This window comes from Candidatus Chloroploca asiatica, from assembly GCF_002532075.1.
Lineage (GTDB): Bacteria > Chloroflexota > Chloroflexia > Chloroflexales > Chloroflexaceae > Chloroploca > Chloroploca asiatica.
The window spans coordinates 115,343-173,013 of record NZ_LYXE01000090.1; the positions used below are offsets into that span (position 1 = coordinate 115,343).

51 protein-coding genes and 2 tRNA genes (1 of these 53 cut by a window edge) are annotated in these 57,671 nt (G+C 56.4%); 21 read left to right on the forward strand and 32 right to left on the reverse strand.

All coding sequences use genetic code 11. The features are described 5' to 3' along the window. The 6 genes from A9Q02_RS11165 to A9Q02_RS11190 form a co-directional block, all read left to right on the forward strand. A protein-coding gene (locus A9Q02_RS11165; protein ID WP_245860499.1) for an ATP-binding protein crosses the window boundary here: on the forward strand, positions 1-692 show its 3' end. 1,495 nt of this gene lie to the left of the window's left edge; only the last 692 of its 2,187 coding nucleotides appear in the window; its start codon lies off the left edge, out of view; it ends in the stop codon at positions 690-692. 4 nt (positions 693-696) lie between these two features. Beyond that, complete coding sequence (locus A9Q02_RS11170; RefSeq protein WP_097653124.1) at positions 697-1,323, forward strand: metallophosphoesterase; 627 nt, start codon at positions 697-699, stop codon at positions 1,321-1,323. A 224-nt stretch (positions 1,324-1,547) separates the two neighbouring features. Then, positions 1,548-2,474 carry a DUF4032 domain-containing protein gene (locus tag A9Q02_RS11175; RefSeq protein WP_097653126.1) on the forward strand — a complete coding sequence of 309 codons (927 nt, stop codon included), beginning with the start codon at positions 1,548-1,550 and terminating at the stop codon, positions 2,472-2,474. A gap of 78 nt (positions 2,475-2,552) precedes the next feature. After that, on the forward strand, positions 2,553-5,156 hold the full coding sequence (locus tag A9Q02_RS11180) for a glycosyltransferase family 39 protein (RefSeq protein ID WP_097653128.1): 2,604 nt from the start codon (positions 2,553-2,555) through the stop codon (positions 5,154-5,156). Positions 5,157-5,165: 9 nt separating this feature from the next. Continuing rightward, positions 5,166-6,281, forward strand: coding sequence for a winged helix DNA-binding domain-containing protein (locus A9Q02_RS11185; protein WP_097653130.1), 1,116 nt, complete (start codon positions 5,166-5,168; stop codon positions 6,279-6,281). Positions 6,282-6,361: 80 nt separating this feature from the next. After that, entirely contained in the window at positions 6,362-7,174 is an 813-nt protein-coding gene (locus A9Q02_RS11190) for a lipoate--protein ligase family protein (protein WP_097653132.1), read from the forward strand. A 3-nt stretch (positions 7,175-7,177) separates the two neighbouring features. Here A9Q02_RS11190 and murJ read toward each other — a convergent pair whose 3' ends face one another. The 4 genes from murJ to A9Q02_RS11210 form a co-directional block, all read right to left on the reverse strand. Beyond that, positions 7,178-8,614 carry a murein biosynthesis integral membrane protein MurJ gene (gene murJ / locus A9Q02_RS11195; protein ID WP_172450884.1) on the reverse strand — a complete coding sequence of 479 codons (1,437 nt, stop codon included), beginning with the start codon at positions 8,612-8,614 and terminating at the stop codon, positions 7,178-7,180. 94 nt (positions 8,615-8,708) lie between these two features. Beyond that, positions 8,709-9,449: a 3-oxoacyl-ACP reductase FabG gene (gene fabG, locus A9Q02_RS11200; protein ID WP_097653136.1), complete on the reverse strand. Its 741-nt coding sequence runs from the start codon at positions 9,447-9,449 to the stop codon at positions 8,709-8,711. Between the two features lie 189 nt (positions 9,450-9,638). Next, positions 9,639-10,745, reverse strand: coding sequence for a PHA/PHB synthase family protein (locus A9Q02_RS11205; protein WP_097653138.1), 1,107 nt, complete (start codon positions 10,743-10,745; stop codon positions 9,639-9,641). Between the two features lie 94 nt (positions 10,746-10,839). Further along, positions 10,840-11,274 carry a hypothetical protein gene (locus A9Q02_RS11210; RefSeq protein ID WP_097653140.1) on the reverse strand — a complete coding sequence of 145 codons (435 nt, stop codon included), beginning with the start codon at positions 11,272-11,274 and terminating at the stop codon, positions 10,840-10,842. 145 nt (positions 11,275-11,419) lie between these two features. Here A9Q02_RS11210 and A9Q02_RS11215 point away from each other — a divergent pair, with 145 nt between their 5' ends. Continuing rightward, a complete protein-coding gene (locus tag A9Q02_RS11215; RefSeq protein ID WP_097653142.1) occupies positions 11,420-13,123 on the forward strand; it encodes a M3 family oligoendopeptidase in 1,704 nt (567 codons plus the stop codon). A gap of 37 nt (positions 13,124-13,160) precedes the next feature. Here A9Q02_RS11215 and A9Q02_RS11220 read toward each other — a convergent pair whose 3' ends face one another. From A9Q02_RS11220 to A9Q02_RS11230, 3 genes are read right to left on the reverse strand one after another with little or no spacing between them, the layout of a single operon-like run. Further along, positions 13,161-14,627 carry a sensor histidine kinase gene (locus A9Q02_RS11220; RefSeq protein ID WP_097653144.1) on the reverse strand — a complete coding sequence of 489 codons (1,467 nt, stop codon included), beginning with the start codon at positions 14,625-14,627 and terminating at the stop codon, positions 13,161-13,163. 59 nt (positions 14,628-14,686) lie between these two features. Beyond that, on the reverse strand, positions 14,687-15,616 hold the full coding sequence (meaB, locus tag A9Q02_RS11225; RefSeq protein ID WP_245860500.1) for a methylmalonyl Co-A mutase-associated GTPase MeaB: 930 nt from the start codon (positions 15,614-15,616) through the stop codon (positions 14,687-14,689). Between the two features lie 25 nt (positions 15,617-15,641). After that, complete coding sequence (locus A9Q02_RS11230) at positions 15,642-16,049, reverse strand: cobalamin B12-binding domain-containing protein (protein ID WP_097653146.1); 408 nt, start codon at positions 16,047-16,049, stop codon at positions 15,642-15,644. A 144-nt stretch (positions 16,050-16,193) separates the two neighbouring features. Here A9Q02_RS11230 and A9Q02_RS11235 point away from each other — a divergent pair. Both A9Q02_RS11235 and A9Q02_RS11240 read left to right on the forward strand, forming a co-directional pair. Beyond that, positions 16,194-16,270: transfer RNA gene (locus tag A9Q02_RS11235), tRNA-Glu, on the forward strand. 13 nt (positions 16,271-16,283) lie between these two features. Continuing rightward, positions 16,284-16,359: transfer RNA gene (locus A9Q02_RS11240), tRNA-Asp, on the forward strand. A 43-nt stretch (positions 16,360-16,402) separates the two neighbouring features. Here A9Q02_RS11240 and A9Q02_RS11245 read toward each other — a convergent pair. The 6 genes from A9Q02_RS11245 to A9Q02_RS11270 all read right to left on the reverse strand — a co-directional run bounded on the left by A9Q02_RS11245 (position 16,403) and on the right by A9Q02_RS11270 (position 24,695). After that, the gene (locus A9Q02_RS11245) at positions 16,403-17,077 is read right to left on the reverse strand and encodes an FHA domain-containing protein (RefSeq protein ID WP_097653148.1); all 675 of its coding nucleotides are present in this window, start codon (positions 17,075-17,077) and stop codon (positions 16,403-16,405) included. A 15-nt stretch (positions 17,078-17,092) separates the two neighbouring features. After that, positions 17,093-21,100: an FtsK/SpoIIIE domain-containing protein gene (locus A9Q02_RS11250; RefSeq protein ID WP_245860501.1), complete on the reverse strand. Its 4,008-nt coding sequence runs from the start codon at positions 21,098-21,100 to the stop codon at positions 17,093-17,095. Positions 21,101-21,116: 16 nt separating this feature from the next. Further along, entirely contained in the window at positions 21,117-21,506 is a 390-nt protein-coding gene (locus A9Q02_RS11255; protein ID WP_097653152.1) for a hypothetical protein, read from the reverse strand. Between the two features lie 207 nt (positions 21,507-21,713). Next, a complete protein-coding gene (locus A9Q02_RS11260) occupies positions 21,714-23,519 on the reverse strand; it encodes a hypothetical protein (RefSeq protein WP_097653153.1) in 1,806 nt (601 codons plus the stop codon). Between the two features lie 12 nt (positions 23,520-23,531). Next, entirely contained in the window at positions 23,532-24,332 is an 801-nt protein-coding gene (locus A9Q02_RS11265) for a hypothetical protein (protein WP_097653155.1), read from the reverse strand. An 81-nt stretch (positions 24,333-24,413) separates the two neighbouring features. Beyond that, the gene (locus tag A9Q02_RS11270) at positions 24,414-24,695 is read right to left on the reverse strand and encodes a pyrophosphorylase (RefSeq protein ID WP_097653157.1); all 282 of its coding nucleotides are present in this window, start codon (positions 24,693-24,695) and stop codon (positions 24,414-24,416) included. A gap of 103 nt (positions 24,696-24,798) precedes the next feature. Here A9Q02_RS11270 and A9Q02_RS11275 point away from each other — a divergent pair, with 103 nt between their 5' ends. The 3 genes from A9Q02_RS11275 (at position 24,799) to A9Q02_RS11285 (ending at position 27,056) form a co-directional block, all read left to right on the forward strand. After that, positions 24,799-25,083, forward strand: coding sequence for a hypothetical protein (locus A9Q02_RS11275; RefSeq protein WP_097653159.1), 285 nt, complete (start codon positions 24,799-24,801; stop codon positions 25,081-25,083). Between the two features lie 241 nt (positions 25,084-25,324). Continuing rightward, positions 25,325-26,014: a hypothetical protein gene (locus A9Q02_RS11280; protein WP_245860502.1), complete on the forward strand. Its 690-nt coding sequence runs from the start codon at positions 25,325-25,327 to the stop codon at positions 26,012-26,014. Between the two features lie 223 nt (positions 26,015-26,237). Beyond that, positions 26,238-27,056, forward strand: coding sequence for a DUF4397 domain-containing protein (locus tag A9Q02_RS11285; RefSeq protein WP_245860503.1), 819 nt, complete (start codon positions 26,238-26,240; stop codon positions 27,054-27,056). 79 nt (positions 27,057-27,135) lie between these two features. Here A9Q02_RS11285 and rsmG read toward each other — a convergent pair whose 3' ends face one another. From rsmG to A9Q02_RS11310, 5 genes are all read right to left on the reverse strand, one after another. Continuing rightward, the gene (rsmG, locus tag A9Q02_RS11290; RefSeq protein ID WP_097653162.1) at positions 27,136-27,861 is read right to left on the reverse strand and encodes a 16S rRNA (guanine(527)-N(7))-methyltransferase RsmG; all 726 of its coding nucleotides are present in this window, start codon (positions 27,859-27,861) and stop codon (positions 27,136-27,138) included. Next, positions 27,854-28,498 (reverse strand): nicotinate-nucleotide adenylyltransferase, encoded by a 645-nt coding sequence (gene nadD / locus A9Q02_RS11295; RefSeq protein ID WP_097653164.1) that lies wholly within the window; start codon positions 28,496-28,498, stop codon positions 27,854-27,856. The genes rsmG and nadD overlap by 8 nt, the downstream gene beginning before the upstream one ends. Positions 28,499-28,511: 13 nt before the next feature. After that, positions 28,512-28,760, reverse strand: coding sequence for a hypothetical protein (locus A9Q02_RS11300; protein WP_097653166.1), 249 nt, complete (start codon positions 28,758-28,760; stop codon positions 28,512-28,514). A 17-nt stretch (positions 28,761-28,777) separates the two neighbouring features. Further along, positions 28,778-29,698 (reverse strand): hypothetical protein, encoded by a 921-nt coding sequence (locus A9Q02_RS11305; RefSeq protein WP_097653329.1) that lies wholly within the window; start codon positions 29,696-29,698, stop codon positions 28,778-28,780. A 77-nt stretch (positions 29,699-29,775) separates the two neighbouring features. Next, positions 29,776-30,288, reverse strand: a complete 513-nt coding sequence (locus tag A9Q02_RS11310; RefSeq protein WP_141508848.1) for a hypothetical protein — start codon at positions 30,286-30,288, stop codon at positions 29,776-29,778. Between the two features lie 628 nt (positions 30,289-30,916). Here A9Q02_RS11310 and A9Q02_RS11315 point away from each other — a divergent pair. From A9Q02_RS11315 to A9Q02_RS11350, 9 genes are all read left to right on the forward strand, one after another. After that, entirely contained in the window at positions 30,917-31,576 is a 660-nt protein-coding gene (locus tag A9Q02_RS11315; RefSeq protein ID WP_097653170.1) for a PspA/IM30 family protein, read from the forward strand. Between the two features lie 101 nt (positions 31,577-31,677). Then, complete coding sequence (locus A9Q02_RS11320; RefSeq protein ID WP_245860518.1) at positions 31,678-31,863, forward strand: zinc-ribbon domain-containing protein; 186 nt, start codon at positions 31,678-31,680, stop codon at positions 31,861-31,863. A 2-nt stretch (positions 31,864-31,865) separates the two neighbouring features. After that, positions 31,866-33,401, forward strand: coding sequence for a phytoene desaturase family protein (locus A9Q02_RS11325; protein ID WP_097653174.1), 1,536 nt, complete (start codon positions 31,866-31,868; stop codon positions 33,399-33,401). Positions 33,402-33,417: 16 nt separating this feature from the next. Further along, a complete protein-coding gene (locus A9Q02_RS11330) occupies positions 33,418-34,284 on the forward strand; it encodes a DUF547 domain-containing protein (RefSeq protein ID WP_097653176.1) in 867 nt (288 codons plus the stop codon). A gap of 83 nt (positions 34,285-34,367) precedes the next feature. Then, positions 34,368-34,532, forward strand: a complete 165-nt coding sequence (locus A9Q02_RS24225; RefSeq protein WP_165360530.1) for a hypothetical protein — start codon at positions 34,368-34,370, stop codon at positions 34,530-34,532. 94 nt (positions 34,533-34,626) lie between these two features. Next, positions 34,627-34,866 (forward strand): hypothetical protein, encoded by a 240-nt coding sequence (locus tag A9Q02_RS11335; RefSeq protein ID WP_097653177.1) that lies wholly within the window; start codon positions 34,627-34,629, stop codon positions 34,864-34,866. A gap of 72 nt (positions 34,867-34,938) precedes the next feature. Next, entirely contained in the window at positions 34,939-35,694 is a 756-nt protein-coding gene (locus tag A9Q02_RS11340; protein ID WP_097653179.1) for a YebC/PmpR family DNA-binding transcriptional regulator, read from the forward strand. Positions 35,695-35,703: 9 nt separating this feature from the next. Further along, complete coding sequence (gene ruvC, locus A9Q02_RS11345; protein WP_097653181.1) at positions 35,704-36,198, forward strand: crossover junction endodeoxyribonuclease RuvC; 495 nt, start codon at positions 35,704-35,706, stop codon at positions 36,196-36,198. 10 nt (positions 36,199-36,208) lie between these two features. Next, a complete protein-coding gene (locus A9Q02_RS11350; RefSeq protein ID WP_097653183.1) occupies positions 36,209-36,904 on the forward strand; it encodes a hypothetical protein in 696 nt (231 codons plus the stop codon). Positions 36,905-36,980: 76 nt separating this feature from the next. On the opposite strand, the gene A9Q02_RS11355 is transcribed toward A9Q02_RS11350, so the two are convergent. The 14 genes from A9Q02_RS11355 to coaBC all read right to left on the reverse strand — a co-directional run bounded on the left by A9Q02_RS11355 (position 36,981) and on the right by coaBC (position 57,559). Next, positions 36,981-38,291, reverse strand: coding sequence for a cellulase family glycosylhydrolase (locus A9Q02_RS11355; RefSeq protein ID WP_097653185.1), 1,311 nt, complete (start codon positions 38,289-38,291; stop codon positions 36,981-36,983). 175 nt (positions 38,292-38,466) lie between these two features. Further along, on the reverse strand, positions 38,467-40,260 hold the full coding sequence (locus tag A9Q02_RS11360; RefSeq protein WP_097653186.1) for a hypothetical protein: 1,794 nt from the start codon (positions 40,258-40,260) through the stop codon (positions 38,467-38,469). A gap of 404 nt (positions 40,261-40,664) precedes the next feature. After that, positions 40,665-42,467 carry an NAD(P)/FAD-dependent oxidoreductase gene (locus A9Q02_RS11365; protein WP_097653188.1) on the reverse strand — a complete coding sequence of 601 codons (1,803 nt, stop codon included), beginning with the start codon at positions 42,465-42,467 and terminating at the stop codon, positions 40,665-40,667. Between the two features lie 743 nt (positions 42,468-43,210). Continuing rightward, entirely contained in the window at positions 43,211-43,834 is a 624-nt protein-coding gene (locus A9Q02_RS11370; RefSeq protein ID WP_097653189.1) for a hypothetical protein, read from the reverse strand. 302 nt (positions 43,835-44,136) lie between these two features. Further along, positions 44,137-44,889, reverse strand: coding sequence for an SAM-dependent methyltransferase (locus A9Q02_RS11375; RefSeq protein ID WP_097653191.1), 753 nt, complete (start codon positions 44,887-44,889; stop codon positions 44,137-44,139). A gap of 121 nt (positions 44,890-45,010) precedes the next feature. Next, positions 45,011-45,634, reverse strand: coding sequence for a Uma2 family endonuclease (locus A9Q02_RS11380; RefSeq protein ID WP_097653193.1), 624 nt, complete (start codon positions 45,632-45,634; stop codon positions 45,011-45,013). Positions 45,635-45,890: 256 nt separating this feature from the next. Then, on the reverse strand, positions 45,891-46,493 hold the full coding sequence (locus A9Q02_RS11385) for a Uma2 family endonuclease (RefSeq protein ID WP_097653195.1): 603 nt from the start codon (positions 46,491-46,493) through the stop codon (positions 45,891-45,893). 312 nt (positions 46,494-46,805) lie between these two features. Beyond that, positions 46,806-47,840, reverse strand: coding sequence for an alpha/beta fold hydrolase (locus A9Q02_RS11390; RefSeq protein ID WP_097653197.1), 1,035 nt, complete (start codon positions 47,838-47,840; stop codon positions 46,806-46,808). Between the two features lie 666 nt (positions 47,841-48,506). Next, positions 48,507-49,490 carry a lysylphosphatidylglycerol synthase transmembrane domain-containing protein gene (locus A9Q02_RS11395; RefSeq protein WP_097653199.1) on the reverse strand — a complete coding sequence of 328 codons (984 nt, stop codon included), beginning with the start codon at positions 49,488-49,490 and terminating at the stop codon, positions 48,507-48,509. 13 nt (positions 49,491-49,503) lie between these two features. Beyond that, on the reverse strand, positions 49,504-50,415 hold the full coding sequence (locus A9Q02_RS11400; RefSeq protein WP_097653201.1) for a glycosyltransferase family 2 protein: 912 nt from the start codon (positions 50,413-50,415) through the stop codon (positions 49,504-49,506). Beyond that, the gene (locus A9Q02_RS11405; protein ID WP_245860504.1) at positions 50,399-52,636 is read right to left on the reverse strand and encodes a tetratricopeptide repeat protein; all 2,238 of its coding nucleotides are present in this window, start codon (positions 52,634-52,636) and stop codon (positions 50,399-50,401) included. The genes A9Q02_RS11400 and A9Q02_RS11405 overlap by 17 nt, the downstream gene beginning before the upstream one ends. 158 nt (positions 52,637-52,794) lie before the next feature. Then, a complete protein-coding gene (locus A9Q02_RS11410; RefSeq protein WP_097653331.1) occupies positions 52,795-55,191 on the reverse strand; it encodes an ArnT family glycosyltransferase in 2,397 nt (798 codons plus the stop codon). A 14-nt stretch (positions 55,192-55,205) separates the two neighbouring features. After that, positions 55,206-56,342, reverse strand: coding sequence for an SH3 domain-containing protein (locus tag A9Q02_RS11415; protein ID WP_097653204.1), 1,137 nt, complete (start codon positions 56,340-56,342; stop codon positions 55,206-55,208). Continuing rightward, on the reverse strand, positions 56,339-57,559 hold the full coding sequence (gene coaBC / locus A9Q02_RS11420; protein ID WP_097653206.1) for a bifunctional phosphopantothenoylcysteine decarboxylase/phosphopantothenate--cysteine ligase CoaBC: 1,221 nt from the start codon (positions 57,557-57,559) through the stop codon (positions 56,339-56,341). The genes A9Q02_RS11415 and coaBC overlap by 4 nt, the downstream gene beginning before the upstream one ends. Positions 57,560-57,671: the final 112 nt, after the last annotated feature.

A 57,671-nucleotide genomic window follows, 5' to 3' on the forward strand; every position in this document is an offset into this window, starting at 1 on the left:
CCTCCATCCTCGGTTATACTGAACTCTTGTTGAACCGTGAATTCACGGCACCTGACCGGATGCAGTTTATGCAAACAGTCTTTGATGAAGCGAGTCGTCTCTCGCAACTTGTTGAAGACTTGCTGAGCATTTCGCGGATTGAAGCGGGCAAAGTTCAGCTCAATCGGTGGCTCACCTCACTCCATAGCATTGTGGCCGAGTTGACAACGCAACTCAACACCCAACTGGCGCGTCATCGTATGTTGCTCGATGTGGCCCATAACTTACCACCAGTCTATATTGATCGTGACAAAGTGAAGCAAATTATCTTCAATCTTTTAACCAATGCGATCAAGTATAGCCCTAATGGTGGGCAGATTGTGTTGGCCATCAAGGAGACTGACGAAGCAGACCTGCCGCTTGATCATCCACCAGGGAGGTGGATCCGGATTGCCATTAGTGACAAGGGACTTGGCATTGCCCCCGAGGATCTGCCACGTATCTGGGAACGTTTCTATCGCGTGGATAATACGAATACGCGCAGGATTGGCGGAACGGGTTTAGGTTTGAGCATTACCCGTGCGCTTGTCGAATTGCATGGAGGGCGAATCTGGGCTGAAAGCGAACTTGGAACTGGTTCGACCTTTACTTTTACTCTTCCTATTCCTGGCGTCAACGTTGGCTTTCGTCAACGTCTTGCTGATAGTGTGTAATATCATGCAGATTCTTACGATCAGTGATGAGGTTGTCCCCACAATCTACAGCTTGAATATCAAACAGCGCTTTCCCGCGATTGATTTTGTCTTAAGTTGCGGCGATCTGCCCTATTACTATATCGAATTTGTCATGACCATGCTTAGCGTGCCATGTTTCTATGTCTATGGCAACCACGATGGTTCACAGTTTCTGGAGACCGGGGAGGAGTTAACGGCACCTCGTGGAGCTATTTCGGTTGAAGGGCGCGGCATGCGCCATGGGGGGCTCAGTATCGCCGGGCTCGGTGGAAGTTTACGCTACAAACTTGATGGGTATCATATGTATACTGATGCCGAGATGATGCGGCGTGCCTGGCGTCTGGTACCGTGGATGCTGCTTAATAACTATCGTTATGGCAGTTATCTTGATATTCTGATCACCCATGCCCCACCTCTTGATATCCACAACGGCCCGGATTACCCACATCGTGGCTTCCAGACTTTTCTCTGGCTGATGGATCGCTTTCGTCCGCGCTATCTCATTCACGGTCATATTCACCTCTCGTATGGCTATACGAGCACGACCGAAACCCGTTATGGCGATACTATGGTGATCAATACTGCCGGATACGGCCTGCTTGAACTCTGAGCGTCCGCAGGTCTACTGTCCCCCCAAAAGCTAAGAACTGGCTGTGAGGGTGCTGGCTTTGCTAGCACCCTCACAGCCATCTATCAGATTAAACCTCTTGCAATGAAAGACTGTTCGTGCTACCCTAAGCTTAGAGTGACGCAACCCTAGCGGCTGCGCAGGTCACGTCGAAGGTAGACAGACAATCACACGGCGTCGTGCGACGTAGCCAGGAGATAAGATCGATGTCCTGGATTCAGCAGACGACCCGTGAAGATTTTAGTCGAGCCCGACGCAAAGCTCTGTTCACTCAGTTGCTTTCGCTGGTTGATCGTTCTTCGAGTGAACTGCTCGCGTTTGAAGAGGTACGCTCACGCCTGAATGTGCGGAGCCAGCGCGATCTGGGCCTCCAGAGTGTGCCGGTCGCGCACATTATTGGCAGCGAAGGCCGCTACGCCGATTTTGACCGTCAGTTTGCACCACGACATCAGGCTACGATGTCACGCTGGCTGTCGGTTGACCGTGCCTTCCACGAGGCCGTGACGCTGCCGGCGGTCGAACTTTACAAGATCGGTGATATTTATTTTGTCAAGGATGGCAATCATCGTGTCTCAGTAGCCCGTTTGCAGGGTCAGGTAGACATTGATGCGTTGGTGACCGAACTGGTCGTTGATGTGCCGCTTGGTTCAGATTTGAGTATGCGCGATCTCTTGCTGAAGGAGGAGTATAGCGATTTTCTTGAATGGACTGAACTGGCAAGCTTGCGTCCAGACCAGCGGATCGAGTTTAGTGAACCGGGGGGCTACCTGGCCTTGATCCAGCATATCAATGCCCATCGCTACTATCTAAGTCAGGAACAAGGCAGTGAAGTTACCCGCGACGAAGCTGTTACAAGGTGGTACGATACGGTCTACATGCCGGTTGTCAGTGTAATCCGTGAGAGTGGGTCCTTGCGTTCATTCCCAGGTCGTACCGAGGCTGACCTCTATCGCTGGATTATGGATCATCGCTGGTATCTGCGCGAACGCAATGGTGGGGCTGACCCTGGCCCACTCGTTGCCATTGAAGACTATGTCCGCCTCTTTGGACGACGGAGCCTTGCCGAATTAACCGAGCGCCTTATGCGTGGGCTTCGTGCTGTCGTCCAGCCCTCTGCCGACCGCGCTGCGTAACAGAAGGTCTGTGTTGTGAGTCCGACCGTGTCTGTGGTTTCTACACGATCTGCGCGCCTCTCACGGCAGGTTGTAGCCATGGTTGTGACTCCAACCCTGCTGGCGCTCTTCACCATGGCACTTCTGGTGCTTGGTTCGTCGCTAGCACGCGCTTCTCACCAGATGAGGGGCGATGATCCGCTACTCGGGCGATCGTTGTTCCGTTTTTATCCACTCGAAGTGAGTGAAACAGGGATCTATCGCTGGTCACGCCCCGAGGCGACGCTCTTTCTCTATGGCTATGATGGACGTGCCGTCGTGACGAGTCTGCGCCTGGCGGCGTTTCGACCGGCCGATCAGCCGGTTGCCCTGGTTCATCTGCGCGGCGACACGATTGATCCAGGCTCATTTCCGGTCGACTCTGTCTGGCGAACCTATCATCTGCTGATGCCGATGCGCCCTACTGGTGAAACACCGCTCCACTTCACGACAGAAGCCTATCAACCGCCCGCTGATCCACGTGAACTCGGGGTGGCGCTGAGTGACGTGACGATCACCGCGACGCCGGGCTTGATGCTCCATCCTGTGCGCCTAGTCTATCTGCTCGGCTGGCCGTTGCTTGTCTGGCTTGTGCTGGTGCGCTTGCGTGCCTCGCCCAGGCTGGCGGTGGCGGGCGGTCTGGTGATGGCGCTCGGGGTTGGCTGGGCTGCCGCTTTTCCGGTTGAGGCAGGCTATTGGTGGCCGACCCTTGGCTGGCCTTGGTGGCCGCTGCTGCCGCTTGCGCTGCTGATGGCAGCCCCGCAACTCGGCGTATTGCTTGCTGGCGTGCGCTCGTATCTTGTCACCCACCAGGCACTCAGTCTGGCAGGCATTGGCCTAGCACTGGGGGCCTTGCTCGCGCTGCGCCTGGGCTTTGCTGTTGCACCTGGGATGCTGCTGCTCGTGGTGGGTACGTGGCTTGGCCAGGCCTGGCTCAAGCGTGCTGCATCACGTCAGGGGCTTCTCAGCACGCGCAATGCTGTGCTCATTCTCGCGCTTTTTGGACTCCTTGCACTTGGTACACGCCTCGTAAACCTTGACACACAGCCCGCTGGCCTCTGGCGTGACGAATCGCGTCACGGTTTGCAGGCCCTGCGTATCTGGGAAGATCCAGCGTATCGTCCGGTCTATGTCGTAGAAGGGGCCGATCTGCCTGCCATGCTCTTCTACCTGATGGCGCCGGTCATCGGCAGCGCTGGCCCACACCCGTGGAGCGTGCGCTTGGTGAGTGCGTTGGCTGGTGCGCTGACACCGCTGGCACTTTATTGGGCTTCTGCGCCCCTTATCGGTCGTCGCGCCGCGCTCGTGGCCGCAGGGTTGCTTGCAAGTGCCTCGTGGGCCTTGAGCATGAGTCGATGGGCGTTTCCGGCAACCCTTGATCATCTGCTTGTCCTGACAGCACTTGGTCTGGTCTGGCGTACACTGCCCGTTGAGGCGTCCCGACTGAGCCTGCTAGATGTGCCACGAACAAAGCCAGAGGTGGATCAGTATCGCGGGAGCGTAGCCTCTTGCGTGATTGGCATGGCGCTGGCAGGCTTGCTCGGTGGCCTGGCAATGTATACCTACCACACGGGTCGGCTGGCCCCAATCGCCCTCGGTGCCGCTGTGGTGATACGCCTTGGGCTAAATCCGCACCTATGGCGGAAGGCGGCACCGGGTCTTGCCATCGCGCTCGTTGTCGGGGCACTCACGATCACGCCACTTGGTCTGGCGATCCTGGGTGATCTTGAAGGGTATAACCGACGCGTCGGAACGGTTTCGTGGCTTGATGCCAATAACCCTGATAGCCGTGCGCCGCTCGCGCTTGCACTCGATAATCTGCAGCGTTATGCCCTCGCCTACCATGCTGTTGGTGAGCGCAATGGCCGACATCATCTCCCCGATGTCCCGCTCCTTGATCCTGTGACAGGTCTGTTGCTCGCGCTTGGGCTTGGAGCAGCGCTCCCTCGCCTTCGGCAACAGCCGGGATTCCTTGTGGTTGTAGCCCTGGGCGTAATCTATCTTGTGCCAGCCGTCTTGAGTAACGACGCACCTCACGCAATGCGTGCCCTTGGTACGCTTGCCCCGGCTTGCATGCTGGCCGGGATTGGGTTTGTCGGTCTGCGTTATGGCCTGGGAAGTTCGCCTGACCAGACTGATGAGCCTTCACCAAGCCCCCTTACGGCCACTGTTGCACGGGTTCACCCAAAGAATGCGCCAGGGCTCCCACTGGTACGCACTGTTCCTTTGATGTTACTTGGGGTGAGCCTGCTCTTCAACCTCTGGCTCTATTTTGGGGTGATGCGTCTCGAACCCCGCGTCTATGGCGAATTTGATCTGGTCGAAACCGCCGTGGGTCGGCTGATTCAGCAGCAGCATCGCCAGAACAATCTGGCAAGTGAAGACCTGACAATCTATTTGCCTGAACCCCTGCGCACGACCGACACCGTTCGCTTCCTGACCTGGGGAATCGAGCTAGGACGTTATGATGGTCGTCCCCTTGAGGCTGAGGGGTCGGCAGTGCTTTTGTTGCCTGCCAGTGCCGATGAGGCCGAGCAGGCAGCGGCCATGGCAGCCCTCGGGGCTGAAGGCCGCGCCCTTGGTGTGGTGGCAACAACACCGAATGGCGCACCACTGGTACTTGCTTTTGGCCGTGGACAAGCCGCTGATCGGATACTGCGCTGAGAACTATACATGAACACACGGACATGGACCCGCACCCAACTACGCTGGCATCAGTTGATTTGTCAGGGATTAGTCTCGCCACTGGCGAACCCCGAAGCGGTCGCAGCTCGACTGATTGGCGTGCAGGCTCAGATTGTGCCCGCAGCAGGTTTGGCCCTCTGGAACCGGCTCGCGGCATTTACCGCAACTGAGTTAGCCGAGCGCATGTATGTGCAGCGAAGCCTGGTCAAGCTCTGGGGGCAACGCCATACACTGCACCTCTATCGTCGCGAGGATTGGGCGCTGCTCTATGCGGCACAGGCGGATCTCAAAAGTTACTGGGAGCGTGAGGCGCGCAAGACAGGGGTAGATCTGACGGAACTTGAAGGACTGATCAATGCAGTAGAAGCCCTCTTGCGTGAGCGGGATAATCTGGGGCGAAGCGACTTGCGTGCGACGGAATTAGCGCTTGATGAGACACACCTTTCGGGTTGGGGAGGTATCTTTTCGATCCTGGCGCGGCGTGGTCGTGCGTGCCATGCGCAACCGCAGGCAGGCGAAGCACGGATGGCCCACCGAACACGCTGGCTACCAGAAATGGCCTGGGAGCCACCAGACCTGGAGGAAGCCAATCTGACTCTGATGAAGCGATACTTCGGCACGTATGGGCCAGCGACCCTTCAGGATTTTGCCTACTGGCGCGGGCGGACCTTGACCGAAGTTCGTCGTTGGGCGGTCTTACTGGCTGAGGAACTGGTGCATGTGCAGGTTGAAGCGCAAACAATGCTAGCGTTGCGGACAGCCTTGCCTGAGCTTGATCTTGTTCCACCCGAAGCTGAAGCATGGCCGGTCAAGCTCCTCGGACGCTTTGATCCGCTCTTGCTAGGCATCAAAGACAAAAGTCAGTTGATTGCGCCTGAACATTACCAGCGGGTCTGGCGTCCCGCCGGACATATCGAGGCGACCATACTGGTGGCCGGGCGTCTTGTTGGTACATGGCGTTATGAGCGTCGCCATGGTGGCCTGGTCTTGACCCTTGCGCCCTTTCAGCCTCTTTCCGCAAGGATACGCCAAAGCATTGAAGCTCAGGCGGAAGGTGTCGCCACACACTTTGGGCTTCCTCTGGTAACATTGAACTGGATCTAAAACCGCTTTGAGTGAAAGCGAGCATAGCTGGGTTTCAGCCACAGCACGATGCCCTTGCATAGCAGGAACGATGGAGCACGATGACCTTGCACGAGTGGCGTGTACTGCCCTATCAAGCGACTGATGTTGCGAGCGAGCTCGCGGCGAGTGATAGTTTATTGGCAGGGCTTGCGGAGGTGGCGCAGCCTGTGGTGCGCTGGTATGGTGCGCCTGGCGAGGCCCTGGTGCTTGGTTCGGGGCAACGGCTCAGCGAGATTGACCGCGAAGCCGCCAGGCAAACCGGGGTGACAGTGCATCGTCGCGGATCGGGCGGGGGCGCCGTGCTCTTTACACCTGGCTTTCTGATGCAGGATATTGCCTTGCCACCGACCTCGCCGCTCTACCGTACTGACGTGACCGAAGCGTACCGCTGGCTTGGTGAAGTCTGGGGGAGTGCGCTGGGCCACCTGGGGCTGGCGACAACACTGGTCAGTGTGGCTGAAGCACGCGCCGATGCGCGCAGCCTTGATGAACTGGTGCGGCGAGCCTGTTTTGGCGGGCGCTCGCCCTACGAACTGCTCGCCGATGGGCGCAAACTGGTCGGTTTTTCGCAGATCCGTCGCCGCCCTGGGGCGCTCTTTCAGGTTGGGCTGTACCGCCATTGGCCCGGAGCAGAACTGGTGCGGTTACTCGGTCTTCCCATCGCGAGCCAGACGCACCTGGTTGCCAGGCTGGCCGAGCGCGTTGTGGGCCTCGATGAACTACTTACACCTATTCCCGACAAACGCACCATCATAGATGCGTTTGCGCACGCCCTGGCCGAGCGTTACGAGATTAAGCTTGTGGCTGACACATGGCGAAGTGATGAACGCCAGGGAGCGACACAAGCAACTGGGCGCTATCTGCCCTTGTAGGATTCACGGCGAGCGCAACGGATCGCGAACCTTGTACCAGAGCACCACGAGCAAGATCAACGTCTCGCCGAACGCACTCACGACATGGGCTATCGGCACAGCGGCCACCCCAAACGGTTCAAGCAAGAGCATCGCGATGATGATGCGTAAGCCAAGCTGGAACATATTGGCGAGCATCGCGGTCAGGGTGTCATAACGTGCAACGAGTGCACGAGTCGCGACTTCAGTAGCAACATAACTGGGCAGCCCGAGCGCATAGATTGCGAGTACCTGATAGGTCAGCGCAACCGCCGCAGCATCGAACGCTCCGCGTTGAAAAAGCAACATCAGCAAGGGGCGTCCGAGCACAATCAAGAGTGCAGCAGCAAATAAGGCGAGAAGCGAGGCCGTAACAAGGGTACGAAGAAGGAGCCGACGAAAGCCAACCAGATCGTTGCGAATACCGAGCAAGGCGAGGTGGGGCAAAGCTGCCTGGCCGACGGCAACCCCGAGTAAGCGAGTGGGCAACCCAATCAGGAGCCACGCATTGAAGAGCGCCCCGATAGCCGCTGCAATGCCCGTGAGACTGGCAATGGCCGTATCAACAATATTGCCCGCATAATTCGAAACCGCGCCCAGCGCATTGGGCACCATCAAGCGTCCAACGGTATGTACATCAGCATTCTTGGGTTCCCAAACAACCGCTGGGCGATACCCGCGCTGGCGGAGACCGGGCACCAGCAACCCAAGCTGGATCAGAGCATCAATAAGAGCGCCGATAGTCGGCCCATAGATCCCTACCTCGGGGATCAGAATGGCAAGCAGGACACCCCCGATCAGCGTCACATTGCGGGCGGCAATCGCGAGTGCGGGGAGCAACACCTGATTACGGCTAATCAAAATAGCAGCGAGGGCTGCCTCAGTCACAACGAGCAGCACCTCCATCAACATCAGGCGCGAAAGGCTCACCGTAAGGGCCTGGGTTGGAGCATCAAAACCCGGGGCAAGCAGGGTACGCACAAAAAGCGGTGCAACCAGGGCGGCCACGAGCGCAAGCGGAGCGATGAAGACGAGCATCATCGTCAGGGTCGCATTAACAAGGCGAAGGGCTGACTGTTCGTCATCACGGTTTGCCACACGCAGCAAGACCGGAATCAACGCATTGGTGAGGGCACCACCGGCGACCAGCATCGCCACCGTCTCGGGCAAACGAAAGGCCGCATAATACGCGGCGGCCTCGGGACCGAGGCCAAAGCGGGCATTGAGCAGGATCTGTCGGATCACCCCGAGCGACGCCGAGATCAGAAACGTCACGACATAGAGTGCCGTGGCCTCACGCACCTCAAACTCAAGGGTGGGCCATGCGCGCAACGGCGTACAGCGAAGGCGCTGGCCGAGACCAACGAATAACGCGAGGTAGCGTTGGATATACGAATAGATCAGCGTGCGTTGCTCAAACACAAAGGAGGAAGGGTGAGCAAGAGTGAGCAGGTGTCACACAGTCGCAAGACCGATGTGAACACCTGCTTGGACGAAACCGTACGCACACGATGGACTAGAAGAGCAACCCACCGTCGACCGAAAGCGTAACACCAGTGATAAAGCTCGACTCTTCTGATGCAAGGAAGAGATAGGCATTCGCAATATCCTCGGGGAGACCGAGGCGGCGGAGGGGTGTCCGCTCACGAACACTTTCGAGAACCTTTTCGGGCACCGTGGCAATCATCTCGGTTGCCGTAAAGCCCGGGGCAATGGCATTGACACGAATCCCATTGGGGCCAAGCTCACGGGCCCAGGTCTTGGTCATCCCAATGACACCGGCTTTAGCGGCGACATAATTGGTCTGCCCAAAATTACCATAGAGGCCGACGACCGAAGCAGCATTAATAATCGAGCCACCGCCACGGCTAATCATGCTTGGCACAGCGGTTTTAGCGCAGAGCCAGACACCCTTCAGGTTCACCGCGATAACCGAATCAAACTGAGCCTCGGTCATCTTCTGCATCCGCGAGTCGCGGGTAATACCGGCATTATTGACCAGGATATCAACGCCACCGGCCCAGTTCATCAACGACTGAAACGCTGCCTCGACCGAGTCAGCCCGGCTCACATCGAGGAAAACAGCCTTGGCCTGCCCATCAGCCTGCTCAATTTCTTCAGCAGCGGCCTGAGCGGCGCTCATGTTAATATCAGCAACAACAACTTTGGCACCTTCGCGAGCGAACGTCATTGCGGTCAATTTACCAATACCCTGACCACCCCCTGTGACCAAGGCGACCTTGTCTTTGAGGCGCATAGTGTTCCTCATGGCGAGGATACTGGATCGTCGACAGAGACACCGCTGGTGGGCATCGGTGGGCCGACCCTGTAACCTGGCTTGAATAATTAGTTGAATGCTACAACGAACCGTGTTAGACAGACGTAACCAGAACATAGGCCGCGCCCTACATCGCTGATGCGGCCTACCATCATCTACAATCGACCCCTACGCACTACGCTTGGCAAGCCAGTTATCAATCTGAGGCCATGTACGCTTACTCGCGCCACTGCCCACCATCAGACCAATATGACCGCCCTTCATCTCGAGCAAGAGCTTATCTTGCGTGCCGAACTTATCCATAGCTGCCGTCGACTGGCAATTAGGAACGATATGGTCTTTGTCGGCGATCACATTCAGCACACTGGCCTTGATATTCTGGAGCTCGACCGGACGGCCCTCCATGATCAACGTACCTTCCATCAAGCGGTTCTCACGGAAGAACTCCTTGACCCACTGACGGAATGCAGCCCCAGGAAAATCGACATTATCGGTAACCCAGGTATTCATCGAGAGCCATGACTCGACGACATTAGGATTATCGAGATTATCCCAGAGCTTGAGATAGTTCATGACATAGTTTTCGACTGGCTTGAGCATTTTGCTCCCATAGTCGATCACTGCACCAGGAACGTTGCCATATTGACGCACGAGTTCGTCAACATTGTAGAACTCGGTATTAAGCCACTTGTTGTACGGGCCGGCTTCTTTGTTGGCAAAATCGAGGGGCGCGGTCAACAAGATCAGATTGCGCAGGCCATCATCAGGACGCATTGCCGCATAGAGTGCAGTAATCGTTGCCCCGATACACCAGCCACACAAACTGAACTCGCGCGAGCCTGAATGACGTTGCACTGCCCTGACAGCCCGGGGAAGAAACTTGAGCGAGAAGTCCTCGAAATCATAGTTCGCATCTTCGAGACCAGGCCGTCCCCAATCAAGCAGATAGATGTCATAGCCCTGCCGCACCATGTATTCAATGAAACTGTTGCCAGGCCGCAGATCATAAATATCAGGCCGGTTAATCAAAGCAAACACAAGCAGCAGCGGAGTGCCTTTACGCTGCTCGGGGGGGGTCTGCGGATAGAAGTGATACAGCTTCATCTTGTTGAGTGTCCAGATTGTTTCACGGGGCGTTTGCCCGATCTGGACATTCATACGACTGGCGGCAATCTTTGAGAAGGTGTCGCTGCTCTTACCAAGGCGCTCCATCTCTTCATACAATTTTGCCGTCATCACCTCAACATCGAAGGTTGCGGTGCTCGGTGTAGTCATGGGCAACTCCCTAATATAGACGAAGAATGATCATGGCATGCAACAACATCATGCCGTGACAACAGCACCCACTTGCATGTCTGCGCGGCGCGGCCTAACTCTCAGTTGTTTGCTTCCGGCTACGACGGTTGGCTGGCTTGGCCTCTTCAGCGGATGCATCAACAGGCTGAGCAGCTTGCACCGAACCAAGCGCACGAATAGCAGACAGCACATCGTCGAGTTGTGCCTGCATGTCATCAAGACGAAGTTCAATGTTGGTCATACGGGCTGCAAGGCTTACAACTTCAGCACGCGAAGGCATGTTGACCTGAGCAAGGTAGGTTTCCATGTACTGTTGAACAGCCTTCTGTGCCGGAGCAGAAGCCGCGAGCAGCGTGTCGAGCTGCATGCCAATGGCTTTGGAAAAGACTTCCGTGTTGACCAGCGAAGTCATACCTTTCGCCCAGGCATCGAGGTTGGCGTCGCGAATGGTGCGCCAGGTGCCGAGCGGATCGTTAGGGTCAAACCCGCCGGTCGCGTTCTGGCTCATAAGAGTCTCCTTTGACAGTGCGCAATAAACACGCATTCCTTCTGTTTTAGTATTACCCCAAGGGTACCGTAGATAGTTACGACAGGGTTACATTGCAGTATAATTCATTCTAACAGAAGAGATAGAGAGAGAATGAGGTTATTCTATGCAATTGTCACTACCCACATCAGCGCTCGAGACGCTTGAATGGGACTGGAATGCATGGCGCCCGGGGTTTGATCTGCTCCGTGAGGCACCACTTGATGCAAGCACCGTTGCAACATGGCTGGCAACGTGGACAACTTTGAGCAATTTGATCAGTGAGACCTATGCGCGTCTTTCGGTCGCAACAACGTGTGATACAACCGACCCCGTTGCCGAGCGGCGTTTTCACGCGTTTTTGAACGATGTCTACCCACAAGCGATGGCGGCTGATCAGGTGTTGAAGCAACGTTTGCTGGCAAGCGGTCTTGAGCCAGAAGGGTTTGCGGTGCCGTTACGTCATTTGCGTGCTGAAGCAGCCTTGTTCCGCGAGGCGAATCTGCCGTTGCAAACCGAAGAACGACGGCTTGGCAATGAATATAATCGGGTAATCGGTGCCCAGACGGTGCATTGGGATGAACGTGAGTTGACGATTGCGCAGTTGGCCCCCTATTTTGAAGATCCTGACCGCAAGGTGCGCGAACAGGTCTGGCAACTGGCCTCCACCCGTCAACTGGCTGATCGTGAAGTCATCAACGATCTCTGGCGTCAACTGCTCGCCTTACGTTTGCAACTCGCGGCAAACGCCGATCTGCCTGATTACCGTACCTATGCGTGGCACGCACGGCAGCGCTTTGACTATACGCCTGACGATTGTCTGCGCTTCCACGAAGCCATTGAAGAGGTGGCAGTGCCGGCTGCCGAGCGTGTCTATGCCCGCCGTGCGGCACGTCTGGGGCTTGACCGCCTGCGGCCCTGGGATATCATTGCCCGTGCCCCTGAGGATAACCCGTTACGCCCATTTGCCAATGGCGAAGAACTGGCTGCCCGTGGCGAAGCCGTCTTGAGCCAGGTTGATCCGGTGCTCGGTACGCATTTTGGGACGATGCGGCGTGAACAGTTGCTTGATCTTGAGAACCGTAAGGGCAAGGCACCGGGTGGGTACTGCACGACGTTTGCGGCAGCCGGGCGTCCATTTATTTTTATGAATGCCGTCGGGATGGCAACGGATGTCCGTACCCTGCTGCACGAGGCCGGGCATGCCTTCCATGTCTTTGCCACCGATGCGTTGCCCTACCATCAACAGCGCTCAGTGCCAATTGAGTTTGCCGAAGTTGCCTCGATGGCGATGGAGTTGCTGGCCGCACCATATTTGCGCCGTGGCGATGGTGGCTACTATGCCGACGAAGCGGCGTATGCACGCGCACGGATCGAGCATCTTGAGGGTATTCTGCTCTTCTGGCCCTATATGGCTGTAGTTGATGCGTTTCAGCATTGGGCATACACCAATCCTGAAGCAGCCGATGATCCATCAGCATGCGATACGGCCTGGGATGGCCTCTGGTCGCGTTTTATGGGTGCCCTTGACTGGTCAGGGTTTGAAAGTGACCGGATGACTGGCTGGCATCGCAAGCAGCATATCTATCGTTACCCCTTTTATTATGTTGAGTATGGTATGGCGCAACTCGGTGCCGTGCAAGTCTGGCGCAATGCACTGCACGATCAACCAACTGCCGTCAAGCGCTATCGTGAGGCGCTGGCACTTGGCGGAACAGTCACCCTGCCTGAACTCTTTGCCGCTGCAGGGGCCCGTTTTGCCTTTGATCAGGGAACGCTGCAAGCCGCAGTCACGTTGATTGAAGAGACGATTGACGAATTACAAGGGTGAGAAGTCCACAGCACTGCAATCAGCGAAGGTGCTCAGTTTAGACCTGGACAGTTTCGTCAACGGGGCGGGCTTCCACCAGATCATGCTGCATCGCAAGGGGGAGCCAGATAGCAAAGGTGCTGCCGCGTCCTGGCTGACTTGCCACCGTCGCATACCCTTGATGGGCTTCGGCAACACGCTTAACAATCGAGAGACCGAGCCCCGCACCGCCACTATGCCGCGAGCGCGACTGGTCGGCGCGGTAGAAACGGGCAAAAACATGCGCGAGTTCGGTCTCTTCGATGCCAATGCCAGTATCGGCGACACTCAGGCAAGCAAAGCCATCTCGTTGTTCAAGACTCAACGTCACCGAGCCACCCTGCGGCGTATACTGCAACGCATTGACACCCAGGTTGAGCAAGGCCTGTTTGAGACGATCGCGGTCACCTTTGACGGTAACCTGATCTTCGTTCCCAATGCGGAGGTGGACACCCTGAGCAAGGGGGCGCAACTCACGGTAGACTTCGAGCACGAGGGTATCAAGTTCCACCAGTTCACAGCGTAGTTCCACGTGGGCATCACTCTGGGCCAAGAGCAACAGATCATTCACCATGCGAATCAATCGTCCGGTCTCGCGGCGCATATCAATAACTGCCTCGGTCGCAAGCTCAGCATCACGCAAGCCTCCGCGATCGAGCACCTCAAGATTGCCTTGCATCGCGGCGAGTGGGGTGCGCAGTTCATGGCTTACATCGGCAACAAAGCGTCGTTGGGTCGTAAAAAGATCTTCCAGGCGGGCAAGCAGATCGTTAATCGTGATGGTCAAACGCTGGAACTCATCCTGATGAGGTGGCACTGGCACGCGCTGAGCAAGATCTTCGGCATTGACAATGCCCTGCGCCGTCCGTGTCAATTCATCAATCGGGCGCAAGACCCGTCCTGCAATGAGCGTCGCACCGAGACCGGTGAGTAGCAGGGCAATAGCGCTGCCACTGATCAACATTGCCGTCAGAACCCCCAGGGTCAGATCGACATCGCGCAGAGGACGCGAGATCTGAACGAGGCCAACCACCTGTTCATTACCCGATAAGACAAGTGGGGTCACAAGTGACTCGATGCGGAGACCGCCGACCTCACGCACAACACTATAGCCAGTTCCAACATCTTCGGGGCCGAGCAATAAGGCCTCGGGAGGAAGGGGAAGTTCACGATTGCCAAGATTGGGAGTACTATCGAGCAACTCGCCATCGGTACGAAAGATCTGCGCAACGAGATTGGGATTATTAAAAATCTGGATAAACTCAACCCGCAAAAAAAGGCGGAGTTCGCCCGTGGGCGTACGAATCGGCTCGAGTCCACCGGCATTAAAAATGGCCCGCACCTGACTGGTGGCAGCCGAGAGCTCACGCTGCACCCCGGCATAAAGCGCCTGGCGGACAGCAAAATAGGTACCGCATCCGAGGAGCAGTAGAGCGAGGGCAAAAAAGACGGTATAGATAAGAGTCAGGCGTGCACGAAATGACATAGCAACTCGATGGGCCTTGCGCCTGCATCATCTGCAACAGCAAGGCCCGATGTAGATACTCATGATTGCAAGAGCAACTCAGCAGCCGTATAGGGATCGCGTTCGCGTGAAGCAATCATTGCCACGAGATCTTGCCAAGCGGGGCCACGTAGCCGCTCCACGGCCAACTCCTGAACAGCCGCAATCAACTCACGCTCGGCAGCGTCAAGGGCACGTTGGCTGGTTGTCCCTGTTTCGCGGAGATACGCCAGATGGTGAGCAGCGGCATCAACAATTGCCTCACTGCCCTGAGCCTGGAGTGCGACAGCCTTGAGCACCGGCGGTTGCCAGGCATCAGGCTGATACGTACCGAGATGGAGCATCGCCTTGAGGTGTTGAACCACCCGGTCGGCCCCATCATGATCGGCCTTATTGACCACAAAGAGATCGGCAATTTCGAGCATACCGGCCTTGATGCTCTGCACATCATCGCCCATCCCGGGCACCTCAACGACAATCGTCGTCTGGGCGGTACGGGCAATATCCACCTCGGACTGACCAGCCCCGACCGTTTCGATCAGAACCACATCAAAGCCTGCGGCATCAAGTAGCACGACTGCATCGGCAGTGGCCCGTGCAAGCCCCCCAAGACGACCGCGGCTCGCCATCGAACGGATGAAGACGCCGGGGTCACCACCGAGCACCTGCATCCGAATGCGATCACCGAGGACGGCCCCACCACTAAAAGGCGAACTCGGATCAACGGCAATAATGCCCACCGTCATACCACGGCGGCGCCATACCTGAGCAAGTACCGTAACCATGGTTGACTTGCCGGCCCCAGGTGCCCCTGTGATCCCAACCACATGAGCATGGCCCGTATAGGGGTAGGCCTCGGCAAGCAGGGTACGGGCACGTGAACCACCCTGCTCGACCAGTGAAATCGCTCGTGCCAGAGCCCGACGATCCCCAGCGCGTAGGCGGGGGATCAAGTCGTCAGCACGCATCATGGAAGAAGGTTTGCTATTCGTCACATCAATCTCGGCTTGCTAGTGCATGAGCCTGTATAAACCTGACAATATCGTGTGTTGAAGCACCGGGGCCAAAAATCTCGGCGATGCCATGGTCTGCCTTGAGCACCGCTGCTTCGTTATCTGAGATAATGCCACCAGCCACAACCAGCACATCATCCATACCCTGTTCAGCCAGCAGATGCATCACTTTGGGTAACAGGGTCATATGTGCGCCAGAGAGGATGGAAAGACCAATGACATCCACATCTTCCTGGAGTGCAGCTTCGACAATCATCTGAGGGGTCTGTTGCAGCCCCGTGTAAATAACTTCCATGCCTGCATCACGGAGTGAGCGGGCAATGACTTTGGCCCCTCGATCGTGACCATCGAGACCTGGTTTCGCGACAAGCACACGGATCTTACGCTCCATAGTGAGCCTCCTGGGCTGGGTAGATAGAGAAGGACAAGACTGAAGAAATTATAGCATGGCTCTGATGTTCATTGCGAACAATGGCTTTGTACGATTTGCATCTTTGGGCAGGATATGATATACTCCTCGCTGTGATGAGGTTGTGGCCCCATCGTCTAGCGGCCTAGGACGCCACCCTCTCAAGGTGGAGATCGCGGGTTCGAATCCCGCTGGGGTCACCAACAAATAAATCCTGGACCCGTGGTGTAGCGGTTAACATGTGGCCCTGTCAAGGCCAAGAGCGCGGGTTCGAATCCCGTCGGGTCCGCCAACCAGGTAGCAAAACGCTCAGAGTAAACTCTGAGCGTTTTGTGTTAGGCCTCTTCCCCGCTGTCGACGTGACCAGTGACCATCTGGATGCGCAAGGTCGGCCCGGCATCGCCAGGAATAATGCGATCACCGTCGCGAAGCGGCACCATCGTCGCTGGCGGCAAGCGTTCTTGGTTGAGAAAGGTGGCCAGATCGGTACGCCGGGTAGCGATTGACCATCCCCCATGGGCCTCAGGACCGATATCGCAGTGGGCTTCCCGTGATACATAGGCATACGCTGAGGTACGCTGGGCGAGGCGTGCCAGTTCCGCCTGATATGATCCAGGGTTCAGAAGTGCCATCATATGGAAGCACCAGGCTCGGGTCAAGGCAAGACGATGCTGCGGCAGGGTAATGGTGCTTCCATCAGGCAAACTGAGCAGACAGGCGATTTGACGGGTCAGCGCTTGCTCGGTTAACCAGAGATGAGTGCCACTGCGTATGCCGTGGATGCTCAGAGGCGTCTTGCTCGGCAAGACTTGTCCATCAATGGCACTGTTGCGGAGTTGGTATCGATGCATGTGACCCGTACGATCATGGGTGGGAAGGCCGCACCCGTGCGCCAAGAGAGGGATCAGTTGCACCGGGGGGCTGTCTTCACAGACAACAGTCGTTGTCTGCTCTTGCCCTTCAACGAGCCAGTGCAGCGTAACGGTAAGGCTTTCACGCCGTGCTTGCATCTCACTTCCTTTCGGTCAAACCCGGGCAAGCTGGAGAAGCTGATGCTCATCTTCTCTGACCAGAAGCGCGCGTCCTGGAGGTTGCTCGGCACTGCGTTGATCGCTCAGGGGGAGGGCGACCCCCAGCAGGCGGGTGCCGGGATCATACCGGCCAGGCCAGAGAATAAGGCCGGAACGCCCCGCATCCAGCGCACGTAGAAGGTTATCATCAGCATAGGCCACGCTGGCGGCGAGCAGTAGATGCTCACCATAACGACCACCAACCTGGATCATTTCGCCCAGCGTATCGAGCAGATTGGGGCTGCCACCATAACTCTGCGCAAACTGGGCGCGCATACGCTCACGGCAAAGGTTGTAGTCATCAATGAGGACAAGTCGTCGGGGCGGTGAAGCGGCCATCCTTGCCGCGACGAGATCGATCCTCAACGCACCCGCCCCATGTTCATCATCCGCATAGAAACGGGTATGGGCCAGTTCACGCAGCGCAGACAGGTTGCTCCGCGGGCCATCGAGAATGTAGAGGCCCAGTTCAGCGGGATTGTGATGGGCAGTCAGTTGATGCACGATCATGTGGAGCAGGCTCGTTTTACCACTACGTCGGGGACCAATAACAAGCGCATGCGGCGTTTCACTATCCAGCGCCAGCCACGCAGTATGAAGATTACGGCTTTCGCGACCAATAGGGAGCACCAGCCCACCGTGCGTATGTGCGGGTGGCATAGGCGTGGCAAGGGTAGCCACCGTGATGCGCTCGGGGAGCAACTCAACACGCATTGGTTCGGGATCAGAGCTTCCTCTTTCGCCCCAGAACGCAGCCAGATAGGTCACATAATCGCGCACCTCACTGGTGAGATCAGGCTCGAATGGACTTGCCTCGCGTTCGGCGACACCGGTTGGGGCCAACGCCATAGAAGGAAGGGCAACCTGGAGATCAAGCGCTCCATAATCGGGATGCGCAACCAGAGCACGTCCAGGCTGACCTGCAGGCAGCGGCGTTGTCACCCGCGTGCCGAGCAGTTCGCTATAGTCGTGAAGATCGGGCTGACGGAGCGTAAGGCGATGCTCGATCAAAGCTAACAAACGATAGCTCAGATCCGTGGCGCGATCAGCACTTATGACGAGATGCATACCACAGGATCGTCCGAGGCGTGCCAGACGGATCAGGGTTGCCAACAACTCATCGTCGCCACCCTGTTCGCCAAATTCTTCACGGAGAACCGCGAGCTTATCAATGACAACCAGAAGTTCTGGGAGAACGATACCTGTCCGCAGCCGGTAGGCCGCGAGATCAGCCGCATCGGCAGCGCGCAAAAGCTCTTGCCGTTCACGAAGCGTGGTGTCCAGCATACGCAAAAGGCGACGCACCCGTTCAACCTCACGAGCTTGCAAATGGTCACCAACATGCGGCAGACCAATGAGTGAACCGAGACCCTGGCCACCTGCGTCAACCAGGTAACACCAGAGCGTCTGGGGCGAAAAAGTCTGGGCCAGACTCAGCACGAGCGTACGCAGTAGCGTTGTTTTACCACTGCCGGGAGCACCAACCAGAGCCACATGTCCGGTCGCAAAGTCAAAGGCAAAAGGTTGGCGGCGACACTCCTGGGGCACATCAAGCAAGCCAATAGGCGCCGCAAGCCATTGTGCTTGTCCAGATGCTTCGCTTGATGAACGAGACGTTGGCTCAGCAACCAGTGTTCTGAGGGTCAGGCGGAGTGGGAGCGGTGGTTGCCAGATGGGCTGTGGTAGCCAGCCAGGGTAGGCAGGTTCCATGGTGCTGCCAGCCGTGCGGAGGGCACGGACGAGCAGATCGAGGTCTGTTTCGCGTTCAGTTGAAGAACCGGGATGCCCTGGCGCAACCGGTTGTTCCTGGCCGTTGCGCAAGAAACTCACACGGGGGCCTTGTGTCCCAGGTTCAGTGGGCTGATAGACTCCAGTAACGACGGCGACCTGGAGGGGCCTCACTTCGCCGCCTGAGCGCATATAGGCCCGGCCAGGCACATCAGTTGTCAAGAAGGCGGCATCAGGCTTGAGCAACATCGTACGACTATCTTCCGCATTGCCCAAGCGCAGAGCAACAAAGAAACTCAATTGGCTGCGAATCTCATCAGTAACGGCACGCGAAGGTTGCTGTGTTGCGAGCAGCAGATGCACGCCGAGACTGCGACCCTGTTTGACGACCCGGATTAACTCGGCCACAAAGTCGGGATACGTGCGCGCTAATTCATCAAACTCATCAACGACAATCAGCAGGTTGGGCAAAGGTGGCAGACCCTGGCTAGCGGCGAGCCCCCGATAATCGCGGATATTTTCAACCTTGACCTCGTGGGTGGTAGCCAGGGCTTTGAGCAAACTTTTGCGGCGTCGTAACTCACTCTTGATCGACGTCACGGCGCGTTCGGCCATACGGCCCTCGAGATCGGTGACAAGACCTGCGGTATGCGGAAGGGGTTCAAACATCATCAGCCCTGCCCCGCCCTTGAAATCAATCAAGAGCAACTGCAAGCGTTCGGGGCTATGGGTGGCACACAGCGCAGCAACCATTGTTTGCAGCAACACACTCTTGCCTGCCCCGGTTGCCCCGGCGATAATACCGTGCGGCCCATGACGGCCTTCATTGAGATCGAGACAGACCGGCACGCCATCCGCACCGGCACCGATCGGAACATCGGGATGCCACGCCAGAGGCAATGGTTTTGACCAAGCTGCGGGTGGCGTCAGACTCAGCTCATTGCGTATACCAAGCAAATCAAAGAGTCTGACACTACGCGGAAGATCCTGTGCGCCACCACGTTCGAGCAAACGAATGCCTGCAAGGCGGCGTGCGAGCTGATCACTTAGCGCAAGCACAACCTGATCGGGCGTAAAACGCCCACGGGGCCACTGTTCGCCGCTGCGAACCCAGCGACCACCATAGGCATCGAGTTCCAGCATCGCAGCACAATCTTCAGGAATCTGATGCCACGCCGCGACCAGCAAGAGACAGACCATACCGAGAGACGCACCATGGCGAATAACCTCGGCCAGCGCAGGGTAGGTCTGAGGCAAATCGGCGCCATCAATCAACAAAAGGATACGCGGTTCTTGCGGTGATGACGCATTTGCCCCGGGACTCTGCTCACGGCGCCGACTGAGTTGATCGAGCAACTCGCTTCCCAGAGCACCGATAGCGCCTGGTGAAGTGGCAAGCATGCGCTTGCCAGGGGCAGAATCATTGCCCAACGGGATCGTATGGGGGAGCCAACGGAGCCATTCCCATTCATCGGCGGTAGCAGTCGGGCAAAACAGAGCGACGCGGAGATCACCCGGAGCATGCAACACCACTGCTTGCCAGAGGAGAGCACGGATGAGGGCACTGGCAGCAACACGTGAACCTGCCACACCAAGCGAACCGAGCGTGCCAAGCGGCACCGTGATAGGCACCTGGCGCAGGGTTGCATATTCAGTGGCAATCCGGTAGAGCCGCTGATCGACCATACCATCACGCGTGGGGGAAGGAACACAGGCCTGACTAGAGGCTGGTATGCTGCCAATCCCCACCCGCAGATCGAGAAAATCATCATCGCTGATACGACGCTCCCACAAGCGTGGCTCAGGCCTCGCCTCGCCGCTACCAGCAATGAGCAAGAGCTCATTGGCCTCGGGATGCAAGTAGGATCGCGCAGTGCGTTCCTGGTCATAGAGGCGACGCAGGCGTGTCCGCCCTGTTTCCAACTGATCTTCAAAAAGATCCGTGCGACTGCGATGAGCAGCCACCGCACGATGCGCCTTAACGCGATGCTGATGGAAGCCCAGGCCAAGCCCGAGCAGGGCCATTGTTCCGGTTGGCAAAGCAACCAGCAACGGATTGCCACCAGCGAGGCTCGCGGTACCGGCAAACACACCAGCCCCGGCAAGTGGCAACAGCATCGGCAACAGATCAGGCTGTCCGCTTTGCGGCGGATCAGGCGGCTCGGGCAAATCAACGCTTTCGCAGGGCCAGTGAGGGCGAATCCGGGGAGGACGATTAAAGATCTGGTATGTCATACGCATAGGTTCCTGCTCAAGGTTTCTTTGCCAATTGGCGTTGACGCTCACGTTCGCGCTCACGCGCTTCTTCCTCTTCACGTTCACGTTCCTGACGTTCCCACTCGGCGCGATCGCGTACACGGCGAACCTGTTCATCGTAAGCTTCGGCATCAGCGCGAGCAAGACGATTGGCCGCATCGCGGCAATCGCCTGCAAGCTGACCCGCATCGAGGTTCTGGGTATGGCGTTGATGGTCAAAGAAGCTGCGATGGCTTCCTAGCCAGACCTGGCAAGCATCGATCCCCAGCTTTGTGCAATCACCAATCGTGCGTTCGATCGTGTCAGCAGCATAGCGCAGGGCAAAGATAGCGGCCCCGGCAGCGCCGTGATCCCAACGTACATCTTCATAATTGGGTTGTTCCATGGTTGTTTGCTCTCTATGTCTAGCTAGGTTGGAGTTCGCCAGCATAAGCGCGGTGACGCCAAGCGCGCTGCCTCTACCTAGCTCCTTCGCTGGAACAAGCTAGCAATGTTAGCTTATTCCAGCGAAGGCAAGACTCTTGCGCACCATAAGCCCCAAAGACCCAGTCAGAGGCTTCCCTTACATACGCATAGGGAGGCCGACAGGCACTTACCTTGATGGGCCGGGTGAAGGCGGCACGGGTGTTGGCACTGGCACGGGTATCGGTGTTGGCACAACAACGTTCCAGGCAAACGACTCTGGCGTTGGCATCAGGTTTTCGGAAGCTTCGAGGTTGAAGGGCACTGGCGTGGGCCTGGGGCCAGGGCCAGGCGGCGGCGGTGGTGCAGGCGCCGGCAACGGGGCAAGTTCGAGCAGATCGCTATAGGCGCGATAACTGATGCTCGCAACCTCGTAAGGCGCGATCTGGAGCTCGTAGGGCAGATCCTGATATTTGCGGATATCCTCATAGCTGGTATGGGCCTGGATGGGATCATCAATAGAATAATTGTTGAGCATGATGATATTCTCGTATCCACTATGACCAGCCCCGACGCTTAGGGCTAGCACATCGTCAGAGTCAACATAATGACGTTCGATGGTGTGCGCAAACGGATCATCATCTTCGTCGGGTTGCTTATCAGCACCGGCGGGGCCATTCGGTCGTACCATGCCCAGGGTAATGAGCGACGCACAGACAATGCCCGCTTCTTGCATCCGTTGGCGTACTTCGGGATCGTTGCGTAAGAGCAGACACATGCCACCACCCATGCTGTGGCCTTCGAGATGCAGTCTGCTCCCAGGAGGGATACGTTCGAGGGCAGCAAGGAACCTTGCCTTGACCTGCAGATAGTAGGCGTTCGTTTCGGTCAGGTTCATAGAGGTCTGGATGACAGCGGTGAGATTATTGGCGGCACCGGGCTTATGTGGATCAAGCCCGGCAAAACTGATGCGATAGTCACCCGTGGCGTCATTGAGCCGTTCGAGACGAACCTGTTCATACGGCCAGTAGCTAATCCCACAGTGATCGCCAAAACGAGCATCAGCGATCAGCGGGTGAAAGTGTGCTTCGGGAACACCGCCGGCGCTGAGTTGGAAGGCCTGGGTCACACTGACATTGAGGACGCCCTCTTCGGCATCAATCAGGTATTCAGCGGTGGTTTCGTCACGGGCCTCAATCGTCTTACCGAGTTGCCGACTCAGATTGAGCGAAAGTTGATCAAGCTGGGTGGCGATCAAGAGAAAGAGTTGAGGATGCAGGTGGGCTTGACTCTCGTACCAGAAGCCCTGGTGCAACAGATCAAGCATATCTCCGGTCTCTTGCACATCTTCGTAGGCCCAGCGTGGGCCATTGCCAAAGGTCGCAAGGAAGATGGTCTCGAGGCCACAATGAACCAGTCCCAAGGCCAGGAACTGGGTCAAGGCAGGTGCGAGCAGAGGAAAAGCGGGGCCGACCCACTCTAGCGACAGATTGAGGCTTGTCACAAGCAGCAACAAGCGCACGCCAATCCAATTCCAATGTATAGCTTCGTAGGTAGCGACAATCTCACCAAGGGTAAAATCAACCCCAAAGAAGACCGGTTGGTCGGCTCCCTGCTCCCAAAGGGTCTGGGCTATCAACATCAGGGCACCGTCGAAACCATGCTGATCGTAGTGATGACTGAGCACTCGCAAACCATTGTGCATCGTCTCGACGAGTGAGCGACCTCCGCCCAGGGTCGTATCAGCCATAGCAAAGCCATGGGCGATCTGCCCTGTCCACGACGCAAGTTCAGCTTCGCGGCGGGCGAGTTGGAAGAGGCGAGCCGGGAGATCTGGCATGCCACCAGGCGCAGGGAACTCGGTGCAACGAGCCAGGCATGGGCCAAGGGCTGCATCAAGCCGACGTGCCTCATCTTCGAGACGTGCAGCCGCATCATTGCCGCCACGAGCGTAGATGGTGAGCAACGGAGGACGAGCTGAACTAGTCGTGAGCATCGAAGAATCTCCCTAAGCAACAGCTTGAAGCCATGCAGTCATGGTGGCAAGTTCATTGCGGAGCCTGGTTCCATCAACGGGATGCAAGGTCAGCGTCGTGGATGAGCCGTCTGATGGACTCCACCAGGTACCAGATGTGCCAACAAGCGCAACGGCACCACAGACCTGCGGGGGGAGGCCAGTGGTCATACCGCGCATAGCCCCAAAGGCAAAACGAGCGGGTTGTGGCCCAACCGCGTACAAAAACTGGCTAGCCAGATCAGATTCAAGCCCACTGGTCATCAGTGAGCGATGAGCGATCGCAACGTCACCCCGATCGATGGCATCAAGCGTAGTAGCGAGCACATCCACTTCGACCGTCACAACCGGCCTGGGCTGTTCAGGATGAGCATCAAGCGTAGCGACCAGCCAGGCTGTCGCCTCAGCGTGGCTCCCCAGGAGCATGAGGCGATGCGTACGAGGCAAGGGACTGGTATGGAGGACAACAAGGCCCTCACACGACGTGAGATGCGCAACCTGTCGCTCGTTGGCGCGACGCTCCACCAGGACGAGACAGCTATCAGCCAGCGCGACTGAGCGGGCAAGCTCGGCGAGCGCACGAACAGGTTCGGGAGGATAGAGGGCTTCAGTATCCAATTGTACGAGTTCGCGTGCAAGGAGACTCCCGGTTGCTGCGGCGAGCGCAATACCCAGCCCGATCTGGTCGTACCCTTCGGTTGGACGAGGGCCCAGGGCGAGCGGGGTAGGCAAACCCAGCAGACCGAGGAGGAGGAGCAGTTCCTCGTGACTAAGTTGGAACGAGTGGGCATCCATGGTCTACCTCGGTTTCGTAGCGTGCCTGGCAAAGTATGTGTTGTCGGCGGAACACCCCTTGCCAGGGCACCAGCTTCAGCCTCACATATTGCCGCCAGCCTGCATGATGTTCTGATTGATCTGATGGATCTGCAGGCGCAATTCTTCGAGGGCATGCTGAATCGCGATTAGCTTCTGATGCGTATCACTCCAATGGGCACGAAATTCGGTGGCAAGTCGTCCATCCCAGTTGTCGGGCTGCGAGAGAAGCTGGCCTTTGCTGTTGAGCTGGTTGATCTGGTCAAGCAGTGGGCCGTTGACGATCCCTTGAAAGGCAACGATAGCTTCACGAGCGGTAGCCGTCGAAAGAACACGATCACTCATAGCGAACCTCCTGTAGACAATGCGTTTATAATCGTCTCGCACGTTATACCGTGGAGCACGCCAAAAAGTTACGATCGTTGCTCAAACAAGCGAAAGATTTGCCATGAATATTTCAGAGCATCGTCTCAAGCGCCGCAAGCGTTGGGCGCTGCGAGGAGCCCTGATCCTTGCCGCCCTATCCATTGTGCTCGGGGGACTCTTCAACGTCTTGATTACACTGGCTGGACACAACCTTCCACCTGAGCCAGGCATAGGCTTCTGGGTCCTCTTGCTGTTGCGTTCATCGTTGGCATGGGGCGGGGGTGCCCTCTTCTTTGGCGCTGTCCTAGGGGTCTTTGCCTCGATGATCTGGCGCGACGACGAAGAATTAGGCCAGCACAAAAGCTAACGAGCGCTTACGTAGATACAACTGCTTGCAGAAAAGATAGGGGTATGCTATACTCAAGTTGCATATAAACAAAATTATGCTCTATGTGAACTGTCATTTCATACTTAAATTGCTCCTGCTGCCCTGAGAAAAAGTTGGCACTCGTTTCGGTTCTGTGTATGTGCAAAAGGATTGTTTAACGCTTGCATATGCTGTGCAAGTATGCTACACTCAGCCTGATACCACCACAGCGGAGTCACTCGTGAATGTACAATTAAACAAAAACTTCCCCAAAGCGGGTGAAGAACCAAGCAGTGTGACGATACGCAATGCGGAACGTCTGATCTTGTTTTATTGGCTTATTTCCGGGGTGCTCGGGGTAATCTTTCTCTGGGACTGGCTGACGGCCTGGAATGTTCCGGTGACATTCAGCCATCCTTGGTTCGTGCTCTACCTGATCTTCTCGTTTGGGCTGACCCAGGTTCTCTATCTGCTGGTAGCGCGTCACGATGGACGCCCATTGCACTGGGGGGCAACGGCGATCTTTGCAATTGGCAATGGTGTCGCCGAAACGCTCGCATTTGCCTTGATCTACCGGTTAGGTGAAGTGATCGGGACATGGCTGATTGGTCTCGTTGCTCCTTCCTTTGCAGCCCTAGGTGGGTTGATGGTGGGCATTATCTTCTTTACCATCTACGGTGGCCTGATTCATGGCCTCTTCTGGCTGCGCATTTTGCCCCCCCATCTTGATGACTCACCGCGTTCGCAGGCGATTCGTAAAAACCGCCCCATCGCCGAGATTGTCCTGGTACTCGGGTGGAGTCTCTGCTTGTGGTGGACCCGCGATATCTGGACGGTGATCTTCTTCCATATTCTGGTGGATATTGGTCTGATGGTGCTGGTTCGTCCTCCCATCTTTGGGGCGCGCCCAAGCCCTGTGCCAGCCAGTTGACCTTTGATGATCGCGCAAACCGAAACCGCCAGCTTTGCTGGCGGTTTCGGTTTGCGCGATCGATGTGCGCTCACTTTGAAAATCCCGTGCATAATTGCTCTCACTTCATACATCCATCCTCTCAGCTGCTGCGTAATGCTATATGTAACAATGACTGTGCATATCCTATGCATAATGTTTGCATAGGGGCTTAACGCAAAAAGCTGTTTTGAGGAGGACGTCTGTGAAGTTGTCAAAGCTGTTCGTATTTGCCCTAGTTGCGGTTCTCGCCTCGCTTTCGTTTGTCCCCGCCACCTTTGCTCAGGAAGGCAATGCTCAGGTTCGGGTTATTCACGCGTCGCCTGATGCGCCTGCGGTTGATGTCTTTGTTGACGGCGATCGAGTGCTTTCGAATGTCCCTTTCTTTACTGCGAGTGATTATCTTTCGCTGCCCGCGGGGACGTATCGCATTCAGGTAAGCCCCACCGGTCAGCCTGCAAGCGCTGCGGTGATTGATGCCAATGCAACCGTCAGCGCTGGTCAGGCGTATACGATTGCGGCCACCGGCCTGGTTGCTTCGATCCAGCCGACGATTATCGTTGACAACCTTGCTGCTCCGGCGAGCGGCAACGCCAAGGTGCGCGTCTACCACTTCTCGCCTGATGCGCCTGCGGTTGATATCAAGCTTGCCAGTGGCGACACCCTGGTTTCGGGCCTGGCTTTCCCCAATGCAACTGACTACCTTGAGGTTCCTGCCGGTACCTATGACCTTCAGGTGACGCCTGCCGGTGCTAGCGCAGTTGTCATTGACCTGCCTGGTACGACGCTTCAAGCTGGCCAGATCTACTCGGTCTTCGCCACCGATGTGGTTGCCTCGATTACTCCGCAGCTCGCCGTGACCCAGGGCCTTCAGGTCGCCGTTCCGCTGCCTGCTCCTGCCCCTGAGGCACCGACCACGCTGCCGACCACGAGTGGCTCGTCGGCTCCGCTTGCCCTGTTCGCCGCTGTCGCTCTGGCGATGGTTGCTGGTGCGCTGATGCTGCGCCGCCGCGCTTCGCTCTAAGGAAGCGCTTGGGGAATGCCGAAGGGCAGGTCAGCCTAGCTGACCTGCCCTTCGGCGTTTACTATACTATACGCTTTGTTTATCCGGTGAGCGGCTTACGCGTAGGGGTGCCGACTGGCCGTGGGTAGCGGCGATCGGTAGGGGCAATTTTGTCGATAAGAACGACGCTACGTGGTTCAAGTCCGGGAAGCAGCACTGGCTCAATGCTGTGCAAACGACCACCGAGCATGGCGAAGACCGGTAAAGCAGCCTCAACCTCAACTCGAGGATCGGCCCCTTTCGGCGCGAGCAAGCGTCCACCGATGGTCAGTAGGGGCAATGCATACTCGGCGAGCACGCGTACATCGGCGACAGCGCGTGCGGTCACAACAGGATAGCGTTCGCGCTCGTAGGGAATACGGGCAAACGCCTCGACCCGTTCGGTGACAATGCGCACCTGTTCAAGTCCAAGTTGCATGATCAGATGTTTCAAAAAATTGGTCTTTTTGGCAACTGAGTCGATCAAGACAAGCTCAAGTTCAGGAAACAGGATCTTGAGGGGCACACCTGGTAAACCTGCCCCACTGCCGATATCGATCAGTGCCGATGGTGCCGTACCGCAGAAACGAGCAAGGGCCAAGGCATCGAGGAAATGGCGCAAATAGATCTGCTGGCGATCAGTGATCGCAGTGACGTTGGTATGGGTATTCCACTGGGCCAGGGTCTCGGCATAGAGACGAAAGAGCATCAACTGCTTCCGATCAAGGCACAGGCCCCACGCATCAGCCTGGGTCACAAGCATCTTTTCAGCAACATCATCAGTCATGGTCAGGCTCACCTTTTACTTGGCTTGCATCACGATAGAGTTGATAGGTCTCGATATAGTGGCGCACTGGCTCTGGTACCTGATAGCGTACCGAGCGTCCTGTGCTGATCCGTTGACGAAGATCGCGGCTTGAAATGCTCAATTGAGGCCCCTCGATCAGGCGTGCTGTCTTGATGACTTCGGCTGGCAAATGATGGGCAAGGAGTTGGGGAGTATGAGGATAGCCAGGCCGCAGCATAAGCGCAAAGCGCGTTAAGCGGGTAATCTCGGAGAAGCGATGCCAGCGTGGCAATGCCAGAGCCGCATCAACACCGAGAATAAACCAGAAGGTTGCGGTTGCGCCATAGCGTTGGGCAAGAAATTCAAGGGTCGTGATCGTATATGAAGGAGGTGGCCGCTCGACCTCAAAGGGTTCAGGAAGAAAAGCTGGATGATCTTCGCAGGCCAAGCGCACCATTGCAAGGCGCTGGTGGGGTGTGGCGACCACCTCTTCCTTAAACGGTTGCCGGGCGGCAGGGACAAAGAGCACCTGATCGAGCCCGAGCGCGTCACGAGCTTCTTCAGCGATCACCAGATGGCCAAGATGAATGGGATCGAAACTCCCTCCATACACCCCGATGCGCCTGGCGTGCGGCACTGGCAGAGGCTCCTCAGGCTGCAGCAAGGTCAAATTCACGAGCAGACTGAAAGAGATGCCAGACGACCCACGAGAGTGCGTGCTGATCATCAGGCGACAGATCATCAACGTAAGGCGCGATCAATTCGAGCACATCACTACGGGGCAACAGATAGACACGTGGCCCAAGCGACTCGTGGATCTGGAGGGCGAGAATATCAGCGAGATCGAGCATATCACGTTCGGGGAGATGCCGATCAGTGGAAAAACGATAGCCTTGCATAGGAACAGCCCTGTAAACTAATAACGACCCGTTGGCCGATGGCGCCCTTCCACATAGCGGCCAGCATCATCATAATAGGCTTCACCGTGGGCTTGTTGCGATTGCACGGCGACAGGAACGCGTTCCTGGGTGCGGTTACGACCGGGGATTAACGCATTATCAGTCAGGCTCTCGTGTATATAATCGAGATAACTACGGATATCATCATTATCATCAAGACTAGAAAAAGGCACCGTCGCGCCACTCACTGTTTTGACACTTTCACCAATATCACGCAGGGTATGATCAATCCCTTTGACCAGACCGCGCATGACACCAGCCAGTTCTTCTTTTTCTTGAACCGTCAAATTCGCGAAACCGATCAAGGCTTTTTCCTGTGCGCGTAACAAGGTCGCACGGAGAATCGCAATATCAGCCTGGGTTTGCAACTCGTAGCGACGCACCAAATGCGCCTGACGCACCTGTTCTACCAATTCTTCGCTGGTGACAGGCGTCCAGAGCAAAGCTGGGATAATAATAAAGCCAATAATGCCAATAATAACCTGCTGGAGGATCAAGCCTGTTCCGGCAACCACCGGCTGAGACGCCCACCAGGAATACTGGATTTCAAACGAATAGTAAAGCAAATAGAGCGAAGCGCCGATAATGACGGCATAGCCCCAGGTACGGGCATTGATCTTCTGGAGCAACATCCCACCGGGAGACCAAGGAATCAAAAAAGAGGTCAGACTCGGCGGGGCCAGGACAAGAATAGCGGTAAAGGCGGTTGCGACAACCCAGTTATTCGTCAGTTGACTCTGGACACCCCACCAATAGACGGCGGAACCAATCATCGCTACGACCGCCAGAAGCGCCAGGAGCGATTTTGCGGTAAACTGCCACCCTCCATTGCCACGCCGCCGCTGTCCTCGAACCATGTCAAGATATCGGCTACTCACATCATCTCTCACTTCCAGGTTTACGCTCACCATGCCATTATAGCACTTGTGTTCTCATCAGACAAGGTGGTTTTTGCTTACAAAGGTGTAATGTTAGAGCCAACAAAAACGTACGTTTCGATCCAATCCGAAAAGCCAGCCACCCGAATACGTTCGAGCAAGGCTGGCGAAAGGGCAGTCAAACCATAGCTTACATTGACTTGATACGGTACTTCAAGGGCCTCGACCCCCTGACCCCGCAAAATAAAGCGCGCCTGCCCCACAAACGGCCCATTTATGCGTCCAAGGATCACTGATTGTTGTTGTACAGGATCGTACCACCAGAGTTCACTCCCAGTTGTCGTGAAAGCAAGAGGCGCAGCAAAAACCTGTCGATCAAGCTGTTGGAGCCGCCAGCGTTCCTCGTATGTCAATTGAGGTGGTGGAGGGACTGCGAGAGTTGGCAAGATTTCTGGAGCATGTGGAGGGTCAAGCGAAGGAAGTGGGGTGAAGGTTGGATCGAGGACAGCAGACGCTTCTGGTGGGGGTACAGCAGTCGCTGGATCAGGCGCGAGACTGCCGGGTGAAGTCGGATCTATCGCTATCGTCACCGTTGGGCTCGTGGGCCTTGGCAACACTGAGGGACGTTCCACCGGCGGCATCTGGCTTGTTTGCAACACAGTCATGCAACCCGACAGCAGAAAGATACTGCAGGTTAAAAAAAACAAACGAAGCCAACATCGAAATGAAGGTACTCCGCCTGATTGTCGGCAGATTAAGGTTCCCTTACGCTGATGGCTGACCACAGTCGTTCGCTTGCTACGGTAAGAGAAGAACCGTTGGTGGAAAGGCTCTGTACCGTTAACGTCAATGTTACATCCAGATTATGATACCACAGTTGTTGAACTTCTTTCGATGACGTGGCTGATCGCACGGCTACAAGAAGAGGCTGTCGAGCGTAGGTAGAAGGAAGGGAGCTACGCTATGTGGCAAAATCTGGGCAAACATCCTGCTGGCTCATCTCAGACGGAGATATGAGCGGAATAGGACCCACCAAGGGCCGGGATTAGTTAGAGAAAGGTTAGCATACTCGCTATCTCATGTCAATAGGCTCGTCACAATTGGGCAAAACCTGACTGCCATGCTAGAATGATAGAGTAGAACAATCTGGTGGGAATAGGGGTTCCGTACAATGATGCCGGAAACCAAGCGTACCAGTTAAGGGAGGAAACTTCGACCATGTCAATTCTTACGCGTATCAAAGATCTGGTCAGCGCGAATGTCAACTCGATGCTTGATCGTGCTGAAGATCCCGAGAAGATGGCCAACGAGTACCTGCGCCAACTCACCAACGAGCTCTACGAGGTTCGTACGGGGGTGGCAACGGCAATGGCCGATGAGACACGGCTTGAGCAGCGACGGATTTCGGCCTTTGCCGAAGCTGAGCAATGGACGGCGCGGGCCGAAGCGGCGCTCCGTGCTGGGGATGAAGAACTAGCCCGTGCGGCCCTTTCGCGCAAGGTACAGAGCCAAAAACTCGCCGAGCAGTTCCTCACCCAGGAACAGGCCCAGGAAGAGCAGGTCAACGCGATGCAGGATGGCCTGGTGCAACTCGAGACCCGCATTGCCGAGGTGAAGGCCAAGAAAGAACTGATCATTGCCAAGAAGAATCGGGCGCAAACTCAGGAAGCCCTGCAACGCACGGCACAGAGTATGAGCCAGTTCGGGACGATGGACAAGCTGAGTCAGTTGGAAGAGCGGGTTGATGACCAGTTGGCGAAGGCTGATGCAATGGCAAAACTCGAGCAGGGTTCACTCGAGGCACGCTTCGAGGATCTCTCGAAACGAACAGAAGTTGACTCAGAACTGGAAGAACTGAAGCGCAAACTTGGGATGTAAGCGCCTGGTGGGAACAATTGACGCCCCGTGCCGGGCAGGAGGGACTGCCCGGTTTTTTTTGTCGGGCAGGATGTGGGAACATTATGCCATTCTATAAAGATATGGATTTGATCTGTCGCAGCTGTGGCGAGCAATTTATCTTCACAGCAGGCGAACAGGAATTTTATGCCGATAAGGGTTTTCTGCATGAGCCGACCCGCTGCCCGCGGTGCCGGTCGCGACGCGATGGGCCACCATCGCGTCCGCGTGAGACTGAACCGCGGCAGGGTCGCCGGCCAAAGGATTAAGTATGCGTGACCGGAGTCCGCTGCGTGAGCGGTATGAAGTGGTGGTGATCGGGGCAGGCATTGGGGGGTTGACCGCAGGGGCACTGCTTGCCGCACGGGGCAAAGATGTGCTCGTGCTCGAGCAACACTATCTGCCGGGTGGTTCGGCACAGACCTTTCCCAGTGGGCGCTATCGGTTTGATGTTGGCCCAAAGCTCTTCTTTGGGATGGATCACGGTCGCGGCAATATGCGCTATCATCAAGAGGTTTTTGCCGAACTTGATGAATGGCCTGAATTAAGCTCGTACGAGAGTTACTACACCTTTCGGCACCCCCGAGGCACCTTGCGGATCGCTGGATCAACCGAGGAGTATCTTCACGAGTTGATCACGTGTTTTCCTGAGGAAGCGGCAGGAATCCGCGCTTTTTATCGCCGCCTCGATCAACTGCATGAGTTGTTTGTGGCAATGCCCAACCTACCCCTGGATGATCCCTGGACGTATGCAACCCTGCTGTGGCGTGTACCGCTTGAACGACTAGTTGAACTGAACCACTGGAGTCAAGTAACGCTCGGGGAGCTCTTTGACCGTTACATCACGTCGCCCGAGGTGCGCTCGATCATCAATGCCGAGATGATCGCCTTCTGTTACTCGGATCTTGACGAGACCCCGGCGGTTCTGGGGGCTTTGGTCTTGATCGAGCGGCATAAGGGAGGCGGCACCTTTACCAAAGGTGGGAGCGGTGAACTAGCAAAACTATTGATCCGGGGGCTTGAAAAGCATGGCGGGCGGATCAGTTATCGCAGCCCTGTGATACGGATCGGTGTCGAAGATGGACGCGCACGTGGGGTCGTGCTTGGTGATGGAACCCGGATCAAAGCCGACTGGGTGATCAGTAATGCCGGGGTGGTCAATACTTTTGGACGTACTGGAACCCCGGTTACGCCCCTCGTTGATCAGCGCTGGCTGAGACCGGCGACCCGCGCACGGGTTGACCAGTTGAAAATCACCGATTCATTTATCACGCTCTTTGCAGGTGTTGATGCAAGCGTCTTTCCTGAGGGAACCGACCCGCATACCCTCTATATTGATCACTATGCACAAACAGGCAATGATCTGCGCATGATCTGTTTCTGCAACTCGTCCTTCAAGGATCCGAGCCTGGCTCCGCCCGGAAAACATGCGCTGCAGATCGTCTATTTTGACCCTGACTATTGCCGATATGATGTGTGGCAACGGAATGAAGACTACGCTGCACGCAAAGCGGAAGCAACCGAGCGTGCGCTGACGATGGCCGAGCAGGTCTTTCCTGGCATCAGAGCAGGCATTGAGCGGTTGGAAGTCGGGACACCGCTGACCTACGAAGATTACCTGGCAAAATGGGGCGGCGGCTGGGGAGTCAGAATGAGCGTTGATCAGTTCGCTTTTCAGCGCTTCCAGCACAAAACCGACATTGACCGTCTGTTGCTGGTAGGGGCCGACACCCACCCTGGTATCGGGGTCGTGAGTGTCACCATGAGCGGCATCAACTGTGCGAGCCTTATTGCACGACCGCGCTAACGCAAGGAGAGCGGTCATGAACGAATTGATCCGGTTGCGCGAGGCGGCCCTCGGGCTCGTGAATGTGGGGCGTGGGAGGGACGTGTTAAATGAGGGGGGCTTTGACCCGGGAACAATCCCCATTCACGCCATCCCGGGTGCCATGGTGCAAGCTTTGCTCATGCTCAAAACGGCTGCAATTAGCGAAGATGGCGCGAAAGTGGCATACGAGACATTGCGTGCGAGCGAGGCATACCGCGAATTGCGCCGCCTGACGCCGCAATTGCGGCGGCTCACCCCAGAGGATCTCCCAAGCCAAACCGAGCGCCTAGCTTTTTGGATCAACCTCTACAACACACTTGTACTAGATGCTGTAATCAGCTATGACATCGAGCGCAGTGTGAACGAGCGCCTGGGGGGGCTAGGTTTCTTTCGGCGCGCAGCGTACAATGTAGGCGGCCTACGCTTCAGTGCCGACGATATTGAACATGGCATCTTGCGTAGCAATGCCTCACACCCCTTCTTGCCAGGACAACAGTTCGCCCAAGGCGATCCACGATTGGCTTGGATAATGGAGCGCCGCGACCCACGGATCCATTTTGCGCTCAACTGCGCGAGCCGCTCGTGCCCACCAATTGCCGCATACCGTGCCGATCAGATCGATGCGCAACTGGAACTAGCCGTGCGCAACTTTGTTGATGCCGAGACCAGCGTGGATCCGGCGGAAGAAACGCTGCAACTCTCGAGCATATTCAACTGGTTTCGGGACGATTTTGGTGGCCTGGACGGGGTCGTCGCCTTTGTACGACGCTATCTCCCGAACGATGAGCGGCGTGCATGGCTAGAGACCAGGCAAGAAATTGATCTGGTCTTTACCCCGTATAACTGGGAATTGAATCGTTAACATGCGACTCTTGACAGAGTAGAACAAAAATGCTATAATGGTGTCATGACCTGACTCAGGTAGAGGCTGGAAAGGTGACACCTATGTACGTGAAAGAGATAGTGTACGATCCCGAAACCCGTGACTTTGCGATGTACCTTGATGGAGACCTCGTTGGGTTTGCCCGCACCTATCATGAAGCCGAGAGCACACTGGACGAACTGGTCTACGAACTGTTGCGGAATGGGTATGTGCGAGAGGCAGCCTGAGCTTGCATTGTTGCCGTGCGCACAGAATCCGTTATAATGCTGAGAGCAGTGGCGCTCGTGTGAAGCGTCACATCTGTGCCAGAGCGAGGTCAGGATGGCTCAACAGCACTGGTGGCAGCGGGCAATAGCTGCAATTGATCGGGAATACGAGCGTCGTATTCGTGCGGCGAGTCTCGTAACGGAATATGGGGTTAGCCATCATCACCATGATGAGCACGATGATGATGGTGAGGTCGCCGAGATTATGAACATCCCGAAAGGCACCCGTATTGCACATCGTCCCTCAGATATGCCCATAGCTGCATCTTCTGTTGATGAGCAACCAGAGCGTTGAGTCCCTGTCATCCGGGACACAGAGGCAGTCGTGCAAACGAGCACATAGAAGCATTGACGGAGGTACGAGCGCATGTCCGGCCACTCGAAATGGCATACGATTCGGCGATCCAAAGGCGTTGCGGATCAGCGTCGCGGGCAACTGTTCACCAAACTTGCGCGTGATGTCACGCTTGCCGTACGTGAGGGTGGGAGTGGTGATCCTGATATGAATTTTCGCTTGCGTCTTGCGATTGACAAGGCAAAAGCGAATAATATGCCCAATGATAGCATTCAGCGTTCGATTGATCGTGGCCTGGGTAAAAACAACGAGGCGGCAATCGAAGAGGTTTTCTATGAAGGGTATGCCCCTGGAGGGATCGCGCTACTGATTGAGACGGCAACCGATAATCGTAACCGCACCAATTCTGATGTACGCTCAGCGATCAACAAAGCTGGGGGCAATCCTGGTGAGCCAGGTTCAGTGAGCTGGATGTTTGAGCAGAAGGGCTTGCTCACCGTCGATCTGACCGGGAGTAGCCTTGATATTGATGAAGTGCAGTTGATGGTGATTGACGCCGGGGCTGACGATGTCGAGGTTGATGGTGAAGCACTTGAGATCTATTGTGAATGGACCCAACTCAATGCCGTACGCCAGACACTGCTTGAGCACCAACTCCCGCTGACCGGTGCAGAAAAGACCATGCGCCCAAAGACGCTGGTGCAACCCGATGAAAAAGATGCCCTTGCCGCCATGCGTTTGATGGAGAAACTCGAAGATCTTGACGATGTACAGAAGGTCTACTCGAATCTCGACATTACCGAGGAACTGGCTGCCAGATTTGAGTAAGTTAGTATCATGCGAACGCTAGGCATTGATCCCGGGCTGGCAACAATGGGTTGGGGAATTGTTGAGGAACAAGGTGGTCAGTTACGCCTGATAGCAGTTGGCGCACTGACCACACCAGCGGGCACGCCGCTTCCTGAACGGTTGCACTACCTGTACAATGAACTGTGCAGGCTGATCGCCGAGCATCGCCCACAGTCAGCTGCGATTGAAGAGCTCTTTTTTGGCAAAAATGTCAACACTGCACTGACCGTCGGGCAGGCACGCGGGGTTGCCCTGCTCGCACTGGTGCAGGCGCATGTGCCTGTCTTTGAATATAAGCCTACGGTCGTCAAGCAGGCTGTAGCTGGTTATGGCGGGGCAGATAAAAAGCAGATGCAAGAGATGGTGCGGATGACACTTGATTTAAACCTCGTGCCCAAACCCGATGATGCAGCTGATGCGCTTGCGATTGCTATTTGTCATGTCTATAGTAATCCGATGTTGCGTCGCCTCGGTGAGGCATAAACGAACAATAATGTCAAAACGACGTACGGGGGCACCCGCAGATCTTGAAGAGGTGTACCCCGATCGCTTTATAGTGCATAATCCTGCGGTTGGTCCAAGCCTGCGTGGCGAGGGTGATCGTGAGGGCGATCGTTTTGTCCTGACGTCATGGCGACGCGAGGGCTTCCTGGCACGTGTCCGTGGGAAAACATTTGTCGTGCTGACCCTCGCCGATCAGATTACGCTGCTTCCTCCATTGCCCCGCGTGACGACATCGGGTGCGCCCATTCTCTATACACCCGGACAAGGGCAACGGGTGAGTTATTTTGCCGGCGTGATCGGGTGGCAACCTGCTGCGGAGGCGCTCGATGCACCGGGAGCATATCATCTGGTTGATGGATCGGTTATCCGACGGCGTAGAGGGCGCGGCCCCGGTCACTACTACCACGTACGCAAGGGTAAACTGGTCACCCTTGATGAAGATGAGGCCCTGAGGTATGGCTATGCAATAACTGCCCATACTCAGACACAGGTCGTGGTTGCCTATCAAGGGCATGATGGGCAGTACCAGATACCGGATCTCTTGCTGCCAAATGCCCATCGTACCCTGCTTGGACGCTTGATTGTTGGCAAGCAGGGTGAGGATTACGCTTTTGGGCCTGAGGCACTGGGCTTGATCGAGGTATTGCTGGGGACGCTGGGGATTGAGCTTGACCTTGAGGGATAACCACTGGCGGTCTCACCTCTCTTGCCAGTTTCGCTGGCAAGAGAGGTGAGACCATCAGGATTGTTTGAACCCAACGCTAGCGTCCCTGTTTGGCCTTTAACTCAGCGATCGTGCTTTGCACAGCCAGGAATGAAGGTCGCGGACTCCAATCGGGGTTGAGGATACCGAAAGAACCCTGTTCGTGATTGGGGTCAAGCCCATTTTCAGCTTTGGTGACAGCAAAGTTCATATTCCAGAGGAACATATTGCCGACGAAGGGATAGAGCTCGAAGGTACGGCGCATTGCCCCGGTAATATATTCGGCCTGTTGTTCGAGGGAGACAAAGTTGCCAAATTCATAGCCGGGAGTGACATTAGGGGTAGCCCAGCCATACTCGGTAATCCAGATACGCTTATCGGCCATACCATACTCTTCCATCCAGCCACGCACCTTTTCGATATGGCGGAAATAGTGGGTGGAATCATCGTTCCAACAGCGATCAGGGGCTGGTTCGCACCCCTCGATAAAACTGGGATTATCAGGCCAGAGCGTATCAGGGGGGTTAGCAGCGCCACCGGGATGGACGGCCTGGATGTCGAAGTAGTTCCGCACCTCGCCGCCATTGTAAGTATACATTGCCTGGTAGAACTCTCGGTCAGAGAGCGCAACCGAAGGATTGGTCACTGCACTTGACGAAGAAGCTGCGGCAAGCACGAGGGCATCGGGATCAATGGCCTTGATGCGCTCGTAAGCAAGCTTCAGCATTTCGACATAGCGGCCAACATCAGCCGTCGTAATTGTGCCACCCGTCTCGTGGGCAAGATTCGGTTCATTCCAGATCTCGTAGGCGTGGATCTGGCCCTTATAGCGTTCGGCGAGCACAGCCATAAAATTGGCAAAAGTGGCCGGGTCATCAGGGAGACCATTGGTTGCGCTATACGCGGTAGGTGAGCGCACAACATTGACGAGCAAGCGCACCCCATAGGCATTGGCGGTAGCGACAATCGGATCAATCTCGTCCCAGGCCCAGATCCCATTGACTGGATCTTCGATATCGCGCCAATAGATCTGCTGGCGCACCCAATCAAACCCAGCATTGCGGGTCAATTGGAGGACGCGCTCGCGGTCGGTATAGTAGAGGTGGGCGACAACCCCGAATTGCAGATCGTCGGGATCGAGAGAGATCGCGGTCGGTTCTGCGGTTGGAGCATCCGACGAGCCACTAGTGGGAGGCGTCGGTAGCACCGGAGTATCTGCGGGTGTTGCAGGATCAGGAACGGTAGTCGGAACAGATACGGCCGAGGTCGGCCCTGGATCAACCGTTGGCGCGCTGCCACAGGCCGCAATGAGTGGCACGAGCATCATCAAGATCAGCAGAGCACTGAACCTGGATTGCCGGTAAGACATCGCACAACTCCTTCTAAGACAAGGATTTAGGAGATAGAGAACAGGAACTAGGTCGAGCACATCAGGATGCGATGCACCCTCAGGACTGTAAAGTAGCCTGAAAGCTTGTCTAAGACTGGAAAATGGCTCAGGAAGACATTGCTTCCTGAGCCACCATACCTAGACATCTACGCTATCAGCGTTTCGGAAACGCCTGAAGAGCATTATAGACAGGCCGTGGGCTCCAATCAGGATTGAGCACCCCAAAGGCAGCCTGTTCATGCAACGGATTGCCTTCATAGGCCCAAGGGATCGCAAAGTTCAGGTTCCAAACGAACATTGCGCCAACCCATGGTGCCCAGTTATTGCGCCCAATTTCGAGGGCACGCACGGTCCATTCGGCCTGCTGTTGGAACGAAATCCGATTACCATACTCGTAGCCAGGAGTATTATTGGCCGTAGCCCAACCGAACTCGGTGATCCAGATCTGATAATCACCCATCCCGTTCGCAACGAGGACATTGCGGGTATCCTCAATACGGCGGAAGTAGAACTCGCGGCTATTGCGCCAGTTGGGGCCAGGGCCGGGATTGTCAGGCCACATCGTATCAGGGGGATTGTACTGACCACCGGGATGCAGACCGATAGCATCAACGCTTGCGCGGAAGCGCGGATTGATGGCCATCTGGCGAACAAATTCGGTATCGCTAATAGCGATATCGGCGCGGTTCGTTTCGGTGCTCGTCGGGGCACCACTGACGACAATCGCATTGGGGTCAGCGGCCTTGATCGGGCCATAAGCAGCGGCGAGCATATCAACATAATAGTCGGCACTCGCAACACGCCCGCCAATACCACCATCGGTAGCACAATCACCACCGTTTTCACAGGCGCGATTCTGTTCATTCCAGATCTGATAGGCCTGAACGCGACCGCGGTAGCGAGCGGCCATCTGGCCCATAAAGTTACCAAAATCGCGGAAGTTCTCGCGTCGTGGCATCCCGGGACCACCGGCCCAATCAGGGGCCGAGACCACACTGATCAAGAGCTTGACCCCCTGGTTGCTCGCATCGGCCACGATATCATCAAGTTCGGCCCAGTAGATCGCGCCAGAGCGGTCATGCAGGTCACGCCAGCGGATCTGCTGCCGAATCCAGGGCATGCCGGCATTTTTGGCGAGGGTTAGCGCACGATTGCGATCCTGCCACGCCGTACCCTGCCCATAGAGATGGGCGTTGAAACCGTAGATGAACGGCTGGGGCAGTGAATCCGCCGCACTGCGTGGGTTAAAGGCAGGATTGTTGCGATGGAACTTGTCACGATACTCGTTGCCAAGAAGACCGAGCAGAATGCGATAACGAGGATCAGGCTGATTGGGATGCCACTCCATACGCTGGCGCTCAAAGTACTGCACCCAGTAGGTCTGCCCATCGGCCTGATTGACCTCCTGGAACTGCTCACTGAGGGGATAGCCAAAGACCTCTAGGCCACCATTGCGCTGCCAGAAATCACGGAACGGCGCAGGGCTATTGCGCAGCGTATGGCCGCTTTCGGCAAACCAGGTACCATCACCGGGGTTACCGACGCGCTGGAAGGCGGGCTCATTCTCACGACCACGAGCGAGTTGCTGGCCCATCAAGCGACCAAGCACATAAAACCGGTTACCCTGCTGACCAAAATTCTGAGGATGCTCTTCGAGTACCGCGCGCTCGAAATATTGCACACGATAGTACTGACCAGGATTAGTAAAACTCTCTTCGATGAAGGGTGCCGAGATGGGGAACCCGAGTACGAAGAGGGCATTCGGCGTATTCCGCCATTTCTCAAGGAAACCATTGACAGCGGCCTGGCCCGTTTCGCTAAAATAACGAGCCTGGAAGGGAGGGAAGGTATCGGGGACACTTGGCTGGGCAACGGTAGGGCGGGGCCATGCAAGCATGGTAGCCATCATTGCGACCAGCACCAGGGCGACGATGATCCGTCTGGCCATGCATTTTCTCCTCATGTTGTGTCAGCAAAGGTCTTTACGCCTGAACCTTTTGCTAACAATTGTAGCATAGAAGCCTGATATCTGTCTGATGGTGTGCTGAATGGAAAATTAGGTTTCACTGTCTGTATCGATACTGGTTGCTGAATGTGGTGAAGACCGGTGTGCGGTTCCGACCAGGGCTATTCAGGTAGGCGAAATGTGGAGGTGGAATGGATCGGTCAGGCGGCGCAAACCAGGACATCTATGCATCTAGGTGGTTCCTATCAGACCGAGGCGATTATACGTGGATGCTGACTGACCGTCAAGCGTTGGGGGGATTGATAGAGCGTGGGCAGCGTTCTGGAGCGTAGCCCCAGAACACTGCCCACGCCGTTTAGGGTGGCAGGCTTCAACTTTGGCCTGGATCACGCCGTATGATAGACTTCGGCGAGGCCATAGACAGGGGTTGGAAGGCCTTCGAAGCGAGCTTTGAGTTGCAGGGCAAGAAATTGGGAGTAGTGACGGGACTGGTGGAGGTTGCCACCGTGAAACCAGAGTCCTTCCTGGCGGGTTGGTTTCCACATATTGCGTTGCTCGCCTTCCCAGGGGCCGGGATCTTTGGTAGTATCCGAACCGAGGCCCCAACATTTACCGACTTTGTCGGCGACCTCCTGGGAGATCAGGCGGGCGGCCCAGCCATTCATTGAGCCATAGCCAGTGGCGTAGACAACAAGATCGGCAGGAAGTTCGGTTCCATCGGTGAGCACCACCGCATCTTCGGTGAGATAGGCAACATCGTGGCCGCTCTTGAGCTTGATCTTGCCATCAATGATCAATTGCGAAGCGCCTACATCAATATAGTAGCCCGAGCCGCGGCGGAGGTACTTCATAAAGAGGCCGGAGCCATCATCGCCCCAATCGAGCATAAAACCTGCGGCGCTCAATTTTTCATAAAAATCCGCATCCCGCCGGGCCATCTCCTGATAGATCGGAATCTGGAACTCGTGCATAATTTTGTAGGGGATCGAGGCAAAGATGAGGTCGGCTATATCGGTGGTGATGCCATTCGCGACAGCTTGTTCGGAATAGAGGCCACCGAGGGCCAGTTCCATCAGCGTATCTGAACGGGCAATGTGCGTTGACGAACGCTGCACCATGGTCACATCGGCCCCATGTTCCCACAGAGCAGCGCAGATGTCGTGCGCGGAATTATTCGACCCGATCACGACACACTTTTTGCCACGAAATTCTTCGCCACCCGGATGCTTGCTGGAGTGGTGCTGGACACCCTTGAACTTGTCAGCTCCGGGAATACTGGGGACGTTAGGTACACCAGACATGCCGGTAGCAAGCACGAGTTGTTTGGGACGTAACACGACCTGCTCACCCTTACGCTCAACCACAACCTCCCATTCGCCAGTGGCCTCGTCATAGTGGGCCGACTTCGCCTCGGTCGAGGTCCAGTAATTGAGTTCCATCACCTTGGTATACATTTCGAGCCAGTCACCGATTTTATCTTTGGGAGCAAAGACGGGCCAGTGATCGGGGAAGGGGATATAGGGGAGGTGATCGTACCAGACCGGGTCGTGGAGGCAGAGTGAGCGATAGCGCTTGCGCCACGAGTCGCCGGGGCGTTCGTGTTTTTCGAGGATGATTGTAGGGACATTGAGGCGCTTGAGGCGCGCACCGAGGGCAATGCCACCCTGTCCACCGCCAATAATCAAGACATAGGGCTGTTTGGTGTAGCCGAGTTCGGCCTCTTCCTGTTGCTTGCGCTCGAGCCAGATCTGACGATTCGGGACAATACCGTGCTCAACGCCGCGAGGGCGTGTTCGTCCGTGTGGTTCTTCGTAACCTTTGAGCTCGATCATTGTGGTCAGAAGAGTCCAGCAATGATCACCTTTGAGGCGAAGATGGCCTTTGCCACGGGCAAGCCTAGTTTCAAACGTAAACCAACTCTCAGTGACTCCACCGGCCTCGGTCGCTTCACCTTCAATACGCCACGCATGGGGTTGCACCTGATTGAGCGTGGTTTCAAGCATGGCCTGAATCGCGTCACGACCCTCTATGGTCTTGATATTCCAGGTAAAAGAGACCAGATCACGCCAGTAACTATCGGCATCAAAGAGCGCCGTTGCTCCCGCTATATCCCCCTGCTCAAGGCTGGTTCCGAAAGCATCCAGCCACTTCACGACTCGTTCGGTCGGCATACGTGTCGCCTCGCTCATACTCTACTCCTTGTCACATCATCATTGACGTAGCACTCTCCCTGAGACTACGATGATTCAGGCTCGCACCAGGCTTGAACAACGCTGTTCAGGTGGCAACGCAACCACGATGCGGCCCAGGCCGTGCTGCTTCGGAGCGCACGACTAGGCCAAAAGGACACGCTGGCAAGGTGTGTCACATGTGCTCGCACAGATTTCATACTCAGGGTAGATATAGTATAGCATATATATTATGTGGGTGAGGTACTGATTGGGGGCGCGAGGCGATGCGAGCTCAAGGCTGAGTGATTTGACCAATGCGTTCAATCCCGCCCGGGCAATATCGGGGATTGCGCCGCCAGAAAGCGGTAAGCGCGTGCGATTCGAAGTAATCATGACCACGCGTGCATGCGCCTGGGCAATCAACCGCGGGATCGCGGCTTTCGCGAGGGCAAGCTGTGCCCTGCGGCTTGTTGGGCAGGCGCTCAGTTGATGGCCGTGAAGGGCTGCGGCTTACCGCCCGAGTGCAATTGAACCCGCTACCCGGATAGCGGCGGTGCCTCCCAGCCAGATCGTGCCGTCGGAATCGAACTCCACTTCGATCCTACCATCGCGGCCCAAGACTCGCCCTTGCGCGGCGATGTAGCGCGATGCGGTGAGCACCCCGTTGCGCCGAATCACGGCGGCGACGCAGCCGTTGCCGCTACCGCACACTCCGTCCTGGGGATGCCGTTGGCTCTAAGGAATCGTAAATACTTTTTGCTTCATTCTATGATTGATGAGGCAATAGGAAGACCTGTCATTGACGTAAGGATGCCCATAATCTTTTCCACGTTGTCAATATAATATTCTCGGTCATCAATACGAATAACATCGGTTTCAAGTTGGAGAAATCGCCAGTTTGTTCCTGTGGTAACGGCTCCATAAATAATGGGAATGCTATTTTGTTCCCGCTCATTAAAGCGTTGTGCTGCAATCATTGCGGCAATGCACTGCGCAAATCCTCCTTTGATATTCTCATTTTTTGCTTCAAAAATAATGAGTACTGGTGCGCTGATAAAGAGTTGTTGCGATGATTGTGAAATAATGTAATCACAAATTCCATTGAGTCCTTGCGTAGCATCAACCGAAAAATCGACGCCAGAGAATAAACTCGTTGTTCGCCCGGTCTGCTTCCGCAATTCGACCAAAATAGGCGCAATAAGGAGTTCTGACCGTACTTTTTCTGTGTTGATGGCAAGGGCAAGAGACAGCGTTTCATGCAACGTTTCGGTCAGCCAGGCACTGACGGGAACACTTGGGGTCTCTGAGAATAAAGCGACATTTTCATCAATGATAAGATGAAAGCGCTGCTTCAGATCGACGAGTTTGAAATCACTGTAGGCCATGAGGCTCTCCTTAGGCTCGGGACGATACGTCTATTGTAGCAACAGGGCCGACGTTACGCAATAAAACACGCCGGTTGTCTTTCTCCGTTCAGCGAAAAACGGTTTACGTATAGATACGCTCAACAGCCGCGGCTCCACTTGAGCGTGCCGAGCGTCGGATGCTCGATGTCAGAGGTCTTGAAGAGGCCGAACATGTGCTTAGCCCTCGGGTTGCGCCGCGCCGCCTAACGGATAGCGTCAGTTGCGCCGCTCTTGGGAGGCGTCCACTAGCAAGCCGAGCGTTAGGCAGCCGAGGTGGCGCACTATGACGGACGATGTCTGAAGACGTATATCGCCCAGCCCAAGGTGTCTCGCCCCCAGCGAAGATACTCAGCCTTGCCTTTGGCTACGCGCTCCAAGAGCTCGGGCAGATCGGGATCGTCTGGGTGACAGCGGGCGTATTCAGCCGCCGCATACCATTGCAGGCCTTCGTACTTGTCCCAGTCATCCTTGCTGCTCACAAACGTGTGAACCAGCTCGAGCCCCCGTAGTTCACCGGCCTCTGCGTTGCCAACATGTGTCCCAAAGCTGTCTCTGCTGGCCCCCGATGCCGCAAGATATTCCTCTGAGGGCTGCTGAAGCCAGTAGGGCTCCCCGACAATCACCCAACCACCGGGCGCAACCATGCCCGAGAGCGCGTCCAGAGTCGCTGCGTGACCACCGAACACCCAGCTGGCGCCGATGCAGGAGGCCAGCGTCAAGCTGCGCGGCTCTTCGGGCCTGAAGTCGGAGCCGTTCATCTGACTGAAGACGACCTTTGCCCCCTGCACTCGCATCTGCAGCTGCCTCTGTGCGTCGGCGATGCAGAATGGTGAAATATCAATTCCGATTCCACGGATGCCATACGCTTCAGCCAAGCGAATCAGGAACTCACCTTTTCCACAGGCGATGTCGACCACGTGCGCTTCCGCTGGAAGCCGCAAGAGACCGACAAGTCGCGCCAGTTTTTCGTTGCTTGTGGGATTACACACCACGTGTTCGCGGTGTGTAATGTCGTAGAATTTCCACGTGTCCATGTTTCTCAATCCTTCGACGGATCCAACGCACAGCTGTTAGCTACCCTTATCATCTCGATGGTCACAGGTCGACGCCGATGGGAGACTTCTGACTGCAGTGCGGCGCTGCCGCCGCTCCCGTTCATTCGTCGCACTCTTCGTTGGCTGCTTCGCGGGTTATCCCCATTTTGTTGGGTGCTAATTCAACTTTCTCATAGACATCCTCAATGGTCAAGACACAATCAATTGAGCGAATGCTGACGTGTGCCGTTATGCCAATGGCCTCATACAAAAGCCATATTCCATGTTCCTGGCGTGTGAAGTGCTCAATCCGATGATCATCTTGCGCTATCAGGATATAATCCTGGAACGATGGGATCGTTCGATACTGTTGAAACTTCATGCCACGATCGTACCGTTCCGTTGATGGTGAGAGGACTTCAATAATAACGGTTGGATTCGTGATCGTAAGGCGTGATGCTTCAATAAACTGTGGCTGTCCGCACACAACCGTTACATCCGGATACGTGTGCAACCCAGTGGTCAAAACTTTAATCCGCTGATCACTAGGATAGACACGGCATGGACGGCGACGCAGTTGTGCATGCAGTGACGCATAGGCATTTCCTGCCAACAAATTGTGCGGCTCGGTTCCGCCCGTCATGGCAAAAATATCACCCTGATAATATTCGTGCTTGCGGGAGCTTGCCACCTCAAACTCGATATACTCTTCTTCCGTCATATATCGTTTTGGCTGTGCCGTCATCGCTGCCTCCATGCGGTCTGCGTACCAGAGATACCTCAATCATAGCGCGCATGTTCTGTAAATTCAAGCCCCGAACATACGCGTATGATTGTGGACTGAGCCGTACCGCCTCGCCATACGGCTCGTAGTGCGCGAAGAGGGCTCTTTGCAGTTCGCTTTGCACCCGCGCCAAGTCCGCCGGGGCGGCGATTGCGTGCGCGAGCGCTTCTGGGTCTGGCCCCTTGCGGGAACCGGCGATGACAAGGGGCACCTTACGCTACGTTCGGTCTTCCGAAGGCGATTCGGGAGGAAGATCGACAAGTTCATAGACATCCGCAAGAGCAAGCGCACACTGGATGGACTCAAGGGTAATTACGGAATCAACACCTACTGCTTCAGTCAAAATCCATGTATTCTCTTCATAACGTGTATATCGTTCGATATGATGTTTATTCTGAGCAATGAGAATATACTCTTTCAGGGATGCGATCGTACGATAATTTTGAAATTTAACCCCACGGTCATACCGTTCTGTCGATGGGGAAAGGATTTCAAGAATGATCGTAGGGTTAAGCAGCGTATCTCTTTTCGTCATGTCAGTAAACTCAGGCGTTCCACAAACAATCGTTATATCAGGATAGGTATATAAGCCAGTTTTAACTATTTTAATCCGCATATCACTTGGATATATTCGACAGCCTCGTCCCCGAATTTGGGCGTATATGCTCGCATTTACGCTACTCGCGATCAAATTATGCGCCTCACTTGCGCCTGACATGGCAAAAAGCTCACCGGCATAATATTCATGCTTGATCGTGCTCACACGTTCACGCTCAAGGTATTCTGTTTCGGTAAGATATGGCCGTGGTTGGGCAGTCATTTATCCCATCCTTCGTCTTCAGTGATCATATCTTCTGCGAAGCACAACGATATACGTGATCATATCAGATTGCACAAGGAAATGCAAGCACACATGTGTTGTTTCGATGCTTGGCATTGGTGCTCGGGTTGAGTGCGGCCCAACGACCATGCATCAGGCGCCGGTGGAACAGCTTTCTGGAGTGGTACAGTGTTGGTGTGCTCCTGGTTTCCAAAATCGCCCCGCTTCCGCCGGTCGCCTGCATGCGGTGTTAGGCGCAGGCGCGGAGCAACTCTCGTTACGCTCGGTTGCGTCAGGCGGTATTGCTATTCCTTACTTTGCTAAATGAGAAAGAATCCTTGCATGTATGCTGCCCATATTCGGATACGGAAACACATGCCCCACGCCTTCAAGCCACAGCGCTTCTGCTCCCGGTATCAGTTCGGCCACCCTTTTACCGTGATCGATAGGAAATACCTTGTCGTCCGTTCCGTGAATGACGAGCGTCGGCACCTCAAGCATTCTCAAACTCTCGTAGCGTGAGCCGCTGACATCGCTCGCCGCCCGGTGTTGCAATAAGGCCTTGATGTTAAATCCTTTTCTCTCTCGCAGTTCGTATAAGACGACTTCCGCTGTCTCTTGTATATCTACTTCGATTCCAGCCATGACCATTTTCGCGATTCGTTCCTTGATAAGATTCTTCTCTCCTCCCATGAGGCGGTACTTTAAGATCGGCAAGCCCTGCGCAATCGACATGAAGAAATGCCGCGATGAGAGAATCGGGAGCTGCGGGTCTCCCGCGCATCCAGATGTTGACATAAGCGTGAGCGAGGAAACCCGTTCGGGATTATGGACGGCGATTTCCTGGGCGACCATGCCGCCGAGCGACAAGCCGACCAGGTGTGCTTGATCCACATTGAGCGCATCAAGTACCGCGACAGCATCTTTCGCCATATCCGCAAGCGAGTACGGATGCTTGCTGTTCCAATGCTCCACCCAATCGGACATGCCCGTTCCGCGAAAGTCATAGCGGATGACACGATATCCGGCATCCACAAAAGCTCGCACGAACATGGGAGGCCACGCGATCGCATCGCCCGCCATCCCCGTGTTGAGGAGAACCACTCCTTGAGGTTCACCTGCGGGAGCAATACATTCATACCAAATCTGCAATCCGTCTGACGTAACAAAGCCTGCCTCGCCCCGGATAACCTGCGGCAATTCACTTTTCAAAACATTCTCAATGATCGCATCCGTATCGGACGGCAGTTTCGGCCCACCAAGAACGAGATATGTCGCAAGGGCAAGCAACAACACGAGAAAAAATATAAGAAAATACATCACGATCCCTTTGGGACTTTTCAACATGTTCGCGGCCTATCCACGATCCTGGTCGGTGCTACGCCGCTTCTCCGCAGTCTAGACCCAATACCTTGCAAAGTAAGGCGGTTGTTTTGACCCAACGGCGCAACGTTTTTCGCGAAGGTGCGCAACCCTTCGCGCCTTCGCGACTTCGCGTGAGCTTCTTTGAAACGTATTGAGTCTAGACCCTTTTCACCAGGTGCGCCACCCCCGCGAGATGGACGCGGCTGAGGTGAGCGCTTTCTTTACGCACCTTGGCGGATGAGTGGGTAGGTGGATACGCGCACAGTGTGCGGCGGTGGGAAGCCACCTACGATGATCGATAATGAAGATTCACGGAGGTGGTCGCTATGTCTCTCGATCTTTCCCAGTGGTTTGAGCTTGTTGGGAGTGCGGGTGCATTCATCGTTGAGGAAGCAAGGTAACTGGTCAATGAGCACATTCGCATACACGAAAATGAGGTAGCGCTGATCAACAGCGAAGCACCGAAGGACTTTAGGGTTCCAGGTGTAGCATAATCTTGAGTCACCGTCGAGGTTCTCCTTCCGTACCGGTACCATCCTGGCCGAGATTGCTGAACGTGTCGGTTATAAAGTTCAGAGCATTGATCTCTTTAGAACTCGGCTCGCCACCGTTACCAAAGAATGGATCAGAGAAGAGGTAGTTGTCCTTTCACCCCTCATCCCCACGCACGACCTCACTCTCCTTCACCTTCCCGCTCACCAGCGGGACGCGCAGTGAGAAGAGGAAGCCCACCAGGATGTGCTGTAGGTTGAGCAGCAGAAAGAGTCCCGAGAGCGTCAGGGCTTGTTCGGCGGTGTAGCCGTAGGGGAGCAGGATGGCGATCAGGACGGCGTCGCGGACGCCGACGCCCGCAATTGAGATGGGCAGGACTTGCAAGACGGCGACGAGGGCGGAAGCGCCGACGACGACGTAGAGGGGAACACGATCAAGGCCAAGCGCGAGAAAAAGCAGCCAGAGCCGGATAAAGGTGAAGGTCGCTGAGATGAGGCTGGCGATGGTGACGGCGACGATCAGTTGTGGGCTCAGTGAGAGGTGCTGTAATTGGTCGTTCCAGCGTTCGAGGCTGGCCGTCAAACGCGGTGCAATGCGCGGCAAGACGCTTGTCAAGACCCATTCGCGTGGTTTGCGGGCCAGCAGAAAGATCGTCAGGGTGACGAGCCCGAGGCCCATGAGGATGACGAGCGCGAGTTGCAGTTCGCGACTCGGCAGCAGTTGTCCCAGGGCAAAGATGCCGAGTGTGGCGAGTGCGGCCATGATCAGTAGGTCAAAGAGTCGGTCGAGCACGACGCTCAACATCGCCGGGGCGACCGGTTGCCCGCGCTCGCCAAGATAGACGGCCTTGAGCAGATCGCCTGCTTGCCCTGGCGTTGTTGCGCCGTAAAAGAGGCCGACGGTGTAGACCAGGCATGCCTCGGAGAGCTTGAGTGTCAGCCCCATCTCGCGCAAGAGCCGTACCCATCGCCACGATTTGATGATGACAAAGGGTGGCATCAAGGCAAGCGAGAGCAAGATCGGCCAGAGTTGCGCTTCACGTAGGGTCAACCAGAGCTTGCCAAGATCCGCATTGATGAGAAAAATGATCAACAGGGCTGGTCCAAGCAAGCGTAAAAGCAATGATAGGTTTTTTTTCATATGTGTATGAAGATTACCGTTCGTGACGTTGAAAACGCAAAGCAGCAAGTTGTTCTGCTAACAGGCCAAAGAGAAAGATGATGATGCTGCCGACAAAGAGCAACAGGGCTGAGTTGGGAATGTAGAGACCGCGCGCTGGCTCCAAAAGAAACATGTTGAGCAGCCACGAAAGAAGGCCAAGACTAAACATGAGCACGGCCACCGGAAAGTAGACTCGCAAGGGGGCGAAGAGTGAGATGATGCGCAGAATGATCAGGCCAAAGCGGATGCCGTTGCGCATGAGTTTTTGCCCGCTCTGACCACCGCCCCGTCGTTTGCCTTCGATGGTGACGAAGCCAACGCCGTGCCCGCCTTTGAGCAAAGCGAGGGTGCTTGTCGTGGGGTACGAGTAGCGATTGGGCAAGAGGTGGATGTATTCCATGATGATTTCGCGGCGCATCGCTCGATAGCCGCTGGTCAGGTCGCGCACTTCGGTCTCAACGAGATAGCCGCCGAGTGCATCAAGCGCCCGATTGCCCAGTCGCCGCGGCAGGCTGTCGCCCTGCGTGTCGCGGGTACGTGCGCCGACAACCATATCGTAGCCATCGGCAATGCCGTCGAGGATCGCCGGGATATAGCGCGGGTCCATCTGACCGTCGGCATCCATCAAGAGCACAACGTCGCCGGTGGCTCGCCGGATGCCTGTTTTCACCGCCGCGCCGTTGCCCCGGTTGGCCGGGTGCCGCTCGACCCGGGCACCCGCCGCTGCCGCCGCCGCGCCGGTCGCATCAGTGGAAGCGTCGTCGACGACCAGGATTTCGGCGTCGGGCAACGCATCGCGTACGCGCTCGACGACCGCCGCGATGCCGTGCGCTTCGTTATAAGCCGGCATTACGACCGTCACCGTAAAGGGGTAGCTTTGCCCCGTGCTATTCAAGACCTGCATCACTCACCTTCACACTCAGTCGGCGGGCATCGTAGCTCGTTGGGTTTACCTGGAGCGGAATAAAGGTCGGGGCTGAGAACTGGATTTCAAGCTCGTGCGCGCCAAGCAGTTCGGCGGGCACGGCCAGGCGATAGATACGCCAGATCCCGGCCTCGACCGGAATGGTCACCTCGGTACTGCCAAGTTGCACGCGCAGTGGCGTAACCCCCTCGATGCCTCCAGCCATCCGCAGCCGTACGACATCACCCTCTTGCAATGGCTCAGGCAGGGGCAGGATAAGGCGTCCCTCGGCTTCAAGCCAGCGATAGGTCTGGGGCGGGCTTGTGTCGGTCGAAGGGAGGGTTTCGCCAAACGAAAAGCCCTCAAGATAGCCGATGTCAAGCCCGTTCCCCAGGCGCAGACTGGTCAAGGGGGCCGGTTCTAGCCATGCCAGGCCGAGTTTTTGCACATCCTCGCCAGCACGTACTTCTGCATCTGTAAAGAGTTCCGCCGCCAATTCAAGGTCGCCCCGCGCCCGCGCCAGCGCCGCACGGACAACGTCGCCGCGATGGGTGTGGCGCTCACTCAGCACGTTCCACCCTTGCTCGTAGTCGCCGAGTGCAAGATAGAGCCGCGCTAACTCAAGGCGTCCATCCACAAAATTCGGGTCAGTTGCGATCATCTGCTCGTAGGCCGCAATCGCTGCGCCATAATCGCTGTCTGCCTGGGCGCGCACCGCAGACGCCCGATGGCGTTCACGCTCGAGCCCACGACTGATAATCTGCGGATAGTCGCGATAGGTCACCACGAGCACGAGAAAACTCAGGCAGAGCAATGCTCCCGCGCCAAACCAGGGTGTACGCAGGTAGGCACGCGCTTCGGTACGCGCCGCCGGCGCATCACGCCGGAGCCGTGCGAGCCACAGGGTGAGCGTGCCCAGGGCTGCCGCTCCATACAATGCCATAAAGAGCCAGAGCGGCAAGAGGTAGCGCGGTTCAACGTGGATCAGCATGACGGTTAGGCAGGAGTAGGCGGCCCATCCCAGCGCAATCAAGCGAAAGCCGCCTTCGTGTGGGCGACTCGTGACGGCAAAGAGGCTCGCCGCACAAAACGTCAACCAGATGAGGTCGCCGACCAGGCCAAGCAGCGCCATTTCACGGACAGGGCGCGAGAAGAAGCTGACCTTGACAAAAAAATCCTCAACAAACTGCGCCTTCCAGATATGGGTGAAATGGGGCCAGGCATTGCGCACCAGGCGCAGCGGATCATCGCGCAAGATCTCCCTGATCTCTGCGCTGGCAAAGGGCTGCCGTTCGCCCTGCGCCATACCGGCCAGGACGCTCTTGCCGCCATCAATGCGTTCGTCTTGCAACGAGAGCCACAGATTGATCGGCCCAGTCGTATCAATCATGATCATCTGCCCATAGGTCAGATAGTTTCTCGCCGTCCACGGGATAATCAGACTCGCAAAGGGAATGAGCAGCGCCAGGGCTGCCACCGCCAGCCGACTTGCCCAGAGCTGCAGCGGGCCGCCCTTGCTCCGCCAGATTTCGACGGCAAGAAAGAGCAGACTAAAGACAACACTGTAGAGCGCCGGTGAACGGGTGAGCGCACAATAGCCGAGCACGAATCCCGCACCAACCAGCCAGAACCAGGCTCGCCGCGCACCTGCATGATACGCGTCGCGCCAGCGTACCAGCATCCAACAGTGCATCGTCAGGGTAAAGAAAAAGAGCGGCTCGCTCTGGATCAGTGAGGGAAGTTCAACCAGGGGCCACCAGACCGTCAAGATCCCGGCAAAGATGAGCCCGGCCGGACGGTGAAAGAGTCGACGCGCCAGGTCATAGCCCAGGGGAATCAAGAGTAACGAGAATCCGACGTGAACCACACGAATCAGTTGCGTCGTCAGGGAAAGATCGCCCATCCAGAGGGACAACTTCATGACTGCCGCAAAAAAGAAAATATGCCCCGGCGGACGAATCAGCCATGAATTATCCAAATACTCGCCGGTTGTCGCGAGGCGCAAGGCCCGTTGGTAATAGTCGCCATCGTCCGAGGCCGAAAAGCGGGGATCGAGCGGACTGAGATTGATAAACCAGATCCGCAAGGCCAACCCGATCAAGACCATCACGATCAAAGCGATCGTCACCGGTTCAATGCGAGGAATCGTCAGACCACGCGCACGCGCTTGCTGGGTAGACCGGGTATTCTCTGATGAAACTGTTGTCGACGAACTCTGCATATCTCTCTGAACCCTGACCCTTGACGAAAGCGCACATGTTTACACTCTGAAGCCCAGGTGCTTATGGTTTTCAAGAATGAAACCAGGTAGTGCCGACTTCAGTCGGCTGAGCCGGAAGCCGACTGAAGTCGGCACAACACCATTCACCCTGGCAGCCGTCACAACCGATAGAGACGATAGCGTTCGGTCTGTGCAATCAGGGCGGCTTCCGGGTTGTCTAAGGGCGGGGGACCCTGTGCGGCATCCCAGAGCAAATAGACCGCACCGGCAGCACGCGCTGCGTCAAGTTCTGCGGACGTAATACCGGTCTGGATGGCTTCTGCCGACGGCCATTCTATCACCTGATGCGCGATCGCCGAATACTTGGCTATTGGCAAACGCGCTGGCACATTGCCGGCCAGCAGTTGATCATCAGAGACGTGAGCCTGTACCATCCTGATCGCTGCGATCTCATCGGCAGGCTGAAGATCCAGCACATAACGCACGCCGGCTCCATACCCTCCCCATAGTACCATACTCAGAAACAGCGCTGCACCAACGAGTAGGCGACCATTGCCCACCACACGCCCGAGGAACCATCCGGCGGCGACAGCATAGAGTGCGGTCAGCGGCAGAAAGAAGCGCGGCAAGAGGAAACCCGTGCTAACGGTGACGACGTAGAGCCCAATCAGGATCAGAAGGCCACCAACTTTCCCCCCATCCTGAGGCACATCAGGCGAGTCCGACACACCAGTGATCCGGAACCAAACAGGGGCAAGGAACGGCCAGAGGGCCCCCGCGACCAGGGCAAGCCAGACGAGCAGGCCGCTGAGGGCAAGCCAGTTGGCGGGGAAGCCGAGTAGGCGTAACTGGATCGCACGGCCAAATTCGCTCGTATCCTCGGCCCCACTGCCCAGATAGCCGATGATATTGTTGGCCCAGTTGCCAAAAAAGCGTGGTGGATCGCGCAAAATCAACTCAGCCAACCCGATCTCATTCGGCGCTTCGTCCCAGCGGCCCCAATCAATATTGCCATAGACGGCCAACCAGACATTCTTGGCCTGCTGATTGTAGAGCGGTTGGCCGGTCTGGATGGTGTTGATGATAAGCTGAGGACTGATGGTAAGAAGGAACGCAACGAGAAAAACGACCAGGCCACGGAAGCGACGGGCTTGTTGGGACCTAGTTAGGGCCACAATGCTCAGCAGCAGCAACCCCCAGGGCAAGAGGATCAGCCCCGGATGGCGCATGAGAAAGGCGAGACCGCCCGCAACCCCCGCCAGCACAAGCAGCACCGTGGCCTGCCGCGGAGGGCGCAACTCCTGCAGGCCCGCGATCAGTGCAGCCACAGACACCACGAAGCACGCCGCAAAAGGCATATCGGTGCCGACATAGAGTCCATACTGCGCCACGGTGCCACTAAGTGCGAGCATCATCAGGGCGACCAAAGCCGGCCCTGACGCCAGGATGTTCCGTGCAAGCCAGTAGCCACTCATCAAGAGCAGTGCCCCGCTGACCGCACTGATCAGGCGACCGGCAAGAAACGCATTGTCGTGGGTTAATGGTCGTACCAACCAGAGCAAGAGCGGATAGCCCAGGTTATAAAAACCATCGGCACGAAAAACCTGCTCAAGCGTCTCACGGGTCGCAAACGAACGAAAATCGTTTTCGACGCCGGGCCGCGAGAGCGTAAGATGCTGTTGCGCAGCCAGCAGGGTTGCGCCTGTCCAGATGGCGATCACCAGCGCGGGGGCAGCCACCTTGAGCAGCCACGGCCAGCGCTCAACAAGCGTCGGGCCATCGCGGATCACTAACACCGCACTGAGCGCACCGATGATGACCAGCGGCAGATCGCGCAGAGGATAGGGATAGAAGGGCGGCTGAAGACGGGTGAAGAAGAACCAGAGCAACCCATAGCCAATGATGCCGGCAGCGACCAGTCGGGAATGATGGTGCCACCAGCGTTTCTCCATCGATTGCGTTGGCGTCGCGCAAGCCCTGGTCACCAGCACGAGCAGCGCCCCAACGATCGCGCCATAGAGCACCTGGGCCGGATAGGGCGTGATTGGAGGTGGGCCGACCTCGTAGTGGACCGTATCAACCAGCACGCCAACCTCACGACCATCGGGCAAGCGTGTAACCGGCGCACGCAGTTCGACAAAAAAATCGGTTGCCTTGAGCAACCCGCCAGCAACCGGAAGTGTCACCTCTTGCCAGGAAGCGTCGGCGAAATATTGCACTGGTTCACCGCCACCATTGAGCCAGAGTTCCAGCGGAACATCGCGCCCCGGTGGGCCACGGAAGCGCACCGTCACCGTAGCGGGCAAACCGGCCTGAGGAAAGCGCAGTGCTGACGAGGCACGCGACCAGCGGGCCGCGCCACTGCTACCCTCAAGATAGGCTGGCGCATCACGGGTATCGGTCACCCGTTGCGCCTCGTGGAAACCCTGAACATAAGCAGCATCAAAACCACCCACATCAACCAGATGGCGAGCAGGCAACTGGCTAAGTGCCGCAATCAGCAGGGCACCAGCGAGGGCGGCAACGATGGCGGCACGCACGAGACGAAATGACATCTCAGGGCTTTGCATCAGGGGCTGACATTGGTCAGATCGACCTCACGCACTTCTAATTCACCGGGCGGAGGCGAAACGAGGGCCTGACTGATCCAGCCCGTGCCATCCAGACTATTGATGGTCGAGCCCGAAGCAGCCTCGTCAGCGAGGCGAATCAGAAACCACTGACTATTCGCGGTACGGGCCAGAAAGACAATCTCTTCACCGGGCCGCACGCGACCGATAGGCTGATTATCGGTACTGGGCACAGGGCGCACATTCGCCTCCTGCAGGACGGTACCGGTCAATTCAGTAGAAAGATCGGGGAGAGCCGTAGGGCCAAGCACCGGCTCGACGGTTGGTTGGGCAAGCGTCGTCGGTTGTGGCAACACCGATCCAATATCCCCACCGGTGCTGCCAGTGGTGGTCGTAGGCAGAGCCGTAGGCACCGTAAATTGGGGCAACTCCGTCTCACCAGGAATAAACCGCCCGAAGCGTCCCAACTCAGCGCGGAGTGAAGTGACCACACTGAAACTCAGAATCAGCGCAACAATCATCAGGCCGGCGACGACCGCCGTCTTGATCAATTCAAAACCCTGGCCCCAGACGCTGCGGCGTCCCAGTTCATCGAGCACACTCTGGGCTGTTTCGGCGACCGACTCACCCCAGGTCGTACGCCCCTGATCGGTACGCGCCACGCGACGCAACGCGATCATCGCCCGCATATCACTGACCTGCCCAAGTGCCTGCACAATACTCCAGCGAACATTGCTATTGGGATGCTGGAGAGCCTGGATCAACGGGCCAGTGGCACGACCATCGCCAAGACGACCAGCGGCCTCGGCAGCGCGATAGACCGTCAGCCAGGGTTTGCTAGGGCCAAGGGCCTCACAGATCGCGGTAACCGCAGCAGGCCCGAGGGCGACCAGATCATTGACGGCACTAGCGTGGCGCGGATGGCTCGTATCCCCGAGGGCCACAATCAGCTTGGCAAGTTCTTCCCGAGGCACGGTGGAACGCCCATCGTGCGAGGCACGTGGCTTGGCGCTGGTCGGCGCTGGTGAGCGGCGAGTCGTGCGCTCAGGGGGTTCCTTTGCAGCGGAAGCTTTTGGGGATCGGCCAGGATCACGCTGCACAGGCTTCTCTGTCGGCTCTTCACGCTCACTGGTCATAGTGAAGTTTTATCCTTTACCCAACATTCATAACGAGGAACGATAGCCGCGAGCAACTCGGCTGCGGCCTCATGCTTGGGGCGACGCTCAAGCGCAACCATCCCGTGATGATCAATCAACGTCAAAGCGATTGTTTCCTGTCCAATGCTCGTCACCGCATCATTGGCAACAATGAGATCAAGGCGTTTGCGTTCAAGCTTGCTCTGGGCATTAGTCAGGAGGTCATCCGTCTCGGCGGCAAACCCGACCTTAAAAACATGGTGCTGATCGGCGAGGCCAGCAAGCAAGTCAGGATTGGTGACGAGATCCAGGTGCATCCCGGCTATATCGGGTTGCTTTTTGAGTTTATGCTCCGCTGCGACGGCGGGACGGAAATCAGCAACGGCAGCATTCATAATCAGGATATCGGCCTGGCCGATGACCTCGTGCAGCGCGGCTTGCATCTCGAGGGCTGTTTCAATCTGGACAGTCGTTAGAGCGGCAGGGGTTGGCAGCGCCGTCGGGCCACTGATCAGCGTAACGGTTGCCCCGAGATCGCGCGCTTGGATCGCGAGAGCATAGCCCATCTGTCCCGAAGCGCGATTCGCCAGATAGCGTACCGGATCAATTGGTTCACGGGTGCCACCAGCCGTCACGACCACGTGTCGGCCACGGAGGGGACCAGTGTGCTGACCAAGAGTGGCACGAATCGCACCTTCGAGGGTATGCGGTTCAGGCAAACGGCCTTTGCCACTGACATCCTCAGCCATCCGCCCAACTTCAGGCTCGATGATGATAAAGCCCCGCGCCCGCAGCGTCGCGAGATTCGCTTGGGTCGCTGGGTTGGCAAGCATCAACGGATTCATCGCGGGCGCGAGCAAGATAGGGGCACTCGTTGCGAGCACTGTTGTGGTTAACAAATCATCACTCAAGCCCGCCGCAAGACGAGCGATCGTATGGGCCGTAGCCGGAGCAATCACCACCAGATCGGCCTGAGCACCGAGGGTAATATGACCGATCACACCATCTTCTGGCAAGGCCCACATATCAGTCAGGACAGGATGGCCTGTCAAGGCCTGAAACGTCGCTGTACCAACAAAACGCTGTGCAGCGGGGGTCATGATCACATGGACATGCGCCCCAGCGAGGGTCAGATCACGGGCGAGTTGCACCACCTTATAGGCTGCAATACTGCCACAGACCCCCAGAATAATGTTTTTGTTTTGCAAGACATCCATCAAAGCGCCTCACATGGCATACCAATGCATTGTATCATCAAGCTGTTGTGACGTAAAGTTTCGGCTTTTCCTCTTGAAACAGGGCACACACCGTAGTACAATACCCTTTAAC

Excerpts from the sequence above, each read along its gene's own strand:
- A9Q02_RS11220 (WP_097653144.1), bottom strand. The coding sequence starts at position 14,627 with ATGTCATTTCGTGCACGCCTGACTCTTATCTATACCGTCTTTTTTGCC.
- A9Q02_RS11360 (WP_097653186.1), bottom strand. The coding sequence starts at position 40,260 with ATGGCCAGACGGATCATCGTCGCCCTGGTGCTGGTCGCAATGATGGCT.
- A9Q02_RS11215 (WP_097653142.1), top strand. The coding sequence starts at position 11,420 with ATGCAATTGTCACTACCCACATCAGCGCTCGAGACGCTTGAATGGGAC.
- A9Q02_RS11185 (WP_097653130.1), top strand. The coding sequence starts at position 5,166 with ATGAACACACGGACATGGACCCGCACCCAACTACGCTGGCATCAGTTG.
- A9Q02_RS11315 (WP_097653170.1), top strand. The coding sequence starts at position 30,917 with ATGTCAATTCTTACGCGTATCAAAGATCTGGTCAGCGCGAATGTCAAC.
- A9Q02_RS11355 (WP_097653185.1), bottom strand. The coding sequence starts at position 38,291 with ATGTCTTACCGGCAATCCAGGTTCAGTGCTCTGCTGATCTTGATGATG.
- A9Q02_RS11325 (WP_097653174.1), top strand. The coding sequence starts at position 31,866 with ATGCGTGACCGGAGTCCGCTGCGTGAGCGGTATGAAGTGGTGGTGATC.
- A9Q02_RS11385 (WP_097653195.1), bottom strand. The coding sequence starts at position 46,493 with ATGACTGCCCAACCACGGCCATATCTTACCGAAACAGAATACCTTGAG.
- A9Q02_RS11260 (WP_097653153.1), bottom strand. The coding sequence starts at position 23,519 with ATGCTCACGACTAGTTCAGCTCGTCCTCCGTTGCTCACCATCTACGCT.
- A9Q02_RS11390 (WP_097653197.1), bottom strand. The coding sequence starts at position 47,840 with ATGTTGAAAAGTCCCAAAGGGATCGTGATGTATTTTCTTATATTTTTT.
- A9Q02_RS11365 (WP_097653188.1), bottom strand. The coding sequence starts at position 42,467 with ATGAGCGAGGCGACACGTATGCCGACCGAACGAGTCGTGAAGTGGCTG.
- A9Q02_RS11270 (WP_097653157.1), bottom strand. The coding sequence starts at position 24,695 with ATGAGTGATCGTGTTCTTTCGACGGCTACCGCTCGTGAAGCTATCGTT.
- A9Q02_RS24225 (WP_165360530.1), top strand. The coding sequence starts at position 34,368 with ATGTACGTGAAAGAGATAGTGTACGATCCCGAAACCCGTGACTTTGCG.
- A9Q02_RS11300 (WP_097653166.1), bottom strand. The coding sequence starts at position 28,760 with ATGCAAGGCTATCGTTTTTCCACTGATCGGCATCTCCCCGAACGTGAT.
- A9Q02_RS11405 (WP_245860504.1), bottom strand. The coding sequence starts at position 52,636 with ATGCAGAGTTCGTCGACAACAGTTTCATCAGAGAATACCCGGTCTACC.
- A9Q02_RS11250 (WP_245860501.1), bottom strand. The coding sequence starts at position 21,100 with ATGACATACCAGATCTTTAATCGTCCTCCCCGGATTCGCCCTCACTGG.
- A9Q02_RS11400 (WP_097653201.1), bottom strand. The coding sequence starts at position 50,415 with ATGCAGGTCTTGAATAGCACGGGGCAAAGCTACCCCTTTACGGTGACG.
- A9Q02_RS11255 (WP_097653152.1), bottom strand. The coding sequence starts at position 21,506 with ATGGAACAACCCAATTATGAAGATGTACGTTGGGATCACGGCGCTGCC.
- coaBC (WP_097653206.1), bottom strand. The coding sequence starts at position 57,559 with ATGGATGTCTTGCAAAACAAAAACATTATTCTGGGGGTCTGTGGCAGT.
- meaB (WP_245860500.1), bottom strand. The coding sequence starts at position 15,616 with ATGATGCGTGCTGACGACTTGATCCCCCGCCTACGCGCTGGGGATCGT.
- A9Q02_RS11380 (WP_097653193.1), bottom strand. The coding sequence starts at position 45,634 with ATGACGGCACAGCCAAAACGATATATGACGGAAGAAGAGTATATCGAG.
- A9Q02_RS11265 (WP_097653155.1), bottom strand. The coding sequence starts at position 24,332 with ATGGATGCCCACTCGTTCCAACTTAGTCACGAGGAACTGCTCCTCCTC.
- A9Q02_RS11330 (WP_097653176.1), top strand. The coding sequence starts at position 33,418 with ATGAACGAATTGATCCGGTTGCGCGAGGCGGCCCTCGGGCTCGTGAAT.
- A9Q02_RS11335 (WP_097653177.1), top strand. The coding sequence starts at position 34,627 with ATGGCTCAACAGCACTGGTGGCAGCGGGCAATAGCTGCAATTGATCGG.
- A9Q02_RS11320 (WP_245860518.1), top strand. The coding sequence starts at position 31,678 with ATGGATTTGATCTGTCGCAGCTGTGGCGAGCAATTTATCTTCACAGCA.
- A9Q02_RS11410 (WP_097653331.1), bottom strand. The coding sequence starts at position 55,191 with ATGTCATTTCGTCTCGTGCGTGCCGCCATCGTTGCCGCCCTCGCTGGT.
- A9Q02_RS11275 (WP_097653159.1), top strand. The coding sequence starts at position 24,799 with ATGAATATTTCAGAGCATCGTCTCAAGCGCCGCAAGCGTTGGGCGCTG.
- A9Q02_RS11340 (WP_097653179.1), top strand. The coding sequence starts at position 34,939 with ATGTCCGGCCACTCGAAATGGCATACGATTCGGCGATCCAAAGGCGTT.
- A9Q02_RS11175 (WP_097653126.1), top strand. The coding sequence starts at position 1,548 with ATGTCCTGGATTCAGCAGACGACCCGTGAAGATTTTAGTCGAGCCCGA.
- A9Q02_RS11190 (WP_097653132.1), top strand. The coding sequence starts at position 6,362 with ATGACCTTGCACGAGTGGCGTGTACTGCCCTATCAAGCGACTGATGTT.
- A9Q02_RS11170 (WP_097653124.1), top strand. The coding sequence starts at position 697 with ATGCAGATTCTTACGATCAGTGATGAGGTTGTCCCCACAATCTACAGC.
- A9Q02_RS11245 (WP_097653148.1), bottom strand. The coding sequence starts at position 17,077 with ATGCAAGCACGGCGTGAAAGCCTTACCGTTACGCTGCACTGGCTCGTT.
- rsmG (WP_097653162.1), bottom strand. The coding sequence starts at position 27,861 with ATGACTGATGATGTTGCTGAAAAGATGCTTGTGACCCAGGCTGATGCG.
- A9Q02_RS11230 (WP_097653146.1), bottom strand. The coding sequence starts at position 16,049 with ATGGAGCGTAAGATCCGTGTGCTTGTCGCGAAACCAGGTCTCGATGGT.
- fabG (WP_097653136.1), bottom strand. The coding sequence starts at position 9,449 with ATGCGCCTCAAAGACAAGGTCGCCTTGGTCACAGGGGGTGGTCAGGGT.
- A9Q02_RS11395 (WP_097653199.1), bottom strand. The coding sequence starts at position 49,490 with ATGAAAAAAAACCTATCATTGCTTTTACGCTTGCTTGGACCAGCCCTG.
- ruvC (WP_097653181.1), top strand. The coding sequence starts at position 35,704 with ATGCGAACGCTAGGCATTGATCCCGGGCTGGCAACAATGGGTTGGGGA.
- A9Q02_RS11205 (WP_097653138.1), bottom strand. The coding sequence starts at position 10,745 with ATGACTACACCGAGCACCGCAACCTTCGATGTTGAGGTGATGACGGCA.
- A9Q02_RS11415 (WP_097653204.1), bottom strand. The coding sequence starts at position 56,342 with ATGACCAGTGAGCGTGAAGAGCCGACAGAGAAGCCTGTGCAGCGTGAT.
- A9Q02_RS11210 (WP_097653140.1), bottom strand. The coding sequence starts at position 11,274 with ATGAGCCAGAACGCGACCGGCGGGTTTGACCCTAACGATCCGCTCGGC.
- A9Q02_RS11180 (WP_097653128.1), top strand. The coding sequence starts at position 2,553 with ATGGTTGTGACTCCAACCCTGCTGGCGCTCTTCACCATGGCACTTCTG.
- A9Q02_RS11375 (WP_097653191.1), bottom strand. The coding sequence starts at position 44,889 with ATGGACACGTGGAAATTCTACGACATTACACACCGCGAACACGTGGTG.
- A9Q02_RS11350 (WP_097653183.1), top strand. The coding sequence starts at position 36,209 with ATGTCAAAACGACGTACGGGGGCACCCGCAGATCTTGAAGAGGTGTAC.
- A9Q02_RS11370 (WP_097653189.1), bottom strand. The coding sequence starts at position 43,834 with ATGGCCTACAGTGATTTCAAACTCGTCGATCTGAAGCAGCGCTTTCAT.